At 71.6% G+C, this 57,083-nt stretch carries 53 protein-coding genes (2 of these 53 only partly in view); 22 read left to right on the top strand and 31 right to left on the bottom strand.

Going from position 1 to position 57,083, the window contains the following annotated elements; translation table 11 throughout:
* The 5 genes from AB0K25_RS03085 to AB0K25_RS03105 all read right to left on the bottom strand — a co-directional run.
* Positions 1–79, bottom strand: partial view of a dihydrodipicolinate reductase C-terminal domain-containing protein gene (locus AB0K25_RS03085; protein ID WP_219465641.1) — the beginning only. 665 nt of this gene lie to the left of the window's left edge; the window shows 79 of its 744 coding nt (coding positions 1–79); the start codon lies at positions 77–79; the stop codon falls past the left edge of the window.
* A complete protein-coding gene (locus AB0K25_RS03090) occupies positions 72–341 on the bottom strand; it encodes an acyl carrier protein (RefSeq protein WP_208565400.1) in 270 nt (89 codons plus the stop codon). The genes AB0K25_RS03085 and AB0K25_RS03090 overlap by 8 nt, the downstream gene beginning before the upstream one ends.
* Positions 342–388: 47 nt before the next feature.
* Positions 389–1,816: a class I adenylate-forming enzyme family protein gene (locus tag AB0K25_RS03095; RefSeq protein WP_363818050.1), complete on the bottom strand. Its 1,428-nt coding sequence runs from the start codon at positions 1,814–1,816 to the stop codon at positions 389–391.
* A gap of 3 nt (positions 1,817–1,819) precedes the next feature.
* Entirely contained in the window at positions 1,820–3,301 is a 1,482-nt protein-coding gene (locus tag AB0K25_RS03100) for a nitroreductase family protein (protein WP_219465643.1), read from the bottom strand.
* Positions 3,302–3,503: 202 nt separating this feature from the next.
* Positions 3,504–5,135: an FAD-dependent monooxygenase gene (locus tag AB0K25_RS03105; RefSeq protein WP_363818053.1), complete on the bottom strand. Its 1,632-nt coding sequence runs from the start codon at positions 5,133–5,135 to the stop codon at positions 3,504–3,506.
* A 212-nt stretch (positions 5,136–5,347) separates the two neighbouring features.
* On the opposite strand from AB0K25_RS03105, the gene AB0K25_RS03110 reads away from it, so the two are divergent.
* Both AB0K25_RS03110 and AB0K25_RS03115 read left to right on the top strand, forming a co-directional pair.
* Positions 5,348–6,382, top strand: coding sequence for a ketoacyl-ACP synthase III family protein (locus AB0K25_RS03110; protein ID WP_363818056.1), 1,035 nt, complete (start codon positions 5,348–5,350; stop codon positions 6,380–6,382).
* Positions 6,383–6,416: 34 nt separating this feature from the next.
* A complete protein-coding gene (locus tag AB0K25_RS03115) occupies positions 6,417–7,559 on the top strand; it encodes a ThiF family adenylyltransferase (protein WP_219465646.1) in 1,143 nt (380 codons plus the stop codon).
* Positions 7,560–7,650: 91 nt separating this feature from the next.
* Here the strand turns inward: AB0K25_RS03115 and AB0K25_RS03120 are convergent, their stop codons facing one another.
* Positions 7,651–8,151: an FBP domain-containing protein gene (locus AB0K25_RS03120; protein WP_219465648.1), complete on the bottom strand. Its 501-nt coding sequence runs from the start codon at positions 8,149–8,151 to the stop codon at positions 7,651–7,653.
* A gap of 110 nt (positions 8,152–8,261) precedes the next feature.
* On the opposite strand from AB0K25_RS03120, the gene AB0K25_RS03125 reads away from it, so the two are divergent.
* Positions 8,262–9,683, top strand: a complete 1,422-nt coding sequence (locus tag AB0K25_RS03125; RefSeq protein ID WP_219465650.1) for an MDR family MFS transporter — start codon at positions 8,262–8,264, stop codon at positions 9,681–9,683.
* 116 nt (positions 9,684–9,799) lie between these two features.
* Here AB0K25_RS03125 and AB0K25_RS03130 read toward each other — a convergent pair whose 3' ends face one another.
* Complete coding sequence (locus AB0K25_RS03130; RefSeq protein ID WP_363818061.1) at positions 9,800–11,026, bottom strand: 3-deoxy-7-phosphoheptulonate synthase; 1,227 nt, start codon at positions 11,024–11,026, stop codon at positions 9,800–9,802.
* Between the two features lie 291 nt (positions 11,027–11,317).
* The gene (gene rfbA / locus AB0K25_RS03135; RefSeq protein WP_219465654.1) at positions 11,318–12,211 is read right to left on the bottom strand and encodes a glucose-1-phosphate thymidylyltransferase RfbA; all 894 of its coding nucleotides are present in this window, start codon (positions 12,209–12,211) and stop codon (positions 11,318–11,320) included.
* Positions 12,212–12,739: 528 nt separating this feature from the next.
* On the opposite strand from rfbA, the gene AB0K25_RS03140 reads away from it, so the two are divergent.
* From AB0K25_RS03140 to AB0K25_RS03175, 8 genes are all read left to right on the top strand, one after another.
* Complete coding sequence (locus AB0K25_RS03140; protein WP_363818066.1) at positions 12,740–13,609, top strand: helix-turn-helix transcriptional regulator; 870 nt, start codon at positions 12,740–12,742, stop codon at positions 13,607–13,609.
* A gap of 32 nt (positions 13,610–13,641) precedes the next feature.
* The gene (locus tag AB0K25_RS03145; RefSeq protein WP_219465658.1) at positions 13,642–14,406 is read left to right on the top strand and encodes an SDR family oxidoreductase; all 765 of its coding nucleotides are present in this window, start codon (positions 13,642–13,644) and stop codon (positions 14,404–14,406) included.
* A gap of 444 nt (positions 14,407–14,850) precedes the next feature.
* The gene (locus tag AB0K25_RS03150) at positions 14,851–15,972 is read left to right on the top strand and encodes an acyltransferase (RefSeq protein ID WP_219465659.1); all 1,122 of its coding nucleotides are present in this window, start codon (positions 14,851–14,853) and stop codon (positions 15,970–15,972) included.
* 54 nt (positions 15,973–16,026) lie between these two features.
* A complete protein-coding gene (locus tag AB0K25_RS03155; RefSeq protein ID WP_363818070.1) occupies positions 16,027–17,151 on the top strand; it encodes a glycosyltransferase in 1,125 nt (374 codons plus the stop codon).
* 93 nt (positions 17,152–17,244) lie between these two features.
* Positions 17,245–18,030: a 2,3-dihydro-2,3-dihydroxybenzoate dehydrogenase gene (locus tag AB0K25_RS03160; protein WP_219465662.1), complete on the top strand. Its 786-nt coding sequence runs from the start codon at positions 17,245–17,247 to the stop codon at positions 18,028–18,030.
* Positions 18,031–18,054: 24 nt separating this feature from the next.
* On the top strand, positions 18,055–18,765 hold the full coding sequence (locus AB0K25_RS03165; RefSeq protein ID WP_357532891.1) for an isochorismatase family protein: 711 nt from the start codon (positions 18,055–18,057) through the stop codon (positions 18,763–18,765).
* Positions 18,732–20,684, top strand: coding sequence for a chorismate-binding protein (locus AB0K25_RS03170; protein ID WP_357532893.1), 1,953 nt, complete (start codon positions 18,732–18,734; stop codon positions 20,682–20,684). The genes AB0K25_RS03165 and AB0K25_RS03170 overlap by 34 nt, the downstream gene beginning before the upstream one ends.
* 26 nt (positions 20,685–20,710) lie before the next feature.
* Positions 20,711–21,913, top strand: coding sequence for an FAD-dependent monooxygenase (locus AB0K25_RS03175; RefSeq protein ID WP_357532895.1), 1,203 nt, complete (start codon positions 20,711–20,713; stop codon positions 21,911–21,913).
* 14 nt (positions 21,914–21,927) lie between these two features.
* Here the strand turns inward: AB0K25_RS03175 and AB0K25_RS03180 are convergent, their stop codons facing one another.
* The 6 genes from AB0K25_RS03180 to AB0K25_RS03205 form a co-directional block, all read right to left on the bottom strand.
* Positions 21,928–22,974, bottom strand: coding sequence for a hypothetical protein (locus AB0K25_RS03180; RefSeq protein WP_219465669.1), 1,047 nt, complete (start codon positions 22,972–22,974; stop codon positions 21,928–21,930).
* 268 nt (positions 22,975–23,242) lie between these two features.
* Entirely contained in the window at positions 23,243–24,040 is a 798-nt protein-coding gene (locus AB0K25_RS03185) for an ABC transporter ATP-binding protein (protein ID WP_219470567.1), read from the bottom strand.
* Positions 24,037–25,104 carry an iron chelate uptake ABC transporter family permease subunit gene (locus AB0K25_RS03190; RefSeq protein ID WP_219465671.1) on the bottom strand — a complete coding sequence of 356 codons (1,068 nt, stop codon included), beginning with the start codon at positions 25,102–25,104 and terminating at the stop codon, positions 24,037–24,039. The genes AB0K25_RS03185 and AB0K25_RS03190 overlap by 4 nt, the downstream gene beginning before the upstream one ends.
* Positions 25,101–26,150 carry an iron chelate uptake ABC transporter family permease subunit gene (locus AB0K25_RS03195; protein WP_255597821.1) on the bottom strand — a complete coding sequence of 350 codons (1,050 nt, stop codon included), beginning with the start codon at positions 26,148–26,150 and terminating at the stop codon, positions 25,101–25,103. Before AB0K25_RS03195 ends, AB0K25_RS03190 begins: the two co-directional genes overlap by 4 nt.
* Positions 26,147–27,085, bottom strand: coding sequence for an iron-siderophore ABC transporter substrate-binding protein (locus AB0K25_RS03200; protein WP_363818077.1), 939 nt, complete (start codon positions 27,083–27,085; stop codon positions 26,147–26,149). The genes AB0K25_RS03195 and AB0K25_RS03200 overlap by 4 nt, the downstream gene beginning before the upstream one ends.
* Before the next feature lie 64 nt (positions 27,086–27,149).
* Positions 27,150–28,001: a siderophore-interacting protein gene (locus AB0K25_RS03205; RefSeq protein WP_219465683.1), complete on the bottom strand. Its 852-nt coding sequence runs from the start codon at positions 27,999–28,001 to the stop codon at positions 27,150–27,152.
* Positions 28,002–28,235: 234 nt separating this feature from the next.
* Between AB0K25_RS03205 and AB0K25_RS03210 the strand changes: the two genes are divergently transcribed.
* On the top strand, positions 28,236–28,796 hold the full coding sequence (locus AB0K25_RS03210) for a carboxymuconolactone decarboxylase family protein (protein WP_219465685.1): 561 nt from the start codon (positions 28,236–28,238) through the stop codon (positions 28,794–28,796).
* Positions 28,797–28,845: 49 nt separating this feature from the next.
* On the opposite strand, the gene AB0K25_RS03215 is transcribed toward AB0K25_RS03210, so the two are convergent.
* Both AB0K25_RS03215 and AB0K25_RS03220 read right to left on the bottom strand, forming a co-directional pair.
* Positions 28,846–30,228 (bottom strand): FHA domain-containing serine/threonine-protein kinase, encoded by a 1,383-nt coding sequence (locus AB0K25_RS03215; RefSeq protein WP_357532905.1) that lies wholly within the window; start codon positions 30,226–30,228, stop codon positions 28,846–28,848.
* Between the two features lie 14 nt (positions 30,229–30,242).
* Positions 30,243–30,929: an SAVMC3_10250 family protein gene (locus tag AB0K25_RS03220; RefSeq protein WP_219465691.1), complete on the bottom strand. Its 687-nt coding sequence runs from the start codon at positions 30,927–30,929 to the stop codon at positions 30,243–30,245.
* 94 nt (positions 30,930–31,023) lie between these two features.
* Here AB0K25_RS03220 and AB0K25_RS03225 point away from each other — a divergent pair, with 94 nt between their 5' ends.
* Positions 31,024–34,587, top strand: a complete 3,564-nt coding sequence (locus AB0K25_RS03225) for a protein kinase (protein WP_363818082.1) — start codon at positions 31,024–31,026, stop codon at positions 34,585–34,587.
* Here the strand turns inward: AB0K25_RS03225 and AB0K25_RS03230 are convergent.
* On the bottom strand, positions 34,577–35,293 hold the full coding sequence (locus AB0K25_RS03230) for a hypothetical protein (RefSeq protein ID WP_363818085.1): 717 nt from the start codon (positions 35,291–35,293) through the stop codon (positions 34,577–34,579). The two genes, AB0K25_RS03225 and AB0K25_RS03230, sit on opposite strands and share 11 nt — an antisense overlap.
* A gap of 312 nt (positions 35,294–35,605) precedes the next feature.
* On the opposite strand from AB0K25_RS03230, the gene AB0K25_RS03235 reads away from it, so the two are divergent.
* The 3 genes from AB0K25_RS03235 to AB0K25_RS03245 all read left to right on the top strand — a co-directional run bounded on the left by AB0K25_RS03235 (position 35,606) and on the right by AB0K25_RS03245 (position 40,029).
* Positions 35,606–37,141 (top strand): hypothetical protein, encoded by a 1,536-nt coding sequence (locus tag AB0K25_RS03235; RefSeq protein ID WP_219465703.1) that lies wholly within the window; start codon positions 35,606–35,608, stop codon positions 37,139–37,141.
* Positions 37,142–37,464: 323 nt separating this feature from the next.
* Positions 37,465–38,604, top strand: coding sequence for a tryptophan dimethylallyltransferase family protein (locus AB0K25_RS03240; protein WP_219465705.1), 1,140 nt, complete (start codon positions 37,465–37,467; stop codon positions 38,602–38,604).
* 18 nt (positions 38,605–38,622) lie between these two features.
* Complete coding sequence (locus tag AB0K25_RS03245) at positions 38,623–40,029, top strand: tryptophanase (RefSeq protein ID WP_308290971.1); 1,407 nt, start codon at positions 38,623–38,625, stop codon at positions 40,027–40,029.
* A gap of 127 nt (positions 40,030–40,156) precedes the next feature.
* Here the strand turns inward: AB0K25_RS03245 and AB0K25_RS03250 are convergent, their stop codons facing one another.
* From AB0K25_RS03250 to AB0K25_RS03265, 4 genes are read right to left on the bottom strand one after another with little or no spacing between them, the layout of a single operon-like run.
* Entirely contained in the window at positions 40,157–40,711 is a 555-nt protein-coding gene (locus AB0K25_RS03250) for an ATP/GTP-binding protein (protein ID WP_308290972.1), read from the bottom strand.
* Between the two features lie 19 nt (positions 40,712–40,730).
* Positions 40,731–41,096, bottom strand: coding sequence for a DUF742 domain-containing protein (locus tag AB0K25_RS03255; protein ID WP_208565425.1), 366 nt, complete (start codon positions 41,094–41,096; stop codon positions 40,731–40,733).
* Positions 41,093–41,524, bottom strand: coding sequence for a roadblock/LC7 domain-containing protein (locus AB0K25_RS03260; protein WP_208565426.1), 432 nt, complete (start codon positions 41,522–41,524; stop codon positions 41,093–41,095). The genes AB0K25_RS03255 and AB0K25_RS03260 overlap by 4 nt, the downstream gene beginning before the upstream one ends.
* Positions 41,521–43,929 (bottom strand): nitrate- and nitrite sensing domain-containing protein, encoded by a 2,409-nt coding sequence (locus tag AB0K25_RS03265; protein WP_363818095.1) that lies wholly within the window; start codon positions 43,927–43,929, stop codon positions 41,521–41,523. Before AB0K25_RS03265 ends, AB0K25_RS03260 begins: the two co-directional genes overlap by 4 nt.
* Before the next feature lie 502 nt (positions 43,930–44,431).
* On the opposite strand from AB0K25_RS03265, the gene AB0K25_RS03270 reads away from it, so the two are divergent.
* Together AB0K25_RS03270 and AB0K25_RS03275 are read left to right on the top strand one after the other, a co-directional pair.
* On the top strand, positions 44,432–45,139 hold the full coding sequence (locus AB0K25_RS03270) for a hypothetical protein (protein ID WP_255597824.1): 708 nt from the start codon (positions 44,432–44,434) through the stop codon (positions 45,137–45,139).
* 184 nt (positions 45,140–45,323) lie between these two features.
* Complete coding sequence (locus AB0K25_RS03275) at positions 45,324–46,406, top strand: NAD-dependent epimerase/dehydratase family protein (protein ID WP_219465707.1); 1,083 nt, start codon at positions 45,324–45,326, stop codon at positions 46,404–46,406.
* A gap of 206 nt (positions 46,407–46,612) precedes the next feature.
* Here the strand turns inward: AB0K25_RS03275 and AB0K25_RS03280 are convergent, their stop codons facing one another.
* From AB0K25_RS03280 to AB0K25_RS03290, 3 genes are all read right to left on the bottom strand, one after another.
* A complete protein-coding gene (locus AB0K25_RS03280) occupies positions 46,613–47,362 on the bottom strand; it encodes a ZIP family zinc transporter (protein ID WP_357021516.1) in 750 nt (249 codons plus the stop codon).
* 128 nt (positions 47,363–47,490) lie between these two features.
* On the bottom strand, positions 47,491–48,699 hold the full coding sequence (locus AB0K25_RS03285; RefSeq protein ID WP_363818100.1) for a GNAT family N-acetyltransferase: 1,209 nt from the start codon (positions 48,697–48,699) through the stop codon (positions 47,491–47,493).
* Between the two features lie 50 nt (positions 48,700–48,749).
* Positions 48,750–49,469: a PP2C family serine/threonine-protein phosphatase gene (locus AB0K25_RS03290; RefSeq protein ID WP_208565430.1), complete on the bottom strand. Its 720-nt coding sequence runs from the start codon at positions 49,467–49,469 to the stop codon at positions 48,750–48,752.
* Positions 49,470–49,532: 63 nt separating this feature from the next.
* On the opposite strand from AB0K25_RS03290, the gene AB0K25_RS03295 reads away from it, so the two are divergent.
* Complete coding sequence (locus tag AB0K25_RS03295) at positions 49,533–50,579, top strand: LuxR family transcriptional regulator (protein WP_357532919.1); 1,047 nt, start codon at positions 49,533–49,535, stop codon at positions 50,577–50,579.
* On the opposite strand, the gene AB0K25_RS03300 is transcribed toward AB0K25_RS03295, so the two are convergent.
* Positions 50,564–51,124 carry a helix-turn-helix domain-containing protein gene (locus tag AB0K25_RS03300; RefSeq protein WP_357532921.1) on the bottom strand — a complete coding sequence of 187 codons (561 nt, stop codon included), beginning with the start codon at positions 51,122–51,124 and terminating at the stop codon, positions 50,564–50,566. The two genes, AB0K25_RS03295 and AB0K25_RS03300, sit on opposite strands and share 16 nt — an antisense overlap.
* A gap of 118 nt (positions 51,125–51,242) precedes the next feature.
* Between AB0K25_RS03300 and AB0K25_RS03305 the strand changes: the two genes are divergently transcribed.
* Positions 51,243–52,448: a benzoate/H(+) symporter BenE family transporter gene (locus AB0K25_RS03305; protein ID WP_363818105.1), complete on the top strand. Its 1,206-nt coding sequence runs from the start codon at positions 51,243–51,245 to the stop codon at positions 52,446–52,448.
* On the opposite strand, the gene AB0K25_RS03310 is transcribed toward AB0K25_RS03305, so the two are convergent.
* From AB0K25_RS03310 to AB0K25_RS03330, 5 genes are all read right to left on the bottom strand, one after another.
* The gene (locus AB0K25_RS03310; RefSeq protein WP_219465724.1) at positions 52,435–52,635 is read right to left on the bottom strand and encodes a hypothetical protein; all 201 of its coding nucleotides are present in this window, start codon (positions 52,633–52,635) and stop codon (positions 52,435–52,437) included. The two genes, AB0K25_RS03305 and AB0K25_RS03310, sit on opposite strands and share 14 nt — an antisense overlap.
* 434 nt (positions 52,636–53,069) lie before the next feature.
* Entirely contained in the window at positions 53,070–53,429 is a 360-nt protein-coding gene (locus AB0K25_RS03315) for a hypothetical protein (protein ID WP_219465726.1), read from the bottom strand.
* 44 nt (positions 53,430–53,473) lie between these two features.
* Positions 53,474–53,722 (bottom strand): hypothetical protein, encoded by a 249-nt coding sequence (locus AB0K25_RS03320; RefSeq protein WP_208565435.1) that lies wholly within the window; start codon positions 53,720–53,722, stop codon positions 53,474–53,476.
* A gap of 79 nt (positions 53,723–53,801) precedes the next feature.
* Positions 53,802–54,272 (bottom strand): large conductance mechanosensitive channel protein MscL, encoded by a 471-nt coding sequence (gene mscL, locus AB0K25_RS03325; RefSeq protein WP_219465729.1) that lies wholly within the window; start codon positions 54,270–54,272, stop codon positions 53,802–53,804.
* A 42-nt stretch (positions 54,273–54,314) separates the two neighbouring features.
* Positions 54,315–54,998, bottom strand: coding sequence for an FCD domain-containing protein (locus AB0K25_RS03330; RefSeq protein ID WP_219465732.1), 684 nt, complete (start codon positions 54,996–54,998; stop codon positions 54,315–54,317).
* Positions 54,999–55,206: 208 nt separating this feature from the next.
* Here AB0K25_RS03330 and AB0K25_RS03335 point away from each other — a divergent pair, with 208 nt between their 5' ends.
* The gene (locus AB0K25_RS03335; protein ID WP_363818291.1) at positions 55,207–56,361 is read left to right on the top strand and encodes an MFS transporter; all 1,155 of its coding nucleotides are present in this window, start codon (positions 55,207–55,209) and stop codon (positions 56,359–56,361) included.
* A 9-nt stretch (positions 56,362–56,370) separates the two neighbouring features.
* On the opposite strand, the gene AB0K25_RS03340 is transcribed toward AB0K25_RS03335, so the two are convergent.
* On the bottom strand, positions 56,371–56,727 hold the full coding sequence (locus AB0K25_RS03340) for an STAS domain-containing protein (protein WP_067310147.1): 357 nt from the start codon (positions 56,725–56,727) through the stop codon (positions 56,371–56,373).
* A 158-nt stretch (positions 56,728–56,885) separates the two neighbouring features.
* Here AB0K25_RS03340 and AB0K25_RS03345 point away from each other — a divergent pair, with 158 nt between their 5' ends.
* Positions 56,886–57,083: the beginning of an STAS domain-containing protein gene (locus AB0K25_RS03345; protein ID WP_219465735.1), read on the top strand. Its footprint extends 663 nt past the window's final position; 198 of the gene's 861 nt are visible here — the first part of the coding sequence; the start codon lies at positions 56,886–56,888; the stop codon falls past the right edge of the window.

Consider the following 57,083-nt stretch of genomic DNA (forward strand, 5'->3'; position numbering starts at 1 on the left):
GCCCCTCGGCCCGGGCCAGGTCGCGCACCGCGGTGCCGAGCCGGCCCCGGCCGACCACTCCCAGTACCGGCTCAGACATGCGCCGACTCGTCCTGTGCCGCGACCAGGGCGACGATGCCGTCGACCGACCGAAGTCGATCATCCTCCTCGTCCTGGTCGATCTCGATGCCGAAGGTGTTCTCGATCGCGTCGATCATGCGGATGTAGGACAGCGACGAGTACCCCAGCGCCGGAAGCGATCCGCCGGCCCGGTCGAGGTCCGCCTCGCTGAGCCCGCCCTCGGCCGACTCGGTGATGATGCGCGCGACTTTCTGTCGAATTCTGGTGCCGCTTTCCGACATGACCATCTCCTTGCACATTGCGGCTATCGGGATCGATACGTGGCGTCTCAGCCGTCGGTGCGGTCGACGGCGAACAGTCCTTCGAGGGCCGCCATCGCCGGCTTGCCGGCGGACCCCCGGGGGATCTCGGGGACGACACGGACCAGGCTGGGAATCTTGTACGGTGCGAGCCGGCCGGCCAGGAAGCGTCGTGGCCCCGAGGGGTCCAGCGAGTCGTCGGCGGCCAGCACGGCAGCCAGGGCGGGCACGCCGTGCCGGTCCAACACCTGGAGCACCACGGCGTCGCGGACACCGGCAGCCGCCCGCAGGGCCTCCACCACCTCGGTGGCATCGATCTTCCGGCCGCCCACGTTGATCACCCGGTGGCTGCGTCCACTCAGGAACAGGCTGCCGTCGGCCAGGTAGCCGCGGTCACCCGTGCGGTAGTGACCGTCGTCGGTCATCCGGCTCTCCAACAGCCCCGGGGCGTTGAGGTAGCGGGTGCCCATGGACTCGCTGCGTACCTCGACGGGACCCGGGTTCGCCCTGGTCCCCGCGCGCAGCAGTACGCCCGGCAGCGGCCCACCGAGGCCCAGGTCGGTCAGTGGATCGGTGGCGAAGGTGAGCGGGCCGGCCTCCGCGGCGCCGAAGTAGTTCCGCAGCGGCACCCCGGTCGCCTCGACGAACCGGTGTTTCGTGCCGGGATCGAGCGGTGCCGCCGACGAGATGGCCATGCGTAGCCGGCTGAACGAGCCGTCGGTCACCGGTCGGCGTACCAGCGAGTCGTAGAGTGCGGGAAAGCCGACCAGCCGGGTGGCGGCGCACGCCGCGACCGCCCGGCCCACCGCACTGCCGGACGGCAGACCGTTGGGCAGGTGCAACCGGGCGCCCACCAGGAACGCCGACAGCAGCGAGGTGTTGAAGGCGAGGCCGTTCGACAGGGACGCGAAGCAGGCGATGCTGTCGTCGGCGTCCAGGCCCGTCCCCGTCGCCCAGTTGACTGCGGCCCGGTGCACCGCCTGCCCGCGGAACTCGATGCAGTGGGGCCGCCCCGTCGAGCCGGAGGTGAAACGGCAGACCTCGGTCTGCGGGTCGAGTGCGGCGCGACCGGCGGACGGGGCGCCGGTGACGGTCAGGGTGCCCAGCTCACCACGCGGGGTGCCCCAGCCGGGCGCGGGGGAGTCGTGCACCAGGAGGTCGAGGCCGCAGTCCTCCCGGATCGCCGCTGTCTCCTGCACCCCGCTGACCCGGTCGATGAGGAAGGGGACCGCGCCGCAGCGGAGGGCGGCCAGGTAGGCGACCACGTAGGCGACACCGTTGCCGGCCCGGATTCCGATGCGGCCACGGTCTCCACCCGGCAGCAACCCGGCCAACGTGTCGGCCCAGACCGCACTCGACCGGATGAGCTCACGGTAGGTCAGTGTGGTCTGCCGGTCGGAGACCGCCGGCCGGTCGCCGTGCCGTCGGGTGGCGTCGTCGATCACCTCGATCAGCATGTCTCAGGCCTCGTCATGGGCGTAGGCGCGTTGCAGCCGGTCGAGCTTGACCGCCACGACGCCGGCCTGACCGACCAGGGCCACGTACAGGGCTTCGTCCCTCTGCGGCAGCGCACTGAGCCGGTGCCAACCGGCGGCGTCGAACCCGCCGATGGTGGTGATCGCCAGTCCCGCGTCGGCGGCACCCAGACACAGCAGGTGGGCCAGTACGCCCGCCCGGAACAGGGCCGCGTCCACGCCGTCGATGCCGAGCTGGAAGATGGCGTCCCGGGGGGCGTGGAAGACCACCGCCGCAGCGGCATGTCGGAGGTGCTCCTGACCCATGCAGATACGCACCAGTTCGTCACCGTCGACCACGTGCTCCGCCACCGGCTCCGGGGCGAGCGTCCCGTCGTACACCCGGTAGGCCCCGGCCGCCAACCCTGCCACCCGGCGGGCGAGCACGGTGATGCCGAACGTGCCGGTCACGGGAAGGTCCCACGGCAGGCGGGTCCCCGTGGCCCTCAGCGCCCGGCGGACGTCGCCCACCGGCACCGTCTCGCCGGTGAAGTCCTTGGCGGAGCGTCGTCGCGGCGCCGCCACGGCCAACTGTCCGGCGACCGGGCCGGCAGCCGCCACCCGGGCTGCGGTGAACGACCCGGCGCCGCTGTCCGCGACGGGCGTTCCCGGCTGCGGTCGGGCCGGAAGACGTTGCCAGCACTGCTGTTCGGGGTGCTCGGGCAGCGTCTGCCTCAGCGGGGCCCCGTGCTGGTCGACGCAGGCCCAGCTCTCCCGAGGTGCGGACGACCCAGCGGTCGGCGAGTCCAGCCACAGTGCGCTGTGGACGAAGCGGCAGCGGCCCGGCAACCCCAGCACCTGATCCAGCGGACGAACCTCGCGCGCTGTCAGGCCGCGTGTCCGCTCGAAGCGCGACTGAGCGAGACAGAGCAGATGTGTGCTCAGGTGGGCGGCGTCCAGGTGTGCGTAGAGGTAACCGCGGTCGCCGTACTTCCGCATCGATAGCCACGGGCGCACGTTGGTGAGCAGCAGGGTCCTGCCGGGCCCCGGCAGCGGCAGGCCACCAGGCCACTCGGCTGGTCGGATGCGGCACTGCAGATGGACCGACCGGCGTGCGGCGTCCACCGCGAAGACCGCCAGTTCTCCGGCGTGCTCCGCGACGACCGCGTGCTCGTACGGGTAGAGCGCCCCGGCCGAGGGCACCGAGATCCCACCGTGCCGGGACCCCCGGCAGGCCACCTCGAGAAGTTGCAGCACCGGATGGAGCTCGGCCGGTACCGGGATGCGCCCGGGGCGTGGCGCGTCGGCGGCCGGCGCCGCGAGCGCCATCCGGTGCCAGAAGGCCACGACGTCCGGCTCGGCCTCGGTGGAATGGCGGGCCAGCGACGCCGGGAGGCCCCGGTCGCCGTCGAGACCGTCGGCGAGACCCCCGGACACATCTTCGCGAGTGTTCCAGGAATTGTGGTACGCGACCGAAGATCGATCCATCAGCAGTCCGCTTCTCGTCTGCCGGCGCCACAATTCAACCATGCCGCAGGAGTGGCGGATGGTGTGCGCCGAGATGCGTGTGGAATTGCTTGTCGGCCGACCGCTGAAACAGGTCCGGCGCGAAATCAACCATGCCAGACCAACTATTGGCGGTCCAGCCCGGCAACTGCGGGATTCCGCAGTTGTACGGATGCGGTCGCGGTCAGTGGGTCCGCGACAGGATCGTGAGCAGTGCCTTCTCCAGGTCGTCGGCCGAGGCGGGCCCGATACGCCGGGCCCGCCACGCGACGAAGTCGTCCGGGCGCACCAACAGGACGCCGGACCCGTCGATCCCCACCGAGGCGGCCCACGAACCTTCCGGGTCCCCGCCGGACGTCTGGTCGATGCAGTGCACCGCCAGCCGCAGACCGAGCCGTCGGCTGACCTCGTCCGCCACGGCGTGCCATGCCTGACCCTGCGGGCCGGCGAACAGGGTGAGCCGGTAGTCGACCAGGTCGAGGGTCGACACGGTGGCACCGTCGTGCCGCAACCAGCGGTGCGGCAGGCGGGAACCGGGTGCGCCGTCCAGGTCGAGCTCGACCTCCTCGGTCGAGGGCAGCGCCGGCACCGGATCCAGCACCGCTGTCGACGCGTACCGGTAGCCGAGGTGCACCACGGGCGCGTGCAGGGCACCGGCGTCGGCGCGACGTCGCGCCCCGGCACTGCCCGTGGCCCAGTGCAGGGACGGGTCCGCCAGGCGCAGCGTCGACTGTTCCAGAGCCGTCCGGGCGACCGGGCGGCGCTCCGCCTCGTAGGTGGCCAGCAGGTCGGGCCCGGCTGAACCGGCCAGCACGTGCGCGATCTTCCAGGCGAGGTTGTGCGCGTCGGCCACCCCGGTGTTCATGCCGAACGCGCCGACCGGCGGCACGACGTGCGCGGCGTCGCCGGCCAGGAAGACGCGGGCGGCGCGGAACCGATCGGCCAGTGCGGCCCGTACCTGCCAGGTCAGCGTGCTGATCACCGCCACCGGGAGGTCGGCGCGGCCGACTGCGGCGCGGATCAGGCTCCGACACCGTTCGGGCGTGAAGTCCTCGGCGTGCTGGCCGGCGGTGGGCGAGTACCGAACGACGTAGAGCCACTCGCCCCGCCCGTCCACGGGCAGCAGGCCACCGGCCGCCTCCGGGGTGGTGATGTCGCACATGACGAACGGTTGGCCCTGCGTGAACTCGTCGAGGTCTGCCTGGAACAGCACGCTGACCAGCGGATCGCCGATGGCGCCCCGGCCGGTCACGCCGATGCCGAGGGCCTCTCGCACGCCGCTGCGCGCGCCGTCGGCGGCGACGAGGTAGTCGCAGGCCACCTCGTACGGCCCCTGTGGGCCGGTCAGGCTCACGGTGACCCCGTCCGGTCCCTGCTCGAAACCGGTGAGCTCGGTCGAGAACTCGAGGCGGGCTCCCAGTGCCCTGGCGCGGTCGATGACCACGCGGTCGAGCCGTCCCTGCGGGCAGGTGCCCCGCAGGATCTGCGGCGTCGTCCGCCGGAACGGCTCGGCGCGGGGGGGCGCCTGCCGGGCCAGCGCGGGCAGGTCCGCCTCGGCCAGGGTCGGTGTGCTGATCATCTCCAGGTTGCCACCCGACATGTCCACGCACAGGCGGTCCACCTCGTCGGCGATCCCGGCGGTCCGCAGCAGCTCCACCGTCCGGGGCCCGATGCCCATGGCGCGGGGGTGACGCAGCGGTGCGGGATGCCGTTCGACGAGGAGCGTCGAGACCCCCGACCGGGCCAGGAACATCGCGGTGAACAACCCGACGGTGCTGCCTCCGACGATCACGACATCAGTTTTTCGAGGTGCCACGGGATCTCCTTCTCCGAGTCCATGCGGTTGCCCTGCCGTGCCAGCGATAGCGGTTTTCGCGGGGCGCGTCAACTGGTGTTCAAAATTGCGTGCGGGTGATCCGGACAGGTATTTCCGGCTGTTACGGTGCCCCTGCGTTCGGCGCGAACGTCAGCCCGATCCTCGCCCTTGCGGCTGCTGTCCCTCTTTCCGCGGAAGGACCATTCGCCTTGATGATGAACGAGGTCTACTTCGACTCGGTCGGCGTCCGTCTCGGCCGTAGGCTGGACCTCCGCGAGGCGGTCGCGGACGGCCGCTACCCGGACGCCGAGTACGTGGGCAACGCGCTGCTCGCGGTGTGCGTGTCGGACGACGAGTTCGCACCCGACCTGGCCGTCGCGGCCGCACGGCAGGCCCTGGACCGGCGTCAGCCGTCCGCTGCGGACGTCCGGCTCCTGCTGCACCACGGCACGTACTTCCAGGGGCAGGACGTGTGGACGCCGTCCTCGTACGTGCAACAGCAGACGATCGGCGGCAGCGCTCCCGCGATGGAGATCGACCAGAAGTCCAACGGAGGTCTGGCCGGTCTGTTGATCGGCGCGTCCTTCCTGTCCGCCTGTCCGGACGACGCCACGGTGCTGATGACCACCGGCGAACGATTCTGCCTCCCCGGTTTCGACCGATTTCGTACGGAGAGCGGGACGGTGATGGCGGACGGTGGCACCGCGCTCCTGCTCAGCTCCCGGCCCGGCTTCGCCCGGGTGCTGTCCTGTGTGCTCAACGCCGACCCGTCGCTGGAGGCGATGTATCGGGGCACCCGGCTCAAGGACGCGCCGCACGCCGGGGACAAGCCCCTCGACCTGCGGGGCCGCAAGGCCCGGTTCATGCGCAAGAACCTCGACGATCTCGAGGACATCTCCCAGCGGATCGCCAGCGGGTTCTGCGACACGATCGGTCAGGCGTTGGACGAGGCCAAGGTCGCCGCGGCCGACGTGCGGCGCTTCGTCCTGCCCAACAACGGTCGCACGGTCCGCTGGTGGACGATGCTGGCCGAGATGGGTGTCCCGGACGACCGGACCACCTGGGAGTTCGGGCGTCGGGTGGGACACCTCGGCGCGGGGGACCAGGTGGCCGGTCTGGAGCATCTGCTGACCACCGGGTGCCTGGCCGTGGGTGACCACGTCGTCCTGGCCGGGAGTGGCTACGGCTTCAACTGGGGCGCGGCCGTCCTGGAGATCGTGACGATCCCGGACTGGGCCCGATCCTGACCGTCCGGTATGTCTGCCTTTCGAAAGGAGCACCATGTCTTTTCCAGCCCTGGTCGAGCCTGCGGCCGCCCTTCCTGACGGCGAGGCCGCTCGGCAGGCGCACCAGCTGATCCTCGGCGGCTTCGGATCGACCGGTCAGCGGCGACTGGCGGCCGGCCGCGTTCTCGTCGTGGGCGCGGACGAGGTCGGTGGGCTCGTCGCCGCCCACCTCGCCGACTCGGGCGTCGGTGTCATCGGCGTCGTCGACGCCGCGCCCCCACAGCCCTGGGACGATCACCTCGGCATTCCGGACGGCGGCTGCGCCACCCGCGCCGAGGCGTGGGTGACCGCTCTACGGCGGACGCGTCCCGCCCTGCGGGCCGAGGTGGTGCCCGGGCGCTTCGACCTCGCGAACGCCGAGTCCATGGTCGACTCGTACCACCTGGTTGTCTGTGCCGGCGAGGACGCCGCCCGTTGTCAGCTCGTCGACGACGTGTGCGCCCGAGCCGGGATCCCCTTCGTGTGGGGCGAGCTGGACGGCGGCCGGGCTCGCCTGTCGGTGTTCTGGGACGGGCAGGGGCCGGGCTTCCGCGATCTGCACCACGAGCGGCCGGCCGCCTACTTCCGGGGCATGTCGGGGACGCTGCGGTTGTGGGGCGGGTGGTTGGCCGGGGCCATGAGCATGGAGGTGGTCAAGCTGCTCACCGGCACCGGTGAGCCGCTGGTGGGTCGTGTGATGACGTACGACGCGACGCTGGGTGAATGCTCGGTCCGGCCGTACGAACGCCGGCCCGGTGTGGACCGGCCGGCCGAACTGACTGCGGCGGAGCCGTTCTTCGGTCTGTTGTCACCGGCGGCGGCCGAAGCCGCCCGGGGCGGGACCATCTCGGTGCTCGCCCTGCGCGACCTGGTGGCAGGCGGCGAGAAGTTCGCGTTGGTGGACGTACGGGAGCCCGAGGAGTACGACTACGTGCACCTGCCCGGCTCGACGTTGATCCCCAAGGGCGAGTTCTTCAGCGGGGACGCCACCGAGCGCCTTCCGCGCGACCGCCGGGTCGTGTTGATCTGCCGGTCGGGGATCAGGTCGGCGGAGGTGCTGGCCCTCGTGCACCGCAGTGGTCTCCCGGACGCCGTCCACGTCGGAGGCGGGATCCTCGCGTGGGCGCACCAGCTGGATCCCTCCATGCCGGTCTACTGAGGGCGGCCCGCGCCGCTGCTCTGCTGAGGGCGGCCCGCGCCGCTGCGCCCGGGGTTCACCGTCCGGGCGCAGCGGCGCGCGTCGACCAGGGTTACGTGCTGGCGACCTGCTGGATGAACGCCGCCACCCGACTCTTGATGCGCTCCACCTTTTCCGGCACCGTGAGCGTCTCCTCCATCCGCAACCCTGGCGGGAGGGCTTTGAGCCCCCGCACGTAGAGGGAGCAGTTCAGGTCGGCGCACATGTACAGCCCGACGGTGTCGCCCTTGCGTCCGGCCGGACCGGACTTGCGCGCTGCCATCAGCGTGACACCACCCGAGCCGTGGGTGGTGAGGCACAGCGAGCACATGTTGCGCTGCAGGCCCGGCAGCCTGTCCGGGTGTCGCAGCATCACGCCGATCGGCGCGTCGTCCTCGCCCTGCTGCCAGACGAGGTAGCTGCGTTCGGGTGCCCGCGGGTCGGTCCACCCGAGGAAGTCGAGGTGCTTCCACGGAAGCTCCTCCACCTCCCGCGGTAGCGAGATGCGTCGTGACTCTCCCTTTGAGCAGTTTATGAAGGAATCGCGGATCGCGGCCTCAGCCAGCTGCTTCATGGAGCGACTGTAACAACACAAATCACCTAAGGCAAACGGCTATATGCTATAGGTAGAGAGGTGAAGAAGACCTTCATCCGGCAGGTCACCCGTCCCGACGAGGAGACACGATGAGTACGGACCAGGCAACGACAGATCAGAGCCCGCCACCGAGCCTGGACCGGGCGCTACTGGGCAAGGTGATGCTCCTGGCCCTCGGAGGATTCGTCGGGCTGCTGGACAGCACCATCATCGGGGTGGCCGTACACAGCCTGTCGGCTGCGTTCTCCGCCACCCTGGCCCAGACGCAGTGGGCCTCCACGGCCTATCTGCTGGCGATGGCGGTCGTCATCCCCGCCACCGGGTGGGCGACACAGCGCTTCGGTTCGGCAGCGACCTGGGTCGCCTCGCTGAGCGTCTTCCTGGTCGGCTCCCTGGCCTGCGGGCTGGCCTGGTCGCTGGGCAGCCTCATCCTCTTCCGCGTGGTGCAGGGCCTGGGCGCGGGCATGCTGTTCCCGCTCATGCGCATCCTCGTGGTGGAGATCGCCGGACGGGAGCGGATGGGCCGCGCCATGGCCGTCATCGCCATTCCGGTGCAGATGGCACCCATTCTGGGGCCCGTGGTGGGCGGGGTCCTGATCGAGAGCCTGTCGTGGCGCTGGGCCTTCCTGGTCAACGTGCCGATCGTGCTGGTCGCCGTGATCCTGTCCGCTCGCCACCTGCCCAACCGCAAGGGGCAGGACGCGCCACGACTCGACGTCTTCGGCCTCGTCACGATGGGTCTGGGCATCGCCGGGTTGCTCTACGGGCTGAGCATGCTCGTCGACGGAACCCCACCCACCGCCGTGCGGGTCTGGGCACCGCTGCTGCTGAGCGTGGTCTCGCTGGCCTGGCACGGCATCCGGGCGAGCCGCGCCACGCGTACCGGAGTCGTCGAGTTCGACCTGTTCCGGGATCGCGCCTTCACCGCCTCGACGGCGATCACCCTGCTCAACAACGCGGCCCTGTTCGCCGTCGTCTTCCTCGTCCCGTTGCTCCTACAGGAGGGCGACGGCCGCGGTGCGGTCGACGCCGGCCTGGCGCTCGCTCCACAAGGCGCCGGGATGCTGGTCGCCGTGCTGGTCGTCGGCAAGATGGTGGACCTGAAACACAACTCCCGGGTGATGGTCCTCGGCGGGCTGGCGGTGGTCGCGGTGACCACCGTCCCCCTGGCCTTCGCCGAACCCGGATCGGCGCAGTGGCTGATCGTCGCCGCGCTGTTCGTCCGTGGTATCGGCCTGGCCTTCGTGGTGTCACCCACCATGCTGACGCTCTATCACTCCCTGAGCCAGGAGCGCGTCCCGGCCGCCACCACGGCGAACGCGATCATCCAGCAGATCGGGGGCGCGGTGGGCACCGCGGCAGTCGCCCTGCTGCTGCAACCGCTGACCCGGCAGCAGGGCAGTGAGCTCGGCGGCTTCCACGCCACCTTCTGGGTGGTCGTCGGGGTCGTGGTGCTGACCGCGGTGCCCGCGATGTTCCTCCCGGCACGGCGCAAGCCGGTCGTGAGCTGAGCCGGGCGGCCGGGTGGCGCAGCCGGTCACCGGTGTCCACGGACACCGGACCGGCTGCCCACCCGGTGCCGCGACGAGCAGGCCCGGCTGCGGAGCCGGACGGGCGTACGCGGTCCTCAGGCGTGCCAGGCGGACACCACCCGGGCGGCCTGGTCCCCGTTGAGCCGTGGATCGCAGAGGGTCGTGAACGGACCAGCCGGTTCGTTGCCGGCGACCGGCACGCACTCGGCGACGGTGTTGGGTGTCGTTTCCAGGTGGAGTCCCCCGGGTACGCCCTTCCCGGCGAGGACCGCCAGTTGAAAGCGTTCGACCTCGGCGACCACGTCGGCCACGGAGCGCGTCTTGCGACCGCTGGGGCTACGGATGGTGTTGCCGTGCATCGGATCGCAGAGCCAGATTGCCGGATGCCCCGCCCGGCGTACGGCTCGGACCAGCGGCGGCAGTGTGTCGGTCACCCGGCCCGCCCCGAGCCGCGCGATCAGCGTGAGCCGGCCCGGACGGCGCTGCGGGTCGAGCTTCGCGCACAGCTCGAGCAGTTCACCGGAGCTGATTCCCGGGCCGACCTTGCATGCCACCGGGTTGTCGATGGCCGCCATCACCTGGACGTGGGCCCCGTCATGACGCCGGGTGCGCTCACCGATCCAGGGCCAGTGCGTCGAGGTCAGCAACGAACTGCCGCCGGGGGCCCGCCGCAGCAGGGGAATCTCGTAGTCGAGCAGCAGCGCCTCGTGACTCGTCCACACCGGGTCGACACCCGCCTGCCCGGGGTGGCGGCCCAGCAACTCCAGATGCGCCAGCACGGCGCGAGACATCCGATATCCGTGGTACAAACGCACCGGGTCCGGGGAGCGGTCCGCCATGGTGTGCCCGGGGCGGTTCACCAGCGCCCCGCGGAAGGCGGGCAGGTCCACACCGTTCACCCGCTCGAACGGCTCGGAGCGGGGTTTGGCCAGTTGACCTGCCAGTCGTCCGACCCGCAGGACCGGTAGCCCGGAACCAGCCGTCATCAGGGCGGCGAGTTCGTCGATCAGACGGATCCGGTCGCGGACGTGTGTGGCCGTGGCCTCCCGGGGATCCTCGACGCAGTCACCGCACTGCAGGACGCGACGCCGGCCGTCGGCGACCTCGGCCAGCAGGCGACTCAGCTCCTCGACCTCAGGCGAGGTGACCAGCGGTGCGCTCCAGGCCAGGGTGGCGCGGGCCCACTCGAGCAGGTGGCGGTTGCGCCAGACCGGTTGCTGGTGCGGCGGTTCCTTGAATCCCCGCCACACGTCGCGCAATCCGTCCGGCACGCGGATCTCGTCGTCGGCGAGGACGTCGTACCGGAATGCCTTCTCGGTCACGGCAGACTCCTTTCAGTTGCTGAACGTCGTGCTGATCGCCGTCGTCGAGCGATCGATGACAGGACTCTTCGGGTGGGCGAGTGCGTAGTTCCGCACTTGGACGTGCGCGCTGGACGGTCTGCCCGGGTCGGGCCGGGATGTTCGCCGGCCGGCTGCGCTCCCGCCGGGCCGGCTGCGCTCCCGCCGGGCCGGCTGCGCCACCGCCGGGCCGGCTGCCTGGCAGGCGGTGGCGTCGGCGCCGGGGTCGCCCCGACGTCCCCACGCGCCAGCAGCGGCGGGGCGTGCTGCGGGTCAGGCGAAGGCCTCGAAGCCGAGAGGTTCCCGGGCGAGCAGCCCTGCCAGGTAGGTGGCCACGGCACTGCCCTCGGGATAGTTCCTCGTCAACCGGACCATCTGCCGGGTGCTGATGAAACCCATTCGCCAGGCGATCGCCTCCAGGCAGGCGACGGGCTCGTTGCGGTGCTGGAGCAACTGCACGACGTTCCCGGCGGCCAGGAGGCTGTCGTGCGTGCCGGTGTCCAACCAGACCGCTTCCGGTCCGAGACCGACGATTCTGGCCCGCCCCTCACCGAGGTAACGATTGTTGAGATCGGTTATCTCCAGTTCACCGCGGGCGGAGGGTGCGAGTGCCCGCGCGTGATCCACGACGTCGGGAGTGTAGAGATAGAGGCCGGTGACCGCCTGGTTCGATGACGGGGAAATCGGCTTCTCCGCCAGTCGGACCAGGCGCCCGTCGCGGTCCAGTTCGGCGATTCCGTACCGGGTGGGATCGGAGACGGGGTAGGTGAACAACGTGCAACCCGACACCTGCTCGGCTTCTGCCCGAAGCAGTGGGCCCAGGTCGGTGCCGTGGAATATGTTGTCGCCCAGCACCAGGCAGACGTTCTCGTCGCCGATGAAGTCGGCGCCCAGGAGAAATGCCTCCGCCAAGCCGCCCGGCCTTTCCTGGACGGCGTACTCGATATTCAGTCCGAGTTCCGCTCCCGTCTCGAAGAGTTGTTGGTAGAGCGACAGGTGGTCAGGGGTGGAGATGATCAGGACGTCCCGGATGCCGGTAAGCATGAGAACGGACAGCGGGTAGTAGATCATGGGTTTGTCGTAGACCGGCAGCAGCTGTTTGGACAGGGCCTTGGTTGCGGGCCTCAGCCGCGTACCCGAGCCGCCGGCGAGAACGATACCGCGCATATTTCAACCTCTCCAGGAGAAGATGGTCGGTGGTGAATCGCCACCAGTTGTTTCCGCCGGCACCGACTCTGTCGGCACCATTCGACCGTTTCGGTGGGGCTGTTGCGCACCCGGTCACGTCGCAAGCCACGTGATCGAGAGAAGTCGATTGATCTTGGCTCGACGTCCGCCGTGGCTCCGGTGGTCCCGACACCCGGTGCGCCCTCGCCGGGGTGCGTGGGACCAGTGCGGGTTCGGTCAGCGGCGATTGGTCGGCGTCGCTGCCGGACAGCTGGGTCCCGGGTGGCTGTTGAACATCGACGTGCTCCGGGCAAGGTGATTTCGATCATGGCCCGAGTGGATTGCCTGATGCGGCGGAGTTCTTCGCCAACTGCACCGTACCGACTCTTCTCGGCGGTGTCCTCCAGCCGTTGACGACAGCTTGTCAAAGTTACGGCGACTCATGTAGACCAATTTGTGGCCCGTAGCGGCCGTGGCCCCGGGCGGACAATGGAACGAGGAAGAGGTGGCTCGATGTGCCCTCTCACCGTGAAGGACGATCGACGTCCTTTGGAGGCCCTGCTGGACCTGCTGGAACGGCACGAAGAGGCGCAGGTCGGGGCGGCGGCTGCGATCCGGTCGGTCCGGGCGAAGGTCGCGGCCCTGGCGACATGTGGATGGCCGGTCACGGCGGGCGCCACCGGTATAGAAGAGGTGGCGGGCTGGTCGCGGATGGAAGAGTTGCTCAAGAACGCTGCGGTTCACGCCGCCGGTGAGATGATGTGGATGGATCCGCCGGCACCGGCCCAGCAGATTGTCACCGACGCCGTGAATCGCCACCGTACGGGCATTGACGCCGGGCTGGTGATCCGAGTGATCCGACAGAATACCTCCGTCGGCGCCGCACGGATCGCGGGACCATTGCAGAAAATGGCTTCGGTCAGCGTGCAGGTGCGCAGCACACAGCTCGTTCCGTTCCGTTTCCTGGTCGTCGACGACGATCTTGCCCTGATCTGGCCGACCGGTCCGGGCAATAGGATTTCCGGCCACCTGCTCGTACGACAGGAAACTGTCGTCGCGCTGCTGCGACGCGTCTTCGAGTTCTGCTGGAGTACCACCACGGAAAGCCCCACCGCCATGACGCCGGGCGTCGCACCCGACGATCGGGACCCGATCGTCCGGTACACCTCCACCGACCTCGTCGACAGCCCGTTGCGCCTGACGGAGCAGCAACTGATGATCCTGCGGCTGTGGGCACGTGGCCGGCCAGACACCGCGATCGCCCGCGAGTTGCAACTGTCGGCCCGCACCCTGCGGCGGCTCGTCTCCGCGCTGCTGCGGAGGCTGGGCACCAGCAGCCGCTTCGAGGCCGGAGTGGTGGCCGGCCGTATCGAGGGCCTGTTGGACTTTCCGTCGTAACCGATCGTCGACGACAGCTCTGGGGAGAAGACATGGACAGAGGTACCACGCGCGCTGTGCTCGTCACCGGCGCCAGTCGCGGGATCGGCCGGACCATCGCCGTACGGCTCGCAACGGCGACGACCGTGGTCGCCGTCCACTACCGTCGCGACGACGCGATGGCTGCGGAGACGGTGGACCTGATACGTGACCGGGGTGGGACGGCGTTCGCCGTCCGTGCCGACTTCGCCCACGACTCGGGTCTGGACGTGCTCCTCGACGGACTGGCAGCGGGTCTCCGACACCACACCGGCGACACCGCGCTCGACGTGCTGGTCAACAACGCCGGGGTGGGCTGCCGGGCGGATGTCGCCAAACTCGTCCCGGAACAGCTCGACCGGGTGTTCGCGATCAACGTGTGTCTCCCGGTGTTCCTGGCGCAGCGGGCCCTTCCCCTGATGCGCGACGGGGGTCGGATCGTCAACATCTCCTCGCTGGCCACCCGGGTGGCGCACCCCGAGATCGTCGGTTATGCGATGAGCAAGGGGGCACTCGAGGTCTTCAGTCAGGCACTGGCCGAGCAGCTCGGTCCGCGCGGGATCACGGTGAACAGCGTCGCTCCCGGCCTCATCGACACGGAGTTTCACGGTGACCGCCTGCGGCAGCCGGGAACGGCGGCGGAGCTGGCGTCGAAGGCCGCGCTCGGCCGGATCGGTCAGGTGGACGACGTCGCCGACGTGGTCGCCTTTCTGGCGTCCGATGCCGCACGCTGGATCACCGGTCAGCGCATCGAGGTCGCCGGCGGGACCTCGCTCTGAACCGGGAGTCGCCAGGCAGTGGGCGCGGCACCCCGATCGTGCCGCTGTCGCCCGCGACATGGTGAGAATGTCCGCATCCGGCCACGACCGGCAATGGTCAGATGCGCGCCTGTACCGGTCGGCGGCGGTCTGGCAGCCTTACCCGTGAGCCGCCCACCGATCGCCCCCGGTCGCCGGCGGTTCGATGTCATCACGATTCTGGAATACCAGCGCGGCTGACCGTCGGCACTGTTGCCGCCTGCCCCGCGCACCGGCCGCCTGATGCGGTCCGCCGGGGTCGTACGCCCTGTACAGCCAACCGCGTCGAACCATGGTCGAGACCGTGCCCCGACCGGGTCGGCCGGAAGAGACCGAATGTGGTCGGTCGGTCCTCACTTCGGCGTTCACTGAGGAGATCCGTTGACTAGTGGTGCTGCGCGGCCAGGCGGTGGTCGCCTCGAATCGTTGACCGGCGCGCGATTCGTCGCCGCGTCGATGGTGTTCCTGTTTCACGTGGCGACACTGCGGCTGTTCGCCGATGGCACCGGTGTCTCCGGTGCGCTCACCTATGCGACCAAGAGCGCCGCCACCGTCGGCGTCTCCTTCTTCTTTCTCCTCAGCGGCTTCGTCCTCACCTGGTCCGCCCGGCCCGACGACACGTACCGTGGGTTCCTGCGGCGACGGCTGGTCAAGATCTATCCCAACCACGCGGTCACCTTCGGGCTGGCGATGCTCGTCTTCGCCGCCGCCTCCACACCGTGGTCCACCGCGCTGCTCAATCTGCTGCTGTTGCAGGCATGGGTGCCGAAGCCGGACGTCTTTCTCAGTGTGAACGGCCCCAGTTGGTCGCTGTCCTGCGAGTTGTTCTTCTATGCGATGTTCCCCCTGCTGCTGCCCCGGCTCGCCCGGATCAGGGCCGGGCAGTTGTGGGCGTGTGCGGCCGGCGTCGCCGGTACGGTGATCGCGTTGCCCGTGCTCGGGTCGCTGCTGCCGGCGTCACCGCGGTTCCCGGAGGGCTTCGCCGGCACCGTGCTGGCCGACCAGTCCGTCGACCAGATGTGGTTCCTCTACGCCTTTCCGCCGGTGCGGCTCCTGGACTTCGTACTCGGGATGCTGATGGCGAGGATCGTGCTGACCGGTCGGTGGGTGGGCCCGGGGCGGGGCGTCGCCTTCGCGCTGACCGTCGTCGGTTACCTGGTCGGTCTCATCGTCCCGATGACGTACACCGTCAACGCGGTCCTCATCGTGCCGTTGGCGCTGCTGGTGCCCGCACTGGCGGTGGGCGACGACCGCGAGGGCCGGTCGTGGCTGAGCAGCCCGGTCATGCGTCGGCTCGGGGAGGCGTCGTTCGCGTTCTACCTGGTGCACGAGATCGTCCTGGTCGTCATGCGGGCGGGCATCGGCTTCGACCGTGACCTCGGACGGGGTGCCGGCCTGCTCTTCGTCGCCCTCGCCTTCCTTCTCAGCCTCGGCCTGGCCGTTCTTCTCCACCGCCTCGTCGAGTCACCTGCGATGCGCCGGTGGGGCCGACCGCCGCAGGGCAAGCGCATCGAGACCGACGCCGCCGTCCGGGTCGAACCGTCGTAGCCGACGCGCCCGGCATGCCCGCTCATCCCCGTCAACGAAACGTGAGGAATCGTCATGCGCTTCTTGTTCGTCACGGGTGGGAGCCCGGCCACGGTCTTTCCGCTGACGCCGCTGGCCACCGCCGCGCGCAACGCCGGTCACGAGGTGATCGTCGCCTCGACTGAGGAGACGCTGCCCGCCATCGTCGGCGCCGGCCTGCCGGGCCTCTGCGTCTCACCGGTTCCCATCCGCCACCACATCACCACCGATCGCTCCGGCGCTGCGATCACGGAACCGACCGATCCGGAGGCTCACATGATCTACATCGGTCATGCCTTCGGCCGGTTGGCGGCGGCCTGCATCGACCCGCTGCTCGACTTCGCTGCGCAATGGCGACCGGACGTCGTGGTGGGCGGCATGCTCACCTTCGCGGCGCCGCTGCTCGCCAGCAGGTTGGGCGTACCCTACGTGCGGCACTCCTGGGACACCGGTGAACCACCTGTCGTGGATTCGGCCGCCGAACGGGAACTACGCCCGGAGCTGGAGCGCCTCGGCCTGGCCCGGCTTCCCGTTGCCGACCTCTGGATCGACATCTGCCCGCCGAGCCTGCGTCCGGCCGACGCCGGCCCGGCCCAGCCGATGCGGTTCGCACCGACGAACATGCAGCGCCCACTGGAGCCGTGGATGTACGTCCGGGGCGAGCAACGCCGCATCGTGGTGACAGCCGGTACGAAGGTCGCCCGCGGCAACTTCTTCGACTACCTGGTCGACCTCGTCGGCAAGGTGAAGACGGTCGGGGCCGAGGTCGTCGTGGCGACGCCGGCAGCGGTCAGCGACGAGCTGTCGCAACGGCTCGGTGTGCGGGCCGGCTGGTTGCCGCTCGACGTGGTGGCCCGCAACTGCGATGTGCTGGTGCACCACGGTGGCGGCGGCACGGCCCTGACCGGTATGGCGTGCGCCGTGCCGCAGCTGCTGATACCGAACATGCCCAAACTCCTGGCGCCGTCGCGTCGTCTCGCCGACTCCGGTGCGGCCGTCATGCTCCTGCCGGGCGAGGACACCGCCGAGGCGATCGCGGCCGGGGTCGACCAACTGCTCCACCAGCCGATCCACCGAGAACGTGCGGCGGTGTTGTCCCAGGAGATCATGACCATGCCGTCAGCGGCCGACGTCGTGGACGTGGTGGAGAAGTTGTGCTGAGGCACCCCGACACCGTCCCGCCGGCCCGGTCAAAGGCGACGGCGTCCCGTCCGTTCCGCCGTGGAATCGACCCACTCTGGAGGACCAGCCCTCATGTATGAGGATCAGTTCCGAGGTCAAGTCGCCATCGTCACGGGTGCGGCCGGCGGTATCGGGGAGGCTGTCGTCTCCGCCCTCTGCCGGGCCGGTGCCTCGGTGGCGGCCCTCGACGTCGACGGTGACCGCCTGTCGGCGCTCTTCGGTGCCCGCGACGACGTGCCCGGCACCGTCACGCAATTCACCGCCGACGTCCGCTCCGCGGTCGAGGTCGAGGACACGGTGGCCGCAGTGGAGGAGCGACTGGGCCCCGTCGTCTTCCTGGTGAACTGTGCCGGGGTGCTGCGGGCGGCGACCGCGGTCGAGCTGACCGAGCGGGACTGGGACGACACCCTCGCGGTCAACGCCCGCGGTGTCTTCCTCATGTCGACGGCCGTCGCCAGGCGGATGACGCCGCGCCGACGGGGCAGCATCGTGACCGTGGCCTCGAACGCGGCCGGAGTACCCAGGGTGCGGATGTCCGCCTACGCCGCATCGAAGGCGGCGGCGACCGCCTACACCAAGACGCTCGGGCTCGAACTGGCCAGCAGCGGCATTCGCTGCAACGTGGTCGCCCCGGGCTCCACCGACACGGCGATGCTGCGGGGACTGTGGGGCGGTGGTGACGGCACGTCCGTGTCCGTCGCCGGTGTCCCGACCGAGTACCGCGTGGGCATCCCGCTCGGCCGCCTCACGACCGTCGCCGACGTCACCAACGCCGTGATGTTCCTGCTGTCCGACCAGGCGGCCAACGTCACGATGCACGACTTCTACGTCGACGGTGGCGCCGCCCTCGGGCGTTGACCCGTCCGGACCAGGGAGATGAACTTGGACACCACCACTACGCCGTACGCGATGCCGGACCCCTGCGAACTACCCGCCAACACGGCCGGCTGGCGGCCCGATCCGCGCCGAGCCGTGCTGCTGGTGCACGACATGCAGCGCTACTTCCTGAGGTCGTTGCCGGCTTCGGGTCAGCCCGGCGGGGCACTGATCGCGAACACCGCAGCGCTGCTGCGCCGTTGCCGACAGCTCGCGGTGCCTGTCGTCTACACCGCGCAGCCCGGGGACATGACGCAGGTCCAGCGCGGACTGCTGCGGGATTTCTGGGGCCCCGGCATGACCGCTACCGCACAGGACCGGCAGATCAGCGACGAACTGGCCCCGGGTGAGCGCGACACCGTGTTGACGAAGTGGCGCTACAGCGCCTTCCACCGCACCGCACTACTGGATCACCTCCGCGACGTCGGGCGGGACCAGCTGCTGGTGTGCGGGGTGTACGCGCACGTCGGATGCCTGATGACAGCGGTCGAGGCGTACTCCCACGACATCGAGACGTTTCTCGTCGGCGATGCGGTGGCCGACTTCTCGGCTGAACACCATCGGATGGCCCTGCGGTATGCGGCCGACCGGTGCGCCGTCGTGCTCTCCACCGAGGCCGTCCTCGCCGAGCTGGGCCAGCGGTCGGTGCCCGCAGAATCCGTCAACCCTATCGAGGGGGAGCTATGCCGTTCGACGATGGACGTTTCGCCCGGTTGATGGATCAGGTGCTGGGGGCGGAGCCGCCGGCGTTCGCCCTGTTGCATCGGCCGGAGGCCGTGGGTGGCCGGGTCGAGCTGCTCGTCGGTGACGTCGGGTGCGTGCGTACGCTGGCCGACCTGCCGTTGCCCCGGTTGACGGGGCCAGGACAGCCCCGGCACGACCTGTTGGCCATGGTGCCGTACCGGCAGCTCACCGAGACCGGGTTCGAGTGCCACGACGACGGTGCCCCGCTGGTCGCGATGACCATCCGTGAGCAGGCGGTCGGTTCGGTGGCGGCCACGTCGAGGTTGCTGCCCGACGGCGTGATAGACCTCGGCACCCCGCAGTTCGACATCGAGGACGACGAGTACGCGGAGATCGTGCGCCGGGTGCTCGTGAACGAGATCGGACACGGCACGGGTGCCAATTTCGTCATCAAACGCACACTCACCGCGCCGTTGCGCAGCTCGCCCGTCCAGACCGCGCTCACGGTGTTCAACCGGCTGCTGGCCGACGAGCGTGGCACGTACTGGACGTTCGTCATCCACACCGGCTCCCGCACGTTCGTCGGCGCGACACCGGAGCGACACCTCAGTCTCTTCGACGGCACCGCGATGATGAACCCGATCAGCGGGACCCTGCGTTACCGGCCCGGTGGACCGGCGCTGTCCGAGGTGCTCGACTTCCTGGCCGACCGCAAGGAGACCGGGGAGCTGTACATGGTCCTGGACGAGGAGTTGAAGACGATGGCCCGGGTCACCGACCGGGGCGGGCGGGTGGTGGGTCCCTTCCTGAAGGAGATGGGCAACCTGGCGCACACCGAGTACCTGATCGAGGGGTCGACGTCACTCGACGTGCGGGACGCTCTCCGCGAGACGATGTTCGCGCCGACCGTGACGGGCAGTCCGGTAGCGAACGCCTGCCGGGTGATCAGGCGTTACGAACCCGACGGGCGGGGCTACTACAGCGGCGTGGCGGCACTGTTCAGCCGGGACGTCAACGGCGGTCGCTCACTGGATTCGGCGATCCTGCTGCGTACCGTCGAGATCGTGGACAGCCGACTACGGATCACGGTCGGTGCGACGCTGGTGCGTGACTCCGACCCGAGGCTGGAAGTTCTCGAAACGCACGCCAAGGCGCAGGGTGTGTTGCGTGGACTCGGCGTGGCCCCCGGGCCCGACCGTACGGCGTCCGCCAGGTCGAGCCTCGCGGGTCACCCCGCGGTACAGGCGGCGTTGGCGGCGCGCAACACCGACCTGGCGCGTTTCTGGTTCGATGACCGGGACGGGCGCACCAGGGTGCCGCAGGTCGCGCAGCTCGTGGGGCGGCGGGCGGTGATCGTGGACGCGGAGGACTCGTTCACCGCCATGCTGGCCCATCAGTTGCGCGAGTTCGGGCTACAGGTGACCCTGTGCGGGGCCACGGAGCCGTTCCCCCGGGAAGAGGCCGACCTGGTCGTCATGGGGCCGGGCCCGGGCGACCCGAACAACCGCGACGACGTACGGATCGACCGTCTGCACACCCGCATCCGGGATCTGCTGCACGCCGGTACGCCGTTCCTGGCGGTCTGTCTCAGCCATCAGGTCCTCGGTTCGCTTCTCGGGCTCGACCTGGTGCGACGCAGACGACCCAACCAGGGCGTCCAGCGGGACATCGAGTTCTTCGGCCGGCGGGTCCGGGTCGGGTTCTACAACACCTTCGCCGTCCGCAGCGCCGACGACCATCTGTGGCCGGCCGGGGTGGGGCCGGTGGCGGTGAGCCGGGACCCGCGGACCGGTGAGGTGCACGGGTTCGTCGGTCCACACTTCCGGTCGGTGCAGTTCCATCCTGAGTCGGTGCTCAGCACGGACGGCACCTCCATATTGGCTGAGATGGCCACGTCCGTGCTGTCCGGATCCGTGCACGAACTGGCCGCCGTCGACACGTCACGTGGATGACACTGATTTCATCGCCGAGGGGCAAAGTGTCCACAATTCTCGTCGCCGGTGGCGGCATCAGCGGGCTCGCCGTGGCCCTCGGGCTGTCCCGCCAGGGCCGGCACCAGATAGAGGTCTTCGAGCGCAACGCCCAGTTCGCCGAGCTCGGAGCCGGAATTCAACTGGCCCCGAACGCCTTCCACGCACTCGACCTGCTCGGTGTGTGCGATCAGGTGCGGTCGCGGGCGGTCTACATCGACGAACTGGTCCTCAGAGACGGCCGGTCCGGGGAACGACTGGTGACTCTGCCGGTGGGGGCCGACTACCGGCGACGATTCGGTAATCCGTACGCCGTGGTCCATCGGGGTGATCTGTACGCGCCGCTGCTGGCCGCGTGCCGCGCCGAGGAACGGATCCGGCTCAGAGCCGACAGCCCCGTGGTCGGGTACCGCACCTCCGACGAGTCGGTCGTCTGCGAGCTGGCCTCCGGTGAACAGGTGGTGGGCGACGTCCTGATCGGTGCGGACGGGATCCGCTCCCGGGTGCGGCACCAGCTCGTCGGTGACGGTGAGCCCCGGGTCACCGGGCACACCATCTTCCGCTCCGTGGTCCCGACCAGCTCCGTCCCCGCTGAACTGCGGTGGAACGCGGTGTCCCTCTGGGCGGGCGAAGGTTGGCACCTGGTCTCCTACCCGATAGCGGGTGGGCGGGAGCTGAACATCGCCGCAGTTCGTGACGACGGAGCCACCCGGGCGGTCAGTGGTGAACCCGTCGACCAGCACCTCGTACCGGCCGCCTTCCCGGAGGCGGGAGGGCAGGCACGCCGGCTGCTGCACCTCGGCAGACGGTGGCGCAGGTGGGTGCTGTGCGACCGGCCGCCGGTGGCGCGGTGGGTGCAGGGGCGGGTCGTCCTGATCGGCGACGCCGCCCACCCGATGCTGCAGTACGCCGCCCAGGGCGCCGCGCTGGCGTTGGAGGACTCCGTCGTCCTCGCCCGGTCGCTGAGGTGCGACCCCGACGAGATCCCGGGCCGCCTCCTGCACTTCAACGAGGTACGCCGGGAGCGCACCTCCCGCGCGCAGGAGGCGGCGCGGTGGTTGGGCGATGAGCTGTACCACCCTGCCGGCGTCCGGGCGCGGACACGGGACGCGATGCTGAAGTCGATGACCGCCGACGATCTCATGGAGGCGGTGTCCTGGGTGCACGGTTTCCGGCTGGGCGCGCAGGAGGCGTCACCCGCACCGCCGTGACCGGCACCCGGCGGTCACCGCCACAGTGTCAGCCAGAGATCGGCTTGGAACCCGGACACTCGCGGGTCGAAGGTGACGGTGCGAATCTCGACCAGGGCGAGAGCGTCGTCGTCCGTACGTGTGCAGAGCCAGAGGCCGGACCGTGGTTCGACGACTCTGATCTTCCTGTCGGACGGGGCGGCTTCGTCGCACTCCTGCGCCGTCGAGGGTTCGTGCGGCACGGTGGCCATGCCCAGATAGAAGATCATCCGCAACGTGCCCTCGTCGCAGTAGTCGTAGAAGGCGAGGTCCCGGGCGTCGCTTGAGGTGCCCACCCCGGTGGGTCCCGTAGCGAGTGTCACGGCTGGACGGTCCGCGTCGACCGTCGACCGGGTCGCCGTGTTCTTCGTCCTCCAGTCGGAGGCGCACCGGCCGGCGACAGCCGTGAGGCGGCGCTTCTCGTACACCAGGGAGTAGTGCCTGGGCAGCTGATGCCTGACGATGACAGCTGCGAGCAGCAGCAGCAGGAGTAGTAGTAGCGCGCGGACGGTGGGGGACTTCAGAAAACGGCGGACGCCCGACTCGGACGCGATTTTCAGATAGGACTCGACGACGTCGTCCATCGTCCTCGACCTGGCCAGTTGGTCGGCGATGTGTGGCCCGTCCCAGATCTGCAGATCGATGCCGTATGCGGATCGTGCCCATTCCTGGAGTTGGTGCTGTTTGGCGATCTCCATTCCCTGGGCCAGGAAGAAGATCACCCGTTGCACCGGTCGTCCGGTGGTGCATGCTCCTTTGACGTCACTCTTGACCTTTCGCGAAAGGTCGTTCTTCTGGATCGTGCAGCAGAAGGCGAGGTCCCCGTCGGAGGAGGAGGTCTCGCTCCAGTAACTCTCGCCGTCGCGCCCCTGGTCCCCGCCGGCGCTGACCGGGCCGGTGGAGATCCGAACATTCGGGGCGATGAACTCGCGGGTCAGGTGAAAGCAGATCTGCTCAAAATCGTGATGCCCGTTCCTCTCCCCGAGCAGGGCCAGAGCGAAGCGGATCTGCGCGGCCCGATGGATCCGGTTGACGGTCGTCAAGGCAGCCGCCGGGGCCGGCGCGTCAGCAGTCGGATGAGGTGCCGCACCACAGTGGTCATCGCTCGATCTGCCCTGTCTTCTCGGGCGGCCGGAGAGGCGCCCTGCCGGATCGCCTCAACTCCTCCACCGCGCAAGGGGGTGCTACGCGTAGCCCGTGATCGTACCAACGCGGCTGCCAGCAACGGGGCCTTCGCCTCGCGTGGGAGCGGACGTGCCGGGACGGGGTGGTGGACCGGGCCGGAGCCCGGCGGCGCTGTCAGCCGACGGCTCAGCCGGCGGCCGGCTCCCGGGTGTCGGCCGGTACGACCATGGGCGCTCCGGTGACCGGGTCGGGGACCACCTGGTTCGGCATCCCGAACACCTCGGCGACGAGCCCGGCACCGACGGTCGACGCCGGGTGCCCCTCGGCCACGATCCGGCCGTCACGCATCGCGACCAGGTGGGTGGCGTACCGGGCGGCGTGGTTGAGGTCGTGCAGCACGGCCACCACGGTGCGTCCCCGGGTGACCAGGCGGTGCAGCACGTTGAGCACGTCGATCTGGTGTGCCACGTCCAGGTAGGTGGTGGGCTCGTCGAGCAGGACGAGGGGTGTCTCCTGGGCGAGCACCATGGCGATCCAGGCCCGTTGGCGTTGCCCGCCGGAGAGTTCGTCGACCCGCCGATCGGCCAGCTCGGTGGTGCCGGTGGAGTCGAGCGCCGACTCGACGGCCTCCTCATCGGCGTGGGAGAAGCGGCGCAGCACCCGCTGGTGGGCGTAGCGGCCCCGCCCGACCAGCTCGCGGACGGTGATCCCCTCGGGCGCGGTCATGGTCTGCGGCAGCAGCGCCAGCCGGCGGGCGCGTTCCTTCGCCGGCAGGGTGACCAGGTCCGATCCGTCGAGCGTGACCCGACCCTCGGCGGGGCGGAGCAGCCCGGACAGCGCCCGCAGGAGCGTCGACTTGCCGCACGCGTTGGGCCCGATGAGCACGGTGAACGAGCCGTCGGGCACAGCGAACGACAGGTCGGCGCTGACGGTCCGCTGGTCGTACCGGAGGGTGACGTTCTCGGCCCGCAGCCGCGCGGTCAGCTGGTCGACCATCGGGTCCTCCTGATCTCGTGGACGAGCAGCCAGAGCAGGTACGCGCCGCCGAGGGTGACCGTGACGACCCCCACCGGCACGGTCAGCGGGATCACGTGTTGGGCGATCAGGTCGGCGCCGAGCAGCAGCAACGCCCCGACCCCGGCGGTGGCGGCGAGTGGCAGGCCCGGTGCCCGGACGAGACGACGGGCGATCTGCGGGGCGGCCAGGGCGACGAAGGAGATCGGGCCGGCGACGGTGGTGACGGCGCTGACCAGGGCGACCGCGATGACCACGAGGACTGCGCGGTTGCGGTCGACCGCGACTCCGCTGGCGGCGGCGACGTCGTCGCCCAGTTCCAGTTGGGCCAGGGCCGCCGCCCACAGTGGGGTGACGGCCAGCAGCACCAGGATGATCGCGGCGGCCGGCCAGACCACGTCGGCGGTGGCCGTGTTGAGCGAACCGGCGCCCCAGGCGGCGGCGAACAGCGCCGTCTCCAGGTCGGCGCGCAGCAGCAGCCAGGTGTTGGTGGCGGCGAGCATCGAGGAGACGCCCACCCCGACGACGATGAACCGGAACCCGGAGAGCCCGTCCCGGTAGGCGAGCAGGTAGATCGCCAGCGCCGCCAGCAGGCCACCGGCGAGTGAGCCGAGCATCAGCAGGTGCCAGCCGCCGCCGAGCAGCAGCAGGGCGGTCAGCATGCCGGTGAACGAGCCGTTCGCCAGGCCGATGATGTCCGGGCTGGCCAGCGGGTTGCGGGTGATGGTCTGGAAGATCGCCCCGGCGACGCCGAGCGCCGCGCCGAAGGCGACGGCCGCGGCGATGCGGGGCAGCCGCCACTCCAGCACGACGGTGCGGGTCAGCCCGCCGATCCGGCCGCCGAGCACGCCGAGCACCTCGTCGAGGCGGAGCGGGAAGTCGCCCAGCCAGAGGCCGACCACCGCCAGCGCCGCGACGACGAGCGCGGCGGCGGCGCAGACGGCGGCTTCGCGTACGCCGACGGTCACGTGCCGGTGGTCGGTGCCGAGCAGCAGCCGGCGACCCCCGGCGGTGCGGCGGACCGGCCGGTTCACAGCGCGGTCGCCCGTCGGCGTCGGGCCAGCGCGATCAGCACCGGAGCACCGACGAACGCGGTGACGATGCCGACCGGCATCTCACTGGGCAGCACGGCGATCCGGCCGAGCACGTCGGCCAGCAGCACCAGCATCCCGCCGGCCAGCAGCGACCCGGCGAGGATGCGGCGCTGGTCGGTGCCGACGCCCCAACGCACCAGGTGCGGCACCACGAGCCCGACGAACGAGATGGGGCCGGCGATGGCGCTGGCCCCACCGGCGAGCAGGGTCACCGCACCGAGCACGAGCAGCCGGGTCCGGACCAGGCTGACGCCCTGGGCGGCGGCCAGGTCGGGGCCGAGCGCGAGCGCGTTGAGGCTGCGGGCCGCGACCAGCGCGGCGAGCAGCCCGGCCACGATCAGCGGGAGCACCGGCAGCAGCACTGCGGTGTCACGTTCGAGCAGGCTGCCGGCGTTCCAGCCGCGCATCCGGTCGAAGGTGTCGGGGTGGGTGAGGGTGATCCCGGTGGTCAGGCCGGCGAGCACGGCACCGGTCGCCACCCCGGTCACCAGCAGCCGGGTGGGGGTGGCCCGCAGGTCGGCGGCACCGCCGACGGCGTACACGGCGGTGGCGACCAGGAGCGCGCCGAGCAGGGCGAGCCACATGTAGCCGGCCGGCGAGGTGATCCCGAAGAAGGCGATGCCGGCGGCGACGAACGCGGCGGCACCGGCGTTGACGCCGAGGATTCCCGGTTCGGCGAGCGCGTTGCGGGTGAACGCCTGCATCAGCGCGCCCGCGACCCCGAGGCCGGCTCCGACGAGTAGCCCGGCGAGGGTGCGCGGGAGGCGCTGCCCCCAGACGACGTACTGCGCGGTGTCGCTGCCCGCGCCCCGCAGCGCCGCCCAGACGTCCGCCGGGGGCACCGGGTTCGCGCCCACGAAGACCGACAACACCACCGACCCGACGAGTACGACGACCGCCCCGACCAGCCACCGCCGGGTGGTACGCCGACGCGCGGCACGGCCGGTGGTCGGCCGTACCGCGCGGGCGGGTGTGGTGGCGGTCAACTCGACGCGGTGAGGATGCGTTCGAGGTCGTCGAGGACGGCCTGCCCACCGACCGTGCCGACCCCGGTGATCCAGAAGGACTGGTCGACGAGGTGCAGGCGGGGGAAGGTGGCGGCGTTGGCGGTGACCGAGGCGGGGATGGTGCTGCGGTCGTTGACGTCGACGGTGGTGACGAAGACGTGGTCGGCCTTGGCCTCCAGCACCCGTTCCGGGGAGACGTCGACCGAGATGGAGTTCTCCCAGTCGCGCTCGGGGGTCTTGAAGCCGACGCACTCCAGTGCGCTGCCCGCGAACGAGGTGGGGCCGTAGAGGGTGAGGACGCCGTCGCGGGGGCGGATGAGCTGCGCGCTCTTGCCGGCGGTACCGAACTTCCTGGCGATGTCCGCGCACCGCTGCCGGAAGTCGGTGAGCAGCTTGTCGGCGGAGTCCGCGCCGCCGAGCGTGGTGGCGGTGAACTTCACGTTGTCCTGCCACGGGTCGGCCTGGGACGCCATGAACACGGTCGGGGCGACGTCGGTGAGCTGCTGGTAGAGGGCGGAGTGCCGGGATTCGGTGCCGATGATCAGGTCGGGCTTGAGGGCCGCGATCTTCTGCACGTTGGGTTCCTGGACGGTGCCGACGGTGGTGATGCCGGCGGCCTTGTCGCCGAGGTACTTGGGCACGCCGGCGGCCTCGTTGAGTACGGCCGCGCCGACCGGGGTGAGCTGCAACGCGATGGCGGTGTCGAGCTGGACCGGTTCGAGGACGACGACCCGGGTCGGCTTGTTCGGCACGGCGGTCTTGCCACGCGCGTGCTCGACGGTCCTGGTGTCGCCGACGCTGCCCGCCGGCTCGGAGTCGTCGGAGCCGCAGGCGGCCACGGCGAGCACCGCCGCCGAGGCGACGGTGAGGGCGAGGAGGCGTCGGCGGAGTGTTCGAGGGGTCGGCGTACGCATGGTGCGAGGTTCCCGTCTGGCTACTTACAGTGATTATTCACTAACATTTTTAGGTTAGCATTACCTAATCATCCACCTCGTCGCGGGCCGGGCGGTCATGCCAATAGCCCTGTGTGTGGACCTGCTGAGGATCGACGCGCGCCTCGGTGAAGAGCCTGCGCACCTGCGCAATACTGCTACTCTCCGTAGCTGTCCAGGCGTAGAACTGCGCCCCCGACGATGCCGCCGCCGGCCCGTACTCGGCCAACCAGTCGCCCACCATGGCGGTCAGGACCGTCCCGCCCGGTGCCCCGCGACGCAACCGGACCTCGACCGCGTGGCCGGCGGTCACCTCGTCGAGGGTGGCGGCGTCCGCCGCGACGCCGGCCTCCAGCAGGACCGTCGCCCGCACCCCCGGGCCGAGACCGGACAGGATGCCGCGCACCGCCGGGTACGCCGTCTCGTCCGCGGCGATCAGCACCCGGGTCGCCGGCCCCGGCTCCCACTGCACGCCGTAACCGGGTTGGCCGGCCCCCACGTGCGGGCCCGACAGGAGCAGCCGGTCGCCCGGCCGGGCCGTCGCCGCCCAGCCGCTCGCCGGGCCGTGCGGCTGGTGCAGGTAGAAGTCCAGGTCCAGCTCGCCCGTCGCCGGCCGGGTCCGGTACGCGGTGTAGCTGCGCAGCCTCGGGCGCACCTCGCCGGGAACGGACCGCCACTCACGTCGCCACGTCTGCTCGGGCAGCCCCGCCCGCAGCGCGGTCGGATAGCCACCGTCGACCGGCAGCATGATCTTGATGCGCTGGTCGAGCTGGTACGGCGCCATCTCCCGCAACCGCTCGTCGCCGAGCGTCACCCGGACGAACCCGGGCGACAGTCGCCGGGTCGCCGTCACGGTCGTCGCGAACAGGACGTTGGGCGAGTTGCCGAATGCTGACATGCCGGCAGAGGCTAGCGTGCCCCGTCCGGGCAGCTCACCGCCCCGGACCCGGCGGGTGATCAGGGCCCACCCGGCTCGTGCCCGGGTCACCCCCGGCTGGGGCGTTCCCCGGATCCGGCCACCGGACCAGGAAGAATGCGCAGAACATTGACGGTGACCATGGCGATGATCCAATCTGACGCCGGTCCGGGTCAGGAAGTCCGGGCTTTCCATTGCGTCGGCGAAGGAGCTCGCATGCCACACATCACGTTAAATACCAACGAACCCGGAATCCGTGGCCTGTTCCGCTTCCGGCCGGAGACGGCGTTGCCACTGAACGGGCTGGTCGAGGCGCTGCTGTGTGCACCGGGCACGTTGACCCGGGGCGAAAGGGAACTCATCGCAGCCTATGTGTCCGGCCTCAACGAGTGCCGCTACTGCTACTCCGCCCACGCGGCGTACGCGGCGGCGCAACTCCCCGAGGGCATGCCCCTGGTCCAGCAGGTGCACGACGACGTCGACAGCGCCCCGGTGTCGGCCAAGATGCGCGCGCTGCTCGACGTGGCCGGCGCGGTGCAACGCGGTGGTCGGGAGGTCACCGGAGACCTGGTGGCCGCCGCCCGGGCCGAGGGCGCCACCGACGTGGAGATCCACGACACCGTGCTGATCGCCGCCGCGTTCTGCATGTTCAACCGCTACGTCGACGGGTTGGCCACCGTCCTGCCGGACGACCCGGACTTCTACACCGACCGCGCGCAGCGGATCGCCGCCCACGGCTACCTCGGGGTACTGCAACAGGAGGTCATCCACGAGTGACCGGCCCGGCGGGCACCGGCAGGTCGGCGGGCGTCGGCGCGGCACGCCGTCACCGGGCCTGCCGGAGCGCGTCGGCGAGCGCGGCGGCCGTCGTCGCGGCCACCCGGGGTTGGTCGACGAGCATCTCGTCGATCACGTCGGCCAGCCTCGCCGGAACAGCCCCGTCCCGCTGCCGGACGGGCACCGGCCGGGTCCGCAGGACCACCGCGACCGGGTCGGCCCCGGCGGGGAAATCCCGGGGCGTCGTCCCCGTCAGCATCCAGTACAGACAGGCGGTGACCGCCCACAGGTCCACCTCCGGGCGGGCGTACCGGTAGTCGATGAGTTGGGCGCGGGGCTGGAAGGCCAGGCTGCCGCCGATCGCACCGGTCCCGGTGTGCCCGGACAGGCCCGCCTTCTCGAACGCCTTCGCCAGCCCGAAGTCGGCGACCTTGGTGACGACCTCACCTCCGGCCCCGGTGGTGAGCAGCAGATTGTGCGGGGTGACGTCCCGGTGCACCAGGCCGTGGGCGGTCTGGGTCCGGCCGTCGGCCAGCACGACCGCAAGCTCCGCCCGGTGGGCGTAGGCCAGTGCGTCCAACGCGTCGAGCGTGATGGGCAGCGCCTCGTCGACCGGGAGCCGGCCACCACGCCGGGCCACGAACTCGGCGACACTGCCGCCCGGGCAGTATTCGCAGGTGAAGAAGAAGGCGGCATCGGCCGCGCCGCTGCTGTGCAGGGCGACGACGTTGCGGTGCCGCAGCCCCCGGACACACGCGATCTCGCGGCGGAAGGCGTCCCGCGCGGCGGGGTCCACCGCCCGGTCGGCGAGCAGCGTCTTCAGGGCCACGAGCCGGCCGGACGGCTCGTGGCGGGCCAGGTAGACGACGCTGTGGCCGCCCCGGCCGATCTCCCGCAGCACCCGGTGGTCGGTGAAGTCGTCGAGGCCGGGGGCCCCGACCGCCGCAGCCGTCACCAGCGCCGGCAGGGCCCGTCCCCGCTCCGGACCGGGGGGCCCGGTGTCCGGGGTGGTCGGTGTGGCCCCGGTGGGGGTGGCCCCGGTGTCCTCCGGTCCGGCGGCGGCTTCCCGAGTCCCGTCGTCGGGCAGGGTGACGCGTAACGTCGCGCGCCCGACCCGTACCTCGTCACCGGCCGACAGGTGCTGCCCGCCGTCGACCGGGCGGCCGTTGAGGTGGGTGCCGTGCCGACTGCCGAGGTCGCGTATCCGCACGTGGGGAGGGTCGACGTCGAGTTGGCAGTGCCGGCGGGAGACCAGCCGCTGCCCGTCGTCGACCCGGATCCCGCAGTCGGCGGCCCGCCCCACCACGACCGTCGTGCGACGGTGGAAGACGTACGTGTCGACGGTGGACCCGGCCTGCACGGTCACCGTGACGGGCGGGGGGACCGGCACCGCCCCGGCGGGTCGCCCGGCCCCGGGGTCGTCGGTGCCCACGCCCGGCCGCCCGGTCAGTCGACCAGCGCCACGTACAGCGGGCTGCCCAGCAGCACGGTCATGCCGGGCCGCCCGTCGAGTTCCGGGTACGGGCTGGGCCCGTGGAGCAGCCGCTTGGCGAGGAACTCGACGTTCTGCGTGGGCCCACGCAGGCGGGTGCCGGCCTGGTGCACCGAGGCCAGCGCCGCCACCTCGGCCGCGTCCGGCTCGTCCGCCGCGTCGTGCGCAGTGCCCGGCACCGGTGCGGCCTCGTCGTCGACGAGCCCGGCGAGCAGCGCCGGCATCGTGGACGATCCCATGGGCCCACGCCCGGTGGACTCGGCCGCCGGGGCCGCGCCGACGAGGTGGAACGGTGACCCGCCGAGGCCGACGATGGTGTCGTCGGTGCGGCCACCGAAGTAGACGAGCGACAGCTCACCAGTGGTCGGGACGATGCCCCACCGCATCGGCAGCAACCCCCGGAAGAACTGCCCCGGCTCGTCCACGGAACCGACGTCGGCGTGCTCGTCCAGGTAGCGGGTGACCCGCTCCAGGCGGGCCAACCGGTCGGTGCCCGGGTTCTCGACGCTGCGTTTCACCCCGACGACGGTGAGGTTCACGCTGAACTCGGCGGCCCGCCTGCGCTGGTGACCCGGGTCGATCTGGGACAGCAGCATGTCCACCTTGGCGTCGCTGACGTAGAGGTAGTAACGAAAACTCACGGTCACTCCCTGACGACGCGGCCCGACCCCCGAGGTTACCGTCCGCGACCAACCGATGGTTGTCCCGTGTGTCGGGGGGTGCCAGGCTCGAACCATGCGGTGGCGTCCCGGGGACCGGATTCTGGATCTCTACGAAGTGCTCGACGAGCCCCTCGCCGGTGGCATGGGTCTGGTCTACCGGGTCCGGCACCCGGGCTGGGACACCGACCTCGCCGTCAAGGTGCCGCGCCCCGAGCAACTGACCACCGAGGCGCAGCGTGCCCGCTTCGAAGCCGAGGCGGGCACCTGGGTCGGGCTGGGCCTGCACCCCCACGTGGTCAGCTGCGCGTACGTGCGCCGGGTCGACGGGCTGCCCTGCGTGTTCGCCGAGTGGGTCGCCGGTGGATCGTTGGACCAGGTGGTCCGGGCCGGGCGACTGCACGAGGAGCCGGACGGCGGGTTCCTCGCCCGGGCGCTCGACCTCGCGGTGCAGTCGGCGTGGGGCATCGACCACGCCCACCAGCAGGGCCTCATCCACCAGGACGTCAAACCCGCGAACATCATGGTCGGCCTCGACGGCGCCTGGACGGCGAAGGTCACCGACTTCGGGCTGGCCGGTGCCCGCGCCGCCGTGGACGGGGCCACCGGTGCCGCAGCGGACGTCAGCCTGGGTGCGAGTTTCGGCGGCATGACCCCCGCCTACTGCTCACCCGAGCAGGCCGAGGCGGCGGCCGGTGCGCGGGTGACCCTCACCCGGGCCACCGACGTCTGGTCGTGGGCGCTGTGCGTGTGGGAGACGTTCGCCGGTCACCGTCCCTGCCGTTACGGTCAGGCGGCACGGGAGACCTTCGCCGAATACCTGGCGGCGGGGGAGACCTGGCCTGCGGCGCAGCCGATGCCGCCGGGGATCGTCGACCTGCTCCGGCGGTGCTTCGACGTCGACCCGTCGACCCGCCCCCGCCGCCTCGCCGACCTGGCCACCGAGGTCGCCGGGGTGTACGCGGACGTGCTGGGCGTCCGCTATCCACGGGTGCGGCCGTCGGCGGCGGGCCTGCTCGCCGGCAGCCTGTCCAACCAGGCGCTCTCGCTACTCGACCTCGACCGGCCGGCGGAGTCGGAACAGCTGTGGCGCTCCGCCGTCGACACCGACCCGCACCATCCTGGTGCGGTCTACAACTGGGCGCTGTACCGGTGGCGGCAGGGCCGGATCACCGACGAACAGGTGCTGGCGGAGCTGCTGGCGGCACGGGAGATCGCCGGGGAGAACTGGCGGGCCGACCATCTGCTGGGGTTCGTACACGCCGAACGGGGTGACGATGCGGCGGCCCGGCCGCTGCTGGCCGCCGCGCCCGCCGGCCCCGAGATCACCGAGGTGACCGCCGCCCTGGCCCGGCGCGGGACGCAGCCCGGGTCGCCGCGGTTGTCCGGCCACCGGGGCCGGGTGACCGCCGTCGCCGTCGACGGGAACGGTCGGGTGGCGGTCACCGGCGGCAGGGACGGCAGCCTCCGGACGTGGTCGCTGACCGGGCAGCCGGTGGGCACCGAACTCGGTGCGGACTCAACCGGTGCCGAGGTCACGGCCCTGACGGTCGACCGGGACGGCCGGGCCGCGCTCGTCGCCCGCAAGGGGGGCCCGGTCGAGTGCTGGGACCTGGCGCGGGACAGGTGCGTCCGGGTGCCGTCCGACCAGCGGGCGGCGGTGACCGCACTGGCGCTCACCGCCTCGGGCACGGCCGCCATCGGGTACGACAACGGTCGGATCGAGGTACGGGACACGGCTGACGGGCGGCTGCGGCGCACCCTGGAGCACCCGCCGAGCACCCACCAGAACCTGGACGCGGCGGGCCGGATCCTGCCGGAGATCCAGGAGAGCCCCGCGGCGGTCACCGTGCTGGGCCTGAGCGAGGACGGCGCGGTCGCGGTGTCGGCGGCGCCCCCGGACGGCAGTGTGGTGGTCTGGGAGGTCGACACCGGACGGTGGCTGCACCGCCTGGTCAAGTCCGCCGACATGCGGATGACCGGGGTAAACCAGGTTGCGTTGGGCGGGTCCGGCAGATACGCCCTGCTGATCGGGCACCAGACACGGGTGGCGCACCTGTGGGAGACCCGACCTAACCGGGTTCGGGGTCCGGTGCCGAGCACCCTGAACCGGCACTCGACGATCGTGCTCAGCGGCGACGGCGAACGGGCGGCCTCCATCGGGTTCGGCAGTGCCAACCAACCGGCACGGATCTGGGAGACGGATTCCGGTCGGTGCCTGCGTACCGTCGCCACGCGTACCGACGGGCTGCCACCGGAGCTGGTCGGTCTGCTCTCGCTCACCTGTGTGGCGATCAGCGGCGACGGCACGCTGGTCGTGGTCGGGGACGAGTACGGGGGGCTGCACGTCCACCGGTTGCCCCGCCCCGACCTGCGGGCGCCGTGGAGCTACGAGCGGCCCCTGGCGGCGCGGGCGGTGCTGGCGGCCGAGGAGCAGGTCCGGCAACGGATCGCCCGGGCGGAGGCGCTCGTCCGGGAGGGCCGGACGGCCGACGCCGCCGGGCAGCTACGGGCCGCCCGCGACCTGGTCGGGTTCGAGCGTCACCCGGAGCTGCGGGACCGGTGGGAGCGGTTGGGGCGGACGGCGGGCGGGCGGGCCGCACCCCTGGGCATCTGGCAGCGCTACGAACTGCGCGGCGGCAACTTCACCTTCGTGGCCGGGCTGGAGCCGGCGCTCAGTGTCGACGGGGAGCTGGCGGTGACGGGTGGCGCCGACGGCCTGATCCGGGTGTGGGAGCTGCCGACCGGCCAGCAACGGCACACCTTCGCGGAGCGGGTGGGCAAGACGCACACCCTCGTGCTCTCCGCCGATGCCCGGCTCGCGGTCAGCGCGGACTGGGCCGGGACCGCCCACCTGTGGGACCTGACGGCCGGCCGGCGGCAGGCGGAGCTGCACGGCGACCACGGGGTGGTGCGGGCGGTCGCCCTGGACGGTGCGGGGCGGTACGCGATCGTCGGTGACGCCGAGGGGAACCTGTGCCTGTGGAGCCTGTACCGGTTCCACCTGAGCCGCACGATGGTGGCGCACCAGGGGCCGGTGGGGGCGGTCCGACTCAGCGACGACGGTCGGTACGCCGCGTCGGCCGGCGCGGAGGACCGGACGTGCCGGCTGTGGCGTACGGGCACCGGCAGCCCGGTGCTCACGGTCCCCGTCGGGTTCGGACGGACGACGCTGCGGTTCACCCCGGACGGCTGGCAGCTCCTGGTCAACTCGGCGAGGGAACTGACCGCGTGGGACGTGCACACCGGCCGCCAACGGTACGTCCTGCCGAGCCGGGGCGACGCCGTGGCGGTGAGCCGGGACGGACGGGTCGGGCTCGTCCCCGCGTACGACGGGTCGTACGGGCGGGTGGTGTCGGTGTGGGAGCCGGCGACCGGGCGGGTGCTGTGCGAACTCGCCTCCGAGGCGGACGTGTTCGACGTCAGCCCGGACGGGCGGCACGCGGTGACCGCCGACGCGGACCGTACGCTGCGCATCTGGGACGTGCGGACGGGGCGGCGCGTGCACACGTGCGACGGTCATCCGGAGCCGGTGACGTCCGTGGCGTTCACGGCGGACGGCCGGAGCCTGGTGTCGATGGACGACCGACCGGCGATCCGGCGGTGGGAGCTGGACTGGGACTACGACTTCACGGGCTGACCCGCAACCGGGCCGAGCCGAGCCGGGTGCTGAGCCCACCGCCCGCCACGGGCTCCATCAGCTGGTCGTCGTACGCCGCCGCGCGCAGCGCGTCGTCGTGGGCGGCCCGCTGCTTGCGGGAGAACCGGCTGCGGTCGACCGCGAGGTCCGCCACGACCGGCGGGACGAGATCCCGGAACTCCTGCGGCAGGCCGGCGGTGTTGCGTTCGTAGTGGGGATCGTCGGGGTAGCTCAGCGTCAGGGTGATCGGTGGCTCGCCGCGTAGCCGACCGCCCAGGGCGCGCAGGGAACCGGCGAGGAACTCCAGGGCGATCTTGATGTCCACCGACAACCCGACGTTGTTGGAGTCCGGCTGGTATACGGGTGGGACGTCCTCGGGCACCACGAACCGTACGGTGACCCGCTTGGCGGGCAACTCCAGCAGCAGGCGGGGCCAGGGTCCGCCGCCCTCGATGGTGACGTCGACCCGCTGGGGATCGACGGACAGGCGCAGGCTGAGCCAGTCGATCATCGCCAGGGCCTCGGGCGGCAGGTCGTCCTGACGGTACGGGCCCCGGCTGCGGGTCCGCAGCGCGCTCGCGTGCATGGTGGTCAGCACGCGTGCCCCGGTGCTGTCGACCTCCAGGGCGAGCGGGTGGACCGCCAGGTCCCGCATGACGCGCACGACCGCGCCGATCAGCACTGATGGTGCCGCAGCGGTGGCCATCGCCTGCCCTTCCGTTGGGTGTGTGACAGGTTTCGCACCGTGACGGACAGTGTCGCACATGAATGTGTTCGGCGCTGTCGCCCGGACGCCGACCGGGGTACGCGGTGAGCCGCCCGCCCGCCCGCCGGGCGCCGCGGCGGATCGTCGACCCGAGCGGGATCAACGCGGGTCGACGGGTGCGCCCGGTCCTTTCTGGATGGTGTGGCCTGGCTATTGTCAGCAGTGATCCATCGAGGGATCTCTTTTGCACGGGGAGAGCAGATGATGTCTTGGCGCCTTCGCGCGCTTTCCGCCACCGTGGCAGCTGCCGCGGTGGCCCTGTCGATCACCACTGCGGGCGGGGCGGCAACGGCCGCCGGGCCCGTCCTGGAGATCACGTCGATCGCCTTCGACCGGCCGCAGGTCGACGTCACCCAGGACTACGCCGTGGTCGACCTGACGTGGACGATCACCGACCGGGCGGCCAGGGCCCAGCGCGTCAACGGCGCGGTCGAGCTGCGCCAGTTCGCCGGAGACGAGCAGGTCGGCCAACCCCACACGGTCTCCTACGACCTGCTCGGGGGTCGTACGCAGGTCGGGGGCACCGGAACGGCCCAGCAGTCCACCTACGTCTACGAGTTCGTGGTGCCGCGTTACTCCGTCGCGGCCGAGACGGTCTGGCGGGTGACCAAGGTGACCATCGCCGACGACGTCGCCCATGCCCGTACGGTGCGCGACCCGGGCCCGGCGGCGTTGGCGGTGACCCAGCTCGTCGACTCCCAGGGTCCGGTGGCGGAGCAACTCTCCTTCGACTTCGGTCAGCCGAGCGGCTTCTACGATGACGGTTCCGGGGTGACGTTGCGCTACCGGGTGCAGGTCGTGGACGAGTCCGCCTTCAGGAAGGGCAAGCTCACGCTCGCCGGCCCGGGAGGTGCCCGGCTGACCTCCACGTTCCAGCTCGTCCAGAGCGGTTCGCAGTGGTCGTGCAACGGCGAGACGGTCTATGAGCCGACCTGGGCGTTCTGCCCCGTCTCGATCGTCGTGCCGGCCGGTTCACCGTCCGGCACGTGGCGGGTGGCCCGGCTCGACCTGACCGACAGTTGGGGCAACACCCGGACGGACACCTCGCCGCAGGGGCCCGAGCCGATCCAGGTCAGCCGCAACGACGTGGTCAGCGCGTCGGGCTTCGCGCTCGTCCCGGCGCAGGTGAACAACTGGCGGGGGCAGGCGACGACGTCGCTCAGCTTCACGCCGCACGGTGCGGTTGGTGGCCTGACCGCCGTCGACGTGGACCTGTCCTGGTGCTCCCAGCTGTCACACACCCCGACCGTGGGTGAGAACGGCGTGGTCTCGGTGGAGATCCGGGTGCCGGCGGGCTGGGCCAGCTCCTGCCGGATCGACGGGATCAAGCTGACCGACGGCGCGGGTAACGTCGCGTTCTACGGCACCACCTACGCTGCTCCCGAACTCGACCTCACCGTCACCCGGGTGCCGGACGAGAAGGCGCCGGTGGTGCTCTCGGCGAAGCTGCCCAAGGCGACCTGGACGTCCCAGGAGACCGCGGACGCCTGGGGCCTCGGCTTCGACGTCACGATCGAGGTCGACGAGTTCGCTCCGATCTCGTCGACCAGCGCGACGATCTACGACAGCACCGGAGCTTCGCGGGGCGGCATGTACGGGGGGCAGCACGACGACGGCACCGGTCTTCTCCACCTGGCGGTGTCGACCGGCCGGTTGGAACCGGGCCGGTACACGATCGGGTTCACGCTGGACGACCAGGCCGGAAACTCGAGTTCGTGGGGCTATCCGAACAATGCCGGCACCCCGCTTCCCGGCGGTCCGTTGACCCTGACCGTGGTCGCTGACTGACGGTCGGACGGACCGCCCCGGCCCGGGTCCTGCCGGAAACCGGAGGGCGACCCTGTCGCCGTGCCCCGATGTCGGGCCGACGCCACCTGGCGTCGGCCCGACGTCTTTTCGGGCACCCCGACGGGTTCGACCCCGGCCGATGACCCCCCGTCGGACGGCAACTACGCGTGACGTATCCTGTACGCGACTCTGGGTAATTGTTCAGGGTGATTTGCCAGTCTCGATCCTGTTATGTCATTGCAAGTTGTGATCAATCTTGACCTTCTTGATAAACGCTTCCTAAGGTCTCTTTTGGTCGCCGGCATGATCAGGAGAGAGAATCGATGGACGAGGTGTCCCTTTCCGATCGTCTGAGCGACCAGCTGAGGCGTTTGTGCGAGGCCAGCGGAATCAATGCGGCAGAACCGCTGGAACTGCTGGAAAGCCTGCTCGGGCCCGCCGGCCCGCAGCCGTTGTCGGCCCCGCCGCGTTGGCCGTCCAACATCGCCGACGATCACACTCCGGTGGAGTTCTCCATCGCTTTCAGCGGCACCGAACCGCCCACGGTGCGGATTCTCGGCGAGACGCTGGGAACGCCACCCGGCCGGTTGACCAACATGTTCGCCACCCGGCGGTTCCTCGACCGGCAGGCGCACCGCGCCGGACTCTCCACCACCCGGCTGGATTCGGTACGCGACCTGTTCGCCACGTACGACCCGCAGGGTGTCTTCGCCCTCTGGTGCTCACTGGTCTTCCGCAACGGACGACGCCCCGAGTTCAAGGTCTACCTCAATCCGGAACTCCGCGGGGTCGACCGGGCACCGGGCCTGGTCTCCGAGGCCCTGCACCGACTCGGCCTGGGCCGGTCCTACCGGGCGATGCTCGACCACGGCATTCGGCCGGGCGAACTGGGTCACCGGGACCGGCTGACGTTCTTCGCCCTCGACCTGCACGACGGTGCCCAGGCCCGGGTCAAGCTCTACCTGACCCACCACGACGCCGAGGTGTCCGACGTCGTCCGGGCGGCCGGCGTGGTCCACGACGTGGACGCGACCAACCTCGCCGAGTTCGCCGCACTGGCCGGGGGCGGCCGGACCCGGTTCGCCGGTCTCCCGCTGGTCGGCAGCTACACCCTGGTCGAGGGGGTCGACCGGCCCGTCGGCTACAGCCTCTACGTGCCGATCCGGGGCTACGTCCGGGACGACGAGGAGGCGTACGACCGGGTGGTGGCGGTGCTGGACCGCTACGGGTTCGACCGCACGGTGCTGGACCGGGCGCTCGCCGCAGTGGCCCGCCGGCCGCTACGCGACGGGGTCGGGCTGATCCCGCACCTGTCGTTGCGGTTGGGCGCCCCCCGCCCGGGGGTGACCGTCTACCTGTCCGCCGAGGCGTACCAGGTGAGTCCCCCGGTACGCCGACCGTCGACCGTGGACCTCGTGGCACTGGCGACCCCCACCGGCCGGGCCGGCGCTCGACACCCCTGATCCCCCAAGGAGCGAACCGTGGTCGTGGACCTGCACCAGATGTTGCCCCCGTACCGGATCAAGGTGGTCGAGCCGATCCCCTTCCTCAGCCCGCAGGAGCGGCGGGCGGCCCTCGCGGAGGCGGGATACAACCCGTTCAACCTGCGCGCCGACCAGATCACCGTCGACCTGCTGTCCGACTCCGGCACCGGGGCCACCTCGGCGGCGCAGGAGGCCGCCGCCGCGCTCGGCGACGAGTCGTACGCCGGGGCACGCTCCTGGTTCCGGTTCCGCGACGAGGTCCACGACCTCACCGGCTATCCGCACATCCTCCCCGTGCACCAGGGCCGGGCCGGCGAACGCGTGCTCTTCAGCGGCCTGCTCAAGCCCGGCCAGCTCTGCCTCAGCAACACCCACTTCGACACCACCCACGCCAACGTCAAGCTGGCCGGGGCGGAACCCCGGGACCTCCCCTGCCCGGCCGCGTTCGACCTCGACAGCCCGGCACCGTTCAAGGGCGACATCGACCTCGACGCGTTGGAACGTACCCTCACCGGGCCGGAACGCGACCGGGTCGGCCTGGTCCTGATGACCATCACCAACAACGGTCTCGGCGCGCAACCGGTGTCGATGGCCAACCTCACCGCCGTGCGGGACCTGTGCCGCCGCCACCGGGTGCCGTTCTTCCTGGACGCGGCCCGGTTCGCCGAGAACGCCTGGCTGGTCGGGCAGCGCGAGCCGGGCTACCAGGACTGGACGCCACGACAGATCGCCACCCACGCCTTCGGGCTCGCCGACGGCTGCGTGGTGAGCCTCAAGAAGGACGGCCTGTCGGCCATCGGCGGGCTCATCGGGCTACGCGACGACGACCTGCACGCCCGGTGCGAGGCCAACCTGATCGCCACCGAGGGCTTCTCCACCTACGGCGGGCTGGCCGGCCACGACCTCGAACGGCTCGCCCAGGGGCTACGCGAGGTGGTCGACCCCGGCTACCTGCGGGCCCGGGCCGCCTCCACCGCCCGAATGGCCCAGCTGATCAACGAAGCCGGGGTGGACACCGTCCAACCGGCGGGCATCCACGCCCTCTACCTCAACGCCGGCCGGCTGCTGCCGCACCTGTCGCCGCACGAGTTCCCCGGCCACGCCCTCGGCTGCCAGCTCTACCTCGACGGGGGCATCCGCTGCGCCGAACTGGGCTCGCTCTACCTCGGCGGGATGGACGACCGGCACCGGCTGGTCACCCCGGCCCCCTTCGAGCTGGTGCGCCTGGCCATCCCACGCCGGGTCTACACCGACACCCACCTCGAGTACGTGGCCGCCGTACTCGCCGACATCGCCAAGGAACCCGGGCGGGTCCCCGGCTACCGGGTGGTCTCGTCACCACCCCTGCTGCGTCACTTCAAGGTGCGGTTGACGCCGCTGACGGCGGCGGGCAGCGCCGACTGACCACACCCGCGACGCTGCGGCTCCGGCCCGGGCCCCACGGCCCGGGCCGGCGTGCACCACCGCCCTGCCTGGCGGCACCACAGTCGTGGGTCGCCGCTCAGGTGGGTCGGAGGCCGCCGCCCGCCGCTCAGGCCGTGGCGGGCAACCGGGTCAGGGCGTGCCGCACCAACTCGATCAACGCCTGCTTGCTGGAGGCCCGGTCCCGCGCGTCACACCACAGCAGCGGCACGGTCTCGTCCAACTCCAGCGCGGCGCGGATCTCCTCCTCGGTGTAGGGACACTCACCGTAGAAGCGGTTGACGGCGGCGACGAAGGGGATACCCCGGCGCTCGAAGTAGTCGACCGCCGGGAAGCTGGTGCCGAGCCGGCGGGTGTCGACCAGCACGATCGCCCCCACCGCACCCTGCGCCAGCTCGTCCCAGATGAACCAGAACCGGTCCTGCCCCGGGGTGCCGAACAGGTAGAGCACCACGTCGTTGCTGATGGTGATCCGACCGAAGTCCAACGCGACAGTGGTGCTGGTCTTGCCCTCGACACCGGTGATGTCGTCGACACCGATGCTGGCCTGGGTGAGGACCTCCTCGGTGACCAGTGGCGGAATCTCGCTGACCGATCCGACCAGGGTCGTCTTGCCGGTGCCGAAGCCACCCGCCACGACGACCTTCACCGATTTCCGATCCACGTGTATCAGTCCCTCTTGTCTAGATCCGCTGGAGGCCGGCGAGTACCGTCTCCAGCAGCCACCGGTCGGCGATCTTTTCCTGTGCCGGCGAGCCGATATCCAGAAAGCCCTGCTCGTGGAGCACGTCGACCATCACCTTGGTGATGGTGAGCGGACGGTGCAGGTAGGCGCCGATCTCGGCAATGGAGATCCAACCGGTGCACTGCTGGAGGATCTCCCGGTATTCCTGCTCCAGCCGGGTCTGGTCGGCCGGCAGGGCGATCACCTGGGTGGCCAGGTCGAGGCTGGTGTTACGGGGACTCGTCCGCCCGTTGACGAGGATGTAGAGCGGCACGAGCCGGCCGGCCTCCGCCTCGTCGTCGCCGTCCCACACGTCGTGGGTCACGATTTCAGTCCGGGTCGGTCGGCGAGCATCACGCCGTCGAGGCGGGCCTCGGAGCCGAGGTAGTCGCCGATCCGGGTCACCAGGCGACTCATCTCGTACGCGACGGTGCCCATGTCGACGGACTGCTCACAGAGCACCGCCAACCGGGCGTTCTGGCCGGCGGCGGCGACGAACAGCGTCCGTCCCTCGTACTCGATGATGACCTGCTGGACCGGGCCGCTGTCGAACCGTCGGCCCATCCCCGCGGCGATGCTGTGCAGGGACGACGCGCCGGCCGCCAGCAGTTCCCCGGCGTCCTGCGGGAGCGACGTGGACTTCTGCACGATCAGCCCGTCGGTGGACAGGACAACCGCGTAGACAACGTCAGGGACCTCTACCAGATCGTCCAGGATCCAGGTCAGATCGTTCTGCGGTGCCGAGTGGGTCATACTTTCCTGCCTTGGTCGTCTCTGCTGGCTGGATCTCCGTTTTTCGCCGCCCGACCAGCGGCCCAGGCCCGCTGGTATCTGGTGAACCGGTCCCTGGCCTCCTCGGGTGACCGCACGGCAGCCGGGGCCGCCTCGGACGCCGGTGCGGGCAGGCCCTCCTCGCGCAGCTCGGGAGCGAGATGCTGCTGCGGCCGTCGGTGCGGCAGGGGCGGCCGGTCGGCGACCTGGGGGCCGGACGCACCACTGCGGACCGCACCACGCTGCGCCGGAACGTCGGTCATGGTGCCCCCGATGCGGTCAGGCTGCCGGCCCCCGGCAGGATCGGCCGGTGCCTGCACCGACCCACCCGCCGCCGTGGCCACCATGGCGGCGGGCCGGGCCCCGGCGGCGGGGTGCAGCTCACGCCGGCCACCGCCGACCGGCAGCACCGCACCGACGCCGGGACGCGACATCGCCGTGGCGACCGTGCCGAGCGGCAGGACGCCCGGGTCGGTGCGGTCCAGGTCGGCGGGGAACGGGTCGGTGGCGATCACCCGGTCGGGCAGCAGCACGATCGCCAGCAGACCCCCGTACGCCGAAGCGCGCAGGCTCACCTGGACGCCGTCCCGCTTGGCCAGTTCCGCCACCACGTGCAGACCGACCTGCGCGCCGTCCTTGAGCGCCGTCACGTCCGGGGTCGGCGCGGTGGCCAACAGCTCGTTCGCCCGTTCCAGCGCGTCCGCCCGCATACCCACACCGGCGTCCTCGATCTCCACCGCGATGCCGCGCTTGACCTCGATGCAGGTGACCCAGACCGTGGTCTCCGGCGGGGAGAACGCCAACGCGTTGTCCAGCAACTCGGCCACCAGGTGGACGGTGCCGGCGACCGCCGGCCCCACCACCGCCACGTCGGGTGCGCTGCGCAACGTGATGCGCTGGTACTGCTGGGCCTCCGCGAAGGCCGCCAACAGCACCCGCCGGACCGGCACCGGGTTCTGGAAGCGGCGACCGATCTGGCCGCCGGCCAGGATGACGAGGTTCTCCAGGAAACGGCGGGTCTGGGTGAGCTGGTGGTTGATGTCGAACAGCTCCGCCAGCAGCTTCTCGTCACCGATCCGGTTCTGCAGATCCTCGATGACCTTCAGACCGCGTTGCAGCGGGCGTTGCGGACGGCGCGCGACACCCATCAGCATCGCGATGCCGGCCGCCCGGGTCTTCGCCTCGTCGACGGCAGCGCCCGCCGCCGCCTGCAACGAGCGGTTGATCACCTCGGCGACCCGACCGATCTCGTCACTGCCGTAATCCTGCAGGGGCAACTCGGCCGCCAGGTCGACCTTCTCCCGCCGGCGTAGCCGCTCCATCATGGCCGGTAGCTGCTTGTCGACCACCGACTCGGCGTCCCGGCCCAGCTGGGCCAGGCGGACCGACAGCGCCCGGTCCACCAGGATCTGCGACTGGCGGACCGCCCAGATGATCGCGGCGATGACGACGAGCAACGCGATCAGACTGCCCAGGGAAGCGGTCAGGAGCTGGGTGTTGCCGGTACGCAGCGTCCGGGCCGACACGGTGTCGGCCTGCACCACGGTCAGATTGATCAGATCGTCGGAGACCTGTCGGGTGAGGGTTTCCCACTGGGCCCGGTTGAACGACAGCGCGCGGGGCGCCCCGGAACGCCAGGGCCCATTGCTGACCAGCGCCTTTTCCGCCGCGACGAGTTGCTTCCAGGAGTCGCTCGCGGTGATCTCGGCATAGCGTCGGCGGGCCTGCGGTTCCAGGTGTGGCGCCACGTTGGTGAGGCCGGCGTGATAGGCCCCCACCAGGTTGGTGAAGTCGAGATGGTCCTCCGGGCTGAGGGTGCGCGCACCGAAAGCACCGTCAATGGTGGAACCGGCCCGCGACATCAGGTCACTGGCCCGGAACGCCTCGGTCGCGGCGATGCCACCCTGGGCGGCGATGACGTCCGGGACGATTCTCGCCTGCGTGTCGAAGAGGCCGGTCGCGGCGTCGAGCAGCCGGTTGTAGAAATCGTAGACACCCGTCCCGTTGGCGGACCGGGAATCGATGGTGCTCCGTACGCTGGCCATTTCGTCCAACAGACCGGCCAGCGTCTCCCACCGCGTCACGATCGAGTCCGGGGCGCTGGCCAGCGCCGAGTCGGCGGCGGGGCGCAGGGCCGCCAGCAGCTGGTCGGTCTGCTGCCGCTGCTCGATGAGCCTGCTCAGGTCCCGCGACGGCTGGGTCAGGTAGCTGACGCTCAGCCGCCGTTCCTGCTGGATCGACGACAACGCGGACACCGCCGGGATCGACACCTGCCGGACGCTGTTGGCGACCTGACGGTTGTAGAAGCCCTGGAAGATGAGATAGCCGGAGGCGACGAGCCAGACGACCAGGGCGACGACGCTGGGAATGAGCACCAGCCTGATCACGCGTCGTTTGATTGACTGCGGTCGACCGGCACGCCGACCCGATGTCGTCGGGGGGGCCTGATCGTCTGAGGCGCGGCGCGGGTCTTCGCGGTCGGCCTGTTTGTGCGCCAAGTCGTCGTATCCAATCCTGGTCAAGCCATAGACACCAGCGGTCCTGCGCCACTGGTCGACGCCGATGTGTGCCAACCCTACCGTCTATCCGGTCAGGCACCGGGCCACAATCCGGCGACTGTGGATGGTCGCGCCATTCGTACTGGTCAGACATTCGGTATGAGCCGTGGTCGATCACGCCCACCCGAATGACGTGACGTGTGTCACGGCAGCGGGGCGGAAGCCCGCCGGGAACGCCCGGCCGGAGCACCCCGCCGAATTTCTCCGGACACCGCGAAACCGGCGGACGGTCACCGGCGTCCAGTGTGTGCCGCGGTGCGATCACCGCTGGCGGGAAGCTCAGGTGGACGACCCCCGCGAACGACCGCGGGGCCGGGTGGAGGAGCACGGCATGGCGAAGGTGAAGTGGATTACCGGGATGGCGCTGCTGGTGTGCTCCGGGGCGCTGATGGCCTGCGGGGACACCACCGCCACGCCCACCGGGGCCGCGTCGGGCAGCGCCACGCCGTCGAGCACCGGCACGCCGTCCGCTGCCGCGACGCCCAGCGGCACGGCGCTGCCCGCCGACCCGGCGACGTCCCCGCCGACCCCGGCGCCGTCCAAGCCCACCGGGAAGCCGGCGGCCACGGCCGGCCCGGCCCCGGTGCTGTCGGGCAAGCGGGAGGTCACCATCGTCCGCGTGCAGTCGACCGAGTCCGGGGTGTCCCTGGACGGCGGCGCGCTGGTCGAGGTCGACGACGACAGCGGACGCCAGTTGTTCGTGCCGACGCCGGCCGGTGCCGGCAAATACCTGATCAAGTCGTACGGCAAGCGCGACAACCACCCCGCCAGCGACGACCCGGCCTGCTGGCAGGTGGTCAACCCGGCCAACGGCGGGTCGCTCACCGTCGAGGGGGCGGCCTGCAACCCCCGTAAGTCGGCCCAGCTGTTCACCATCGCGAGCGCGGGCAAGGGCGCGTACGCGATCAGCAACAACTCGGCGTTCCTCCAGTTCTCGCCGAGCCGTGGGCTGATCCTGGAGGAGTTGGGCGACGCGCCGCTGCGGAGCACGTTCCGGCTGGTCGACAACGGCCCGGCCCGTACCCCGGCCGGCGGCTGACCCGCGATCGGGAGACGGTGCCGGCGGGGCCGTCCGGCACGGCGAGGGGCGGCGTCCGGTCGACCGGACGCCGCCCCTCGCCGGCGGCCACGGCCGGCTCGGTCTGGCCACGGGGTCGGTCTGGCCTCGGGGTCGGCGATGCGGTGCGGGGTTGGAGTCGGGTGCAGCGGGTACCGCAGCCGGTATGCGGATCGTGATCGTGGGGGCCAGTGGCAACGTGGGCACGGCGGTGCTGCGCCGGCTGGGCCGGGAACCGGGGCTGGACCTGGTCGGCGTCGCCCGCCGGCTGCCCGGCCCGGACGCCGGGGCACCCTACGCCGGGATGCGCTGGCACTCCTGCGACGTCGGGGCGCCGGGCGCGGTCGACCAGCTCACCGCGATCTTCACGCAGGCCGATGCCGTCGTGCACCTGGCCTGGCAGATCCAACCCAGCCACGACCAACGCACCCTGCACCGGACCAACGTCGGCGGCAGCCGCGCGGTGACCGAGGCCGTCGTCCGGGCCGGGGTGCCCGCCCTGGTGTACGCCTCGTCGGTCGGCACCTACGCGCCCGGCCCGAAGGACCACCCGATCAGCGAGCGGTGGCCGGCTACCGGGGTGCCCGGCTCCTCGTACAGCCGGGACAAGGCCGAGGTCGAGGCGATGCTGGACACCGTCGAGGCCGCACACCCGCAGCTGAGGGTGGTCCGGCTGCGCCCCGGGCTGATCTTCCAACGGGACGCGGGCACCGAGATCACCAGGTACTTCCTCGGGCCGCTGGCCCCGGTGCGGCTGCTGCGGTACGGGCGGATTCCGCTCGTACCGGCCAACCGTCGGCTGCGGATGCAGGCGGTGCACGCCGACGACGTGGCCGACGCGTACGCCCGGGCGGTCCTCGGTGAGGCCCGCGGCGCGTTCAACGTCGCCGCGGACCCGGTGCTGACCCCGGAGCTGGTGGCCCGGCACTTCCAGGGCTGGACGGTGCCGGTGGCCGCCCCGGTGCTGCGTACCGCCGCCGCGCTGACCTGGCGGCTGCGGCTGCAACCGGTGGATGCCGGCTGGGTCGAACTGGGGCTCAACGCACCGCTGATGTCCAGCGCCCGGGCCGAGACCGAACTCGGCTGGCAGCCACGGATCGACGCGGTGACCGCGCTGAAGGAACTGTTCGCCGGGATGGCCCACGGCGCGCACACCGCCGGCCCGCCGATGTCCGGCGACGCCGACCTGCCCGGCCGCCCCGCCGGCCTGCTCCGGGGTCGGGCCCCCGGCCAGGGCGACCCCTACTGACCGGCGACGCCCCGCCCCTCCACCGGCCCGACCCACTCGTGCACGTCCTGTTCGTGTGCGGCCGGCCTGCGTGCGGCCTGTTCGTGCACGTCCTGTTCGAGTGCGGGGCGGTGGCGCAGCGCAGTGCGGGGTGGCGCAGTGCGGGGCTCGGTATGCGGAGGGGGCGGGATGTGGGTGTGCGGTGGGGGCGGGTCGGGTGGGGTGGGTCAGGCGTGGGAGAGGGCGAACGCGGTGAGGAAGCCCAGGACGGTGATCAGGCCGACCAGCAGGTGCGCGTCCTCGAACGCCTCCGGGACCATGGTGTCGGTGATCATCGCGAGGATCGCCCCGGCGGCCAGCGCGGTGATGGTGGCCAGCACCTCCGGTGGGGCACCGCCCAGCAGGGTGTTGCCGAGCAGCGCGGCGACCCCGCTGATCAGGGTGATCGCCGTCCACAGTGCAAAGACGTAGCGGCGGGAGCGGCCGGCCCGGCGCATCCCGGCGGCGCTCGACAGCCCCTCCGGTACGTTGCTGAGGAACACCGCGACCACGGTGACCAGGCTGACCGGGCCGCCGGTCAGCAGGCTCGCGCCGATCACCACCGATTCGGGTACGCCGTCGAGCAGTGCACCCACCGCGATCGCCGACCCCGAACCGGGCTGCTCCTGCTCGGAGGGCTGCTCCTGGCCGGACCGCTTGCGGTGCCGGGCGCCCCGTCGGGCGAGGAGCACGTTCGCCCCGGTGTACGCCAGCGCCCCGCCCGTCGCCCCGAGCGCGGTCGGCAGCAGACCACCCTGATCGTGCGCCTCGGCGATCAGCTCGAACGACACGGCGGAGAGCAGCACGCCCGCGCCGAACGCCATGATCGACGCGACGACCGTGCGGGGCACCCGGGCGAAGTACCCGACAGCTGCCCCGATCAGCAGGGCGGAACCGGCCAACAGGCCCCACGCCCCGGCTTGCAACCACTGTGGCATTCCGGGGACCGTACCCGCCCCGGGAGCACGTCAACCAGACCCGCGCCCGGTCCCGCCCCGACGGCACCCGGGCTGCCCGGCGACCCGACGGCATCCGGGTGGCCGGGGACGCGGCGCGGATCGGATGGTCAGAAGTCGGCGAAGAGGTAGGGCAGGGCGCGGGGGAAGAGCCGGCGCAGCTCCGCCGCCGCCTCCGGGCCGACGTCACCCAGCCCCCGCAGGTGCACCTCGGCCGGGTCGAGCACCCCGTAGGCCAGCGCGGACAACCCGGCGGCGGTGAGCGTGACCGCCGGCACCGCGACGCCGGAGGTCACCACCGACCGGCCGGCGGGGGACAGCTCCAACCGACCGGAGGTGCCGTCGAGCAGGTGGGTGCCGGCGAGCCAACGGTCGTCGACCAGCTCCACCCGGACCCGGCCGGGCCCGGCGGGCAGCCCGGCGAGGGCGTCCACACCGAGCAGGCGGGCCATCGGCGCGGGCGAACCGGGTCGGGTCACCCGGGCCTCGACGTGCACGGCCAGATCGGTCAGCCACAGTTCGGGCAGGTCGTCGGCGGGGAGCTGGAGGCTGATCCGCTCCACCTGGTCGACGTGCCGGGCGAGGAACTGCAACAGCAGGGCGCGCGCGTACGGGTCGGCGGCGAGCAGGTCGTCCCCGACCAGTTCACCACCGTGGTCGTCGATCCGGTAGGTGAGCGCGCCGACGACGCTGCCGTCGATCGTCGCGGTGATCAGCCAACGGTCGTCCCGGTCCCGCAGCCCGACGTCCCGGAACTCGGGGAAGATCGCGAAGCCGTGCCGCTCCCGCAGGCACCGCTCGGTGAACGACCGGTAGCGGGCGTACCCGGAGCCGATACGTTCCCAGGTCACCGTGCCGGGCAGCTCGGCGCGTAGCAGCGGAGCCAGGTCGGCCGGGGAGAACCGGGCGGTACGCGCCCGGGGCAGCCCCACGTAACCGAACCGCTCGTAGAAGCTGGCCCGGAACGGGTACAGCGCGCTCACCGGGTGCCCGCCGTCGCGCATCTCGTCGAGGAGTTGACGCAGCAGGGCGCGTACGTAACCCTGGCGGCGGGCCAGCGGGTGGGTGGTCACCCCGGCGACCCCGGCCATCGGCAGCACCGCGCCGCGCAGGTTCTGCCGCATCGGTACGGCGCTGGCGGTGGCCCGCGCCTCGCCGCCCTCCTCGACCACCAGCGTCCGGTTGCCCTTGTTGTAGGGCAGGTAACGGTGGAACGCCTCGACCCGTTCCCGGCTCAGCGGGGACGCTTCGAAGGCGTACGCCTGGAGCGGGAAGCTGGTGGTCAGTCGTTCCTCGGCGGCCAGGCGACGGATGAGCATCCGTCCATCCCAACCCGGCCGGCGGCCGGCCGCAACCCGGTTGGCCCGGTTCAGCCCTCGGTCACGTCGGAGACCACCACGGTGACGTTGTCCGGCGCACCGGCCTGGTGGGCCAGTTTGACCAACTGCTCGCCGCAGTGCTGGCGGTCCTGGTAGCTGGTGAGCGCGCCGTGGATCGCCTCGTCGGCGACGTAGTCGGAGAGCCCGTCGCTGCACAGCAGCACCCGGTCCCCGGCGAACACGGTCAGCACGCCGATCGCGGGTGGCGCGTCCGCCCCCTGCACGGCCCGGGTCACCAGGGACCGCTGCGGGTGGTGGCGGGCCTGGTCGGGGGAGAGCGCACCCTGGTCGACCAGCGCCTGGACGAAGGTGTCGTCCCGGGTTAGCTGGGTCAGCTCGCCGTCGCGCAGCAGATAGCAGCGGGAGTCGCCGACCTGGGCGAGGACCAGGGTGTCCCCGGCGAGCAGGCCGGCGGTCAGCGTCGTACCCATGCCTTCGCGGGCCGGGTCGGCGGAGATGGCGGCGCGGATGCGGCGGTTGGCGGTGGAGACCACGGCCCGCAACGCCTCGGCGGCCTCGTCGGTGCCGGTGGGGGGGACCAGCTCGTCCAGGATGCGGATGACGATCTCGCTGGCCACCTCGCCGGCGGGCAGCCCACCCATGCCGTCGGCCACCGCGACCAGGCGTTCACCGGCGAGGGCTGAGTCCTCGTTGTTGGTGCGGACCAGGCCGACGTCGTTGAGGATGGCCGAGCGGAGGATCAGCGTCATGCGTCAAGCTTGCCGGATACACCCTCCCTCCGTCTCTACGCACTAGTACGTAGGGTGGGAGAAATGATCCCGGTGTCGATGGTGGGTCGCGTCGGAGAGCTGGCGGAGCTCGACCGGGCGTGGTCCACCGTGGCCGGATCGGGCCGGTCGGCCCCCGCCGTCACGGTGATCACCGGGGCCGCCGGGGTGGGCAAGAGCCTGCTGGTCGCGGCGGCCGTCGAGCGCCTCGCTCCCCGTCCGGCGGTGATCCTCACCGGCACGGCGCGGGTGCACGATCCGGCCCCCTACGACTGGTTGGCGGCGGTGCTCAGCGTCCGCGACGTCGGGACCCTGGACCTGCCACCGGACGCGCTGGCCTGGCTGGCGCAGCAGCCGACCGCGCCGCGCGAGCGGTACGCCCCCGGCACGCTGCTGCGGCTCGCCGTGCGTACCGTCCGGTTGCTGGTGGGTGCCGGCCCGGCCGTGCTGGTGGTGGAGGACCTGCACGACCTCGACCCGGCCAGCCTCAACCTGGTCGTCGAGCTGGCCACCGCGCCGCAGCTGCCGGCGCTGCTGGTGGTGGCGAGCCGGCCGCCGGCCGACGCGGTCGCACCGGACCTCACCCGCCGCGTCCTGGCCCGCCTCTGCGGGGTACGCGGTGCGGTGCGCCAGCATCTCGGCCCGCTCGGCGTCGCCGAGGTGGCGGAGATCCTCACCCAGGTGTACGACGAGGGCCCGCCACCGGCGCGGGTCTGTGCCGCGGTCTGGCAACGCACCGGCGGCAACCCGTACGCGCTCACCGAGCTGTTGGCCGTACACGCGGGTCGGGGGATGGCGGCGCTGGTGCGTGAGCCGCTGCCGGAACACCTGCGGACGCCGGAGCGCAGGCCCGTGCCCCGGCCCGCCGCCCCACCCGTCGCCGAGCTGACCGGTCGGGAGGTGGACGTGCTCGGCTGCCTGGTCGCCGGGATGTCCAACAAGCAGGCCGCGCGGGCGTTGGGCATCTCGGTGCGGACGGTGACCGTGCACGTGTCGAACCTGCTGCGCAAGACCGGCTCGGCGTCGCGTACCGAGGCGGCGCTCTGGGCGGTGCAGCACCGGGTGCCGGGCGCGGGTCAGCTGCGGGGGTAGCGCAGCAGCAGGCTGGCGGCGACCTCCTCGTCGCCGAGGGCGGCGTAGCCGTGCGGCACGTCGGAGGTCCAGCGCAGGTGGCCACCGGCGGCGGCGGTCAGCGGGGCGTCGAGCGGGCCGGCGCGGAGCATCCCGGCGAAGACCGTGACGTGTTCGGTGACCCCGGGCCGGTGGGCGGGGGAGACCTGTTCCCCGCCGGGACGGACCCGCAACCGGTACAGCTCGTAACTGGCGTCGGTGTCGGTGAACGACTCCAGCAGGGTGGCGACGACCGTGGCGCCCCGCACGGTCGGGGTGGCGGCGGGCCCGGCGAGCACGGCGGCCAGCGGCACGCCGAGCTGGGCGGTGATCGCGTAGAGCGTCTCCAGGGTGGGGTTGCGGGTGCCGTTCTCCAGCGCCGAGAGGGTGGCCTTCCCGACGCCGGCGGCCCGGGCGAGCGTGGACAGGGAGACCCCGCGTTCGATCCGCAGCGCGCGCAGCCGCTGGCCGACCGCCCCGGCGTCGGCGTCGAGCGGGGGCCGGCGGGCTGGGCGAGGCGGGGTCATCCGGCTATGGTGCTACACGCCGCCGTTCCATAAACGGAACGATGGGCGACCCGACCCGACCCGGCACGCCGGGGCGGTCTGCGGGTCGTCGGCGGGAACGGACGCGCGGGAGGCTGTGGTGGGGGATCGGTTGCAACCGGTGCTGGCCGGCGTGGTGACCGCCGTGGTCGGCTTCGCCAGCTCGTTCACCGTCGTGCTCGCCGGGCTGCGGGCGGTCGGCGCCAGCGAGGCGCAGGCCGCCTCCGGGCTGCTCACGGTGAGTGTCGCCGCCGGAATCTGCGCTGTCTGGCTCGGCCTGCGGCACCGGATGCCGATCGCGATCGCCTGGTCCACGCCGGGCGCGGCGCTGCTGGTCGCCACCGGGCCGGTCCCCGGCGGCTGGCCCGCCGCCGTGGGCGCGTTCGCGCTGTGCGGGCTGCTCATCGTCACCGCCGGCCTCTTCCCCGCCCTCGGCCGGGCGGTGGCCGCGATCCCCGCCCCGGTGGCGGCCGCGATGCTGGCCGGGGTGCTGCTGCCGCTGTGCACCGCCCCGGTACGCGCGCTGGTCGAGGTGCCGGCCCTGGCCGCCCCGGTGATCGTCACCTGGCTGGTGCTGCACCGGTTCGCCCCCCGGTGGGCGGTGCCGGCCGCGCTGGTGGCGGCGGCGGTGGCGATCGCCCTGACCACGACCGGCGTGGGAGTCACCCCCGGTGACCTGCGGCCGGTGGTGTCGCCGACCGTGCCGGCGTTCACCCTGCCCGCCGTGTTCGGCCTGGCGCTGCCGCTGTTCCTGGTCACCATGGCCGCGCAGAACGTGCCCGGCACGGCGGTGCTGCGCGGCTTCGGCTACCGGCCGCCGCTCGCCCCGGCGCTGCGCGCCACCGGGCTGGCCAGTGCGCTCGGTGCCGCCACCGGCGGACACGCCGTCAATCTCGCCGCGATCACCGCCGCCCTCGCCGCCGGCCCCGACGCCCACCCCGATCCGGACCGGCGCTGGATCGCCTCGGTGACCGCCGGCATCGGCCTGGCGCTGCTCGGGCTCGGCGCCGGCGCGGCGACCACGCTGGTGCTGCTCTCCCCGCCGGTGCTCATCGAGGCGGTCGCCGGGCTCGCGCTGCTCGGCGCGTTGGCCGGTGCACTCTCCTCGGCGCTCGCCCCCGCCCCCGCGTCCGACCCACAGAGCCGGGAGGCCGCCGTGGTGACGTTCGTGGTCACCGCCTCGGGGGTGAGTCTGCTCGGCGTGGGTGGGGCGTTCTGGGGACTGTTGGCCGGCTGGCTGATGCTGCTGCTCTTCCGACGCCGGACGCCGGCTCCGGCCCAGTCCGGGCAGGTCACGGGGCGCTGACGGTCGCCTCGACCGCCACCACCCGCAGTCGCGCGTCCGGCACGTACTGTTCGACGGTCGCCGCGAACTCCAGCGCGTGCTCCCGGCTGTCCAACAACACCAGGGCGTGCCCGGTCGCCTGGTCCGCCTCGCCCGACCCCCACCAGCCACGGACGAACCCCGGGCTCTGCCGGGCCACCTCCGCCATGACCAACTCCTTCCGGCTTCTTCCGGACCTCTTCCCGCTGCATCCTGGAGGTGAGTCCTCGGCGGGCGGTGATACCTCTACGGGTCCTTTAGAGCTGATGACGTTGACGGCTCACCCACTCCCACCCCGCCGGATGGCTCTGAATCACCCCGTTCAAGACGGTGGCTCAGGCAGCCGGGGCGACCCGCGGGGTTGCTTTGCGCGCCGAGGCGGCCGGGTCGTCGATGATTCGTTTACGTCATCAGCTCTAAAGGATGCGTGGCAGGGTTGTTGCCCCGGCCGGTGGGATCGATCGGCGCACGCGAGCAGCTGAGATCCCCGCGCGACGCAAGCGCGCCGCCGCCCGGCGGCCCGCCCGGCGGCCCGCTCGGCGCGGCCGACCGGCCGCCGACAGCCCGTCTCCGGCCAGCGCAGGTGGTGAGGGGCGGGGCGGGTCACTCCTCCGGAGGCAGGTCGCCGACGGGGACGTGCAGGCGTACCTGGTCGTCGGTGACCGTGGCGATCTGGTCGGCCAGCACGTACACCGCGCCGGTGCGGGCCAGTTCGGTGGAGACCTTGAGGTAGCCGGTGCGCAGCAGGCGGGCGGCGAGGTCGGCCGGGACGTCCGGCTCCTCGACGGCCACCGACTCGATCAGCTCGTCCAGGCTGCCGCCCGGGTCGGCGGTCGACGCCTGCACGGTCACCGCGTTGGGGTCGCCCCGCTGGACGAGGTCGACGGTGCCGATCTCGACCCCGACGGTGTCGACCACCCGCATGCCGGTGGTGACCCGGGAGATGACCGCCCGCTCTGCCATGCCCTGCTGCTCCATCCCCGGGCGGTTCCCTGCCCCACCCACCGCTAAACCGCCGGGCCCCAGGCACCGGGCGGGCGCGGGGACAGCTCCCGCCAGGCGTCCGTGCCCTCCAGCAGGGCCCGGACGGTCTCCTCGGCCTCGTCGGCACTGCCGTGCTCGTAGAACTGGGAGACGCCCTCCGCGCCGCCGGCCCGCTGCTCGACGTGCCACCGGTCGGCGTCGACCCGGAGGAAAACGTCCCGCCGGGCCAGTCGTCCCCATTTGCCGTTCCACCAGTGCCTACGCTGTTCCATGGCCGGACTCTATCGAACATGTGTACGACAGAAGTCGGCCCCTGCGGGAATTCCGCAGGGGCCGATGTGTACCGGTCGGTCAGCGCGGGGCGGGCGGCTCCGTCCGGCGTCCGAGCACGTCGTCGAGCGCGCCGCGCTGCCCCGGAGCGGTGTGCCCCCCGGCCAGCAGCGCGTCGCGGATCTCGGTGAGCAGCTTGACCTCCTCGCTGGGGGCGGCGGGCGGCGGCTCCTCGCCCCGCTTGCGCCGCTCGGCGAGCCGGTTCATCGGGTAGACGACCAGGAAGTAGAGCGCCGCCGCGGTCAGCGCGAAGGTGATCGCCGCGTTGACGAAGGCCACCCAGTCGAACGGGATGTCGCGGAACTTCGGCGTCGAGCCGCTGAGGCCCTTCTGGTTGCCGGTGATCAGCACGATGATGACCCGGACCAGTGGTTCGAGGAACGACTTGGTCAGCTGGGTGACCACGCCCGTGAACGCGGCACCGATGACGACACCGACCGCCAGGTCGACGACGTTGCCGCGCATGATGAAGTCTTTGAAGCCCTTGAGCATCTGCTGCACTCCTGTGCCGTCCGATTCTCCGTCGGGGACAACCTATGCCCCGGACGGCGGCTCCAGAAAGGCCCCGGCCTCGATCGCCGCCCGCCCGGGATCGCCGTCCCGGATCGCCGCCACCAGTCGGCCGTGGTCGACGTACCGCTGGGGTTGCAGGGTGTCGCCGATCGCGTGCGCGACGGTGCTGCGCAGGGCCGCGCCGACCGAGGCGTACAGCTCGGCCAGCATGGCGTTGTGGGCGGCGGCGACCACCGCCGTGTGCAGCGCGACGTCCGCCTCCACGAACTCGCCGACCCGGCCCGACCGCCAGGCGGCCTCCCGGGTGGCGAGCGCGCCGTCGAGCGCCACCAGATCCTCCGGGGTACGCCGCAGCGCGGCCAACCGGGCCGCCTCGACCTCGAACGCCCGGCGGACCTCGACCACCTCGACCATCCGGTCGTCGGTGAGCCGGCGGGCCACCACCGGGGCCAGCTCGTCGGTCGACACCACGTACGTCCCGGAGCCCTGCCGGCACTCCAGCACCCCGGCGTGCACCAGCGCCCGGACGGCCTCACGGACGGTGTTGCGCCCCACCCCGAGCGCCGTCACCAACTGCGGCTCGGTGGGGATGCGTCCGCCCACCGGCCATTCGCCGCCGAGGATCCGGCCCCGGAGCTGCTCGATCGTCTGGTGCACCCGCTGACCGCGCGGGGGCACGGGTGGGGAATCGACGGACGGTGTCACCGGTTACACCAACTGCCGAAATTCATCCCATGATTGTAGGTTCGAGGTCATGACCCCGCCAAATGCCAGCCCCGCGGCCACCGCCGTCGGCCGGAGCGCCGCCGTCGTCGGGCCGGGCGACACCGCCGGAGCGGCCGGGCCGCTCGCCCACCGGCCGGCCCACCGCGCCCCGTCGCCGGCCACCGGCGGCGCGCTGGTGCTGGTCGGGATGCTGCTGGTCGCGCTCAACCTGCGGGCCGCGGTGACCAGCCTCGGCGCGCTGCTCGACGAGGTACGCACCGGGCTCGGTCTCTCCGGCACGATGGCCGGGTTCGTCACCACCCTGCCCACCATCGCCTTCGCCGGTCTCGGCGCGCTCACCCCGTGGCTGATCCGCCGCTGGCCCGCAGCCCGGGTGCTGGTGGTGGCGATGCTCGCCCTCACCGTCGGTCAGGTGCTCCGGGTGGTCACCGACTCGGCGGCGATCTTCGTGTTCACCAGCGCGCTCGCCCTGGCCGGCATCGCGGTGGCGAACATCCTGCTGCCGATGCTGGTCAAGCAGCACTTCCCGCACCGCACCGGGCTGGTCACCGGGGCGTACACGATGGCCCTGACGGCGGGTACGACGGTGGCCGCCGCCTCCGCCGTGCCGGTGGCGCACGCCTTCGGCTCCTGGCGGGCCGGGCTGGGCGTGTGGGCGGCGTTGGCGGCGGTGGCCGTACTCCCGTGGGTGCCGCTGGCGTTGCGGGCGCGCGCCGCCCGACGGACCGCGCCCCCGACGGCGGGCCCGGCCGTCCGCACCCGGGTCCAGCCGGCCCGCACCCGGCTCGGCTGGGCGATGGCGGTCTACTTCGGCGCGCAGTCACTGAGCGGGTACGCGGTGATGGGCTGGCTGGCCCAGCTCTTCCGGGACGCCGGCTTCCGGCCGGAGAGCGCCGGACTGCTGCTCGCCGGGGTCACCGCGCTCGGGGTGCCGGTCGCCCTGCTGATGCCGACGCTGGCCGGTCGGCTCCGGACGCTGCGCCCGCTGGTGTTCGGGCTGACCGCGTTCTCCGCGGCGGCCTACCTGGGGTTGGCGCTCGCACCCCGGGAGGGGGCGCTGCTGTGGGTGCTGCTGCTCGCCTTCGGCCAGGGCGCGTTCCCGCTGATCCTGACCACCATCGGCCTGCGGGCCCGCACCGCCGACGGCACGGTGGCGCTGTCCGCCTTCGCGCAGAGCACCGGATACGTGATCGCCGCGCTCGGGCCGCTGCTCGTCGGGGTGCTCTACGAGGCGACCGGTGGGTGGACCGCGCCGATGGGCTTCCTGCTCGCCGCGCTGGCGGTGCAGACGACCGCGGGCATGGTGATCGCTCGTCCCCGGTTCATCGAGGACGAGCGGTGAGGAAACCGGTCAGGACGAGGCGGGGGTGGGATCGCCCGCGACGGCCTCGTCGACCGTCGGGTAGGTGTGCAGCACCTCGACCAGCCCACTGACCTCGAGGATGCGCAGCACGCCGCGCTGCGGGGCGGCCAACCGGACCACGCCGCCGGCCTCGTCGCAGCTGTTCTTGGCCCGGACGAAGACCGACAACCCGGTCGAGTCGCAGAACGACACCTCGGCCAGGTCGAACACCAGCCGGCTGCGCCCCTTGTCGAGCAGGTCGGTGATCTGGTCCTGCAACTGCGGTGCGGTCGCCATGTCGAGTTCGCCCGCGACCGACACGACGACGACGTCGCCGCGCTGTTCCGTGTGCACCGTCAGGGACATTCAGACCTCCTGTTATTGGTGGAACGGTATCCCACGAACAGCGGGACACGCAGAACGGGAGCGCTTCCGGTGGGACCGATCATTCCTTTGCCGCGGGGCAACTACCGGGTCTGCCTCCGGTGATAGAGTCCGGCCGGCCCAGCTCACAGGAGGTAACCATGGCGTTGACCGCAGACGGAGGCGACCGACTCGTCGAGCTACTGACCGGGCACGGCGAGCGGGTGGTGCAACGGTGGACCGAGGTCGTCGCCGCCTCGCTGCGCGGTCGGCTCAGCCAGGCCGAGCTACGCCTCCAGGTGCAGGAGCTGCACGCTAGCATGATCAATGCCGGCGGTGCCGGCCTGGCCGACCTCCAG

The organism is Micromonospora sp. NPDC049257 (assembly GCF_040678915.1).
Classification (GTDB): domain Bacteria; phylum Actinomycetota; class Actinomycetes; order Mycobacteriales; family Micromonosporaceae; genus Micromonospora; species Micromonospora antibiotica.

Coding starts and splice junctions, on each gene's coding strand:
- rfbA (WP_219465654.1), bottom strand. CDS start 12,211: ATGCGCGGTATCGTTCTCGCCGGCGGCTCGGGTACGCGGCTGAGGCCC.
- AB0K25_RS03160 (WP_219465662.1), top strand. CDS start 17,245: ATGTATGAGGATCAGTTCCGAGGTCAAGTCGCCATCGTCACGGGTGCG.
- AB0K25_RS03205 (WP_219465683.1), bottom strand. CDS start 28,001: ATGTCAGCATTCGGCAACTCGCCCAACGTCCTGTTCGCGACGACCGTG.
- AB0K25_RS03230 (WP_363818085.1), bottom strand. CDS start 35,293: ATGGCCACCGCTGCGGCACCATCAGTGCTGATCGGCGCGGTCGTGCGC.
- AB0K25_RS03270 (WP_255597824.1), top strand. CDS start 44,432: ATGGCGAAGGTGAAGTGGATTACCGGGATGGCGCTGCTGGTGTGCTCC.
- AB0K25_RS03295 (WP_357532919.1), top strand. CDS start 49,533: ATGATCCCGGTGTCGATGGTGGGTCGCGTCGGAGAGCTGGCGGAGCTC.
- AB0K25_RS03145 (WP_219465658.1), top strand. CDS start 13,642: ATGGACAGAGGTACCACGCGCGCTGTGCTCGTCACCGGCGCCAGTCGC.
- AB0K25_RS03210 (WP_219465685.1), top strand. CDS start 28,236: ATGCCACACATCACGTTAAATACCAACGAACCCGGAATCCGTGGCCTG.
- AB0K25_RS03315 (WP_219465726.1), bottom strand. CDS start 53,429: ATGGCAGAGCGGGCGGTCATCTCCCGGGTCACCACCGGCATGCGGGTG.
- AB0K25_RS03110 (WP_363818056.1), top strand. CDS start 5,348: ATGATGAACGAGGTCTACTTCGACTCGGTCGGCGTCCGTCTCGGCCGT.
- AB0K25_RS03170 (WP_357532893.1), top strand. CDS start 18,732: ATGCCGTTCGACGATGGACGTTTCGCCCGGTTGATGGATCAGGTGCTG.
- mscL (WP_219465729.1), bottom strand. CDS start 54,272: ATGCTCAAGGGCTTCAAAGACTTCATCATGCGCGGCAACGTCGTCGAC.
- AB0K25_RS03225 (WP_363818082.1), top strand. CDS start 31,024: ATGCGGTGGCGTCCCGGGGACCGGATTCTGGATCTCTACGAAGTGCTC.
- AB0K25_RS03100 (WP_219465643.1), bottom strand. CDS start 3,301: ATGGATCGATCTTCGGTCGCGTACCACAATTCCTGGAACACTCGCGAA.
- AB0K25_RS03320 (WP_208565435.1), bottom strand. CDS start 53,722: ATGGAACAGCGTAGGCACTGGTGGAACGGCAAATGGGGACGACTGGCC.
- AB0K25_RS03260 (WP_208565426.1), bottom strand. CDS start 41,524: ATGACCCACTCGGCACCGCAGAACGATCTGACCTGGATCCTGGACGAT.
- AB0K25_RS03115 (WP_219465646.1), top strand. CDS start 6,417: ATGTCTTTTCCAGCCCTGGTCGAGCCTGCGGCCGCCCTTCCTGACGGC.
- AB0K25_RS03285 (WP_363818100.1), bottom strand. CDS start 48,699: ATGCTCATCCGTCGCCTGGCCGCCGAGGAACGACTGACCACCAGCTTC.
- AB0K25_RS03335 (WP_363818291.1), top strand. CDS start 55,207: ATGCTGCTGGTCGCGCTCAACCTGCGGGCCGCGGTGACCAGCCTCGGC.
- AB0K25_RS03310 (WP_219465724.1), bottom strand. CDS start 52,635: ATGGCGGAGGTGGCCCGGCAGAGCCCGGGGTTCGTCCGTGGCTGGTGG.
- AB0K25_RS03290 (WP_208565430.1), bottom strand. CDS start 49,469: ATGACGCTGATCCTCCGCTCGGCCATCCTCAACGACGTCGGCCTGGTC.
- AB0K25_RS03090 (WP_208565400.1), bottom strand. CDS start 341: ATGTCGGAAAGCGGCACCAGAATTCGACAGAAAGTCGCGCGCATCATC.
- AB0K25_RS03275 (WP_219465707.1), top strand. CDS start 45,324: ATGCGGATCGTGATCGTGGGGGCCAGTGGCAACGTGGGCACGGCGGTG.
- AB0K25_RS03200 (WP_363818077.1), bottom strand. CDS start 27,085: ATGCGTACGCCGACCCCTCGAACACTCCGCCGACGCCTCCTCGCCCTC.
- AB0K25_RS03340 (WP_067310147.1), bottom strand. CDS start 56,727: ATGTCCCTGACGGTGCACACGGAACAGCGCGGCGACGTCGTCGTCGTG.
- AB0K25_RS03155 (WP_363818070.1), top strand. CDS start 16,027: ATGCGCTTCTTGTTCGTCACGGGTGGGAGCCCGGCCACGGTCTTTCCG.
- AB0K25_RS03095 (WP_363818050.1), bottom strand. CDS start 1,816: ATGCTGATCGAGGTGATCGACGACGCCACCCGACGGCACGGCGACCGG.
- AB0K25_RS03300 (WP_357532921.1), bottom strand. CDS start 51,124: ATGACCCCGCCTCGCCCAGCCCGCCGGCCCCCGCTCGACGCCGACGCC.
- AB0K25_RS03125 (WP_219465650.1), top strand. CDS start 8,262: ATGAGTACGGACCAGGCAACGACAGATCAGAGCCCGCCACCGAGCCTG.
- AB0K25_RS03240 (WP_219465705.1), top strand. CDS start 37,465: ATGGACGAGGTGTCCCTTTCCGATCGTCTGAGCGACCAGCTGAGGCGT.
- AB0K25_RS03280 (WP_357021516.1), bottom strand. CDS start 47,362: ATGCCACAGTGGTTGCAAGCCGGGGCGTGGGGCCTGTTGGCCGGTTCC.
- AB0K25_RS03120 (WP_219465648.1), bottom strand. CDS start 8,151: ATGAAGCAGCTGGCTGAGGCCGCGATCCGCGATTCCTTCATAAACTGC.